The sequence below is a fragment of the Alteromonas antoniana genome (genome assembly GCF_019249295.1).
In the GTDB taxonomy this organism is placed as follows: domain Bacteria; phylum Pseudomonadota; class Gammaproteobacteria; order Enterobacterales; family Alteromonadaceae; genus Alteromonas; species Alteromonas antoniana.
On sequence record NZ_JAESDH010000024.1, the window covers coordinates 1 to 57,671 of the forward strand.

Sequence of the window (57,671 nt, forward strand, 5' to 3'; positions counted from 1 at the left end):
GGTTTAAGTTGCAAACCATCCTTGAGGGTTACGACATTGCCAGGTCTCTGGAGGCTGACTTGTGATCAAGAGACAGGTCATAAGACAGGCTTTTTTAATGTGAAAGTAGCGTCGATTTGTTCACGTTATGGCTGTAAATCTACCGGTTTAACCCTGTTCTTTAAGGTAACGTTTCGTCATCCGCTTTCTGTGCAACATATCAAGGACAAGGCTCCACAATGCGGACGGCTGCCTTATTGTTGTAAGATCGTTCCCCAAACGGCGAAGCTGACGGCGAACCATCGACATGGTCGCCAGACTGGCCAGCGCTTTATCACGCCAGTGACAGTGCGGAATAACACCAGAATAGCTGGGGTCGGCCTGCCACTTTTTTACCAGATCAGGGGTAAAAGCCAGGGCACTGGCCATGCCAACCAGAGCACAGCCTTTTTCAATCACTCGCTGTGCAACTGATGCGCGTTTGATGCCCCCCGTCGTCATCACAGGAATCGCAGTCGCTTTGGCGATACGCGAGGCAAACTCCAGAAAGTACGCCTCTCTGGCAAGCGTTTGTTCGTCTGTATTGCGTCGCTGCATGGCTGGTGACTCGTAGCTACCACCCGATACTTCAATAGTATTGACTCCCAGTGCTTCCAGGCGCTCTATTACCATGATCGCATCGCTAAGCTCAAATCCCCCACGTTGAAAGTCTGCAGAATTGATTTTCACCATTATCAGAAAACCGGAGGGGCAGCGGGCCTTAATCTGACTGACAATGTTCAGCAGTAAACGGGCACGGTTCTCTAGAGAGCCTCCCCATTCATCTTTACGCTGATTAGTCAGTGGTGACAGAAACTGTGTCAGCAAGTAGCCGTGTGCCGCATGGATCTCTACACCATCAAAACCGGCTTCAACGGCACGCATGGCGGTCGTGACAAAACGCTGACAAACATCATGAATGTCGTCGCCGCTCATCTCCACAGGGGTGGCAAACATCTTCGAGTGTTTACCCATATTCAGAGCAACCGCTGACGGCGCGATAGCTTTTCCACGCATCGCTTTTAACACCTGCCGGCCCGGATGATTAATCTGCATAACGGCTTTTGCGCCATTTGAACGGATAATTTTAGCCCACTTGATGAAAGGCTCCAGAGGCGTATCGGCTTCAAGTGCAACCCCGCCCGGCCCTGTCATCGCCTGCTTGTCTACCATCACATTACCGGTGATGATCATTCCCAGGTTGCCGTGCGCCCAGTAACGATACAAAGAGAACAGCGCGGGCCCCGGAAGGCAGTGATGCGTAGCCATGTTTTCTTCCATCGCCGCTTTAATTACCCGGTTTTGCAGCTGAAAACCACAAGGCAGTGTAACGGGATCAAAAATGGAAGGGGTTGCGGACATGCATGAATTCCTGAACAACAAAAAAGCGGGCATACTTTAAATGACATTGCATCAAATTGCATCCGATGTATGTCATAAACTTTAGGATAATGGCGTACTTACCAGACTAAGTCTGACACGGATCCCCACCAATTCTCTGCTTATAGGTCTGACACATCTGTCTGGCTTGCTGTGTATCTCCGCTGTTCTCTAAAATGGTTGCCAGCCCTCTGGTTGCGGCGTAATTAAAGGGTGCAATTCGAAGTGTGCGTCGATACCAGACTTCCGCATCGTCAGAACGGTCCAGCTGTCTGTATTTGTCACCAATCAGCGCTGCCATATCGGCGTACCATGGATGGATTCGAGCCGACTGCTCGTTATAAACCCGTCCCATCGCTTCAAACGCCCGTTCGTAATACGCCATCGCTTCAGGCAGCCTGCCACTGATCTCAAGCACGTCGCCGGTATTAATCAGCGCATCCCAGGCATTATTATCAAGGGCAATGGCATCACGATAACTCGCAAGCGCCAGAGAAAATTGTTGCTGAGCGGCATACACGAAGCCCAGTGCTTTATGCGCTCTGGCATCATCTGGGGCTTTGGCTACTGCCTGCTTTGCCAGCGCCAGCGCACGTTGCAGTTTGCGCCTGGCATCTGGCGCAGTGGTTCTGCCACTGGCAAGCGCATGACGTAAATCCTGCGTAGCCAGCGGTACCGCGGGCTCGCTAACCGGGTTTGGCCAGCGCAGTACCTGCTGTACCAGCGCATTAGCCAGGCCCGCCTGCCCTGTTCCCGCATCAGGATGCATCGCAATGACTTCCTGATACAGCGCAATAGCCATCTCGTTATCCTGCCGACGCATCTTTGCGTAGTAATCGTCGGCCTGCGAAACCAGTGCCTGTGCATCCGAACCAGACTCAGGGTTACGACTTCCACCGGTTTCGCCGCCACTAATCACCATTATCCCAAACACCATCAACACAATAAGTACGATAGCAACGCCAAGACGCCACCGTCCCCTGCGGTGTTGCGTTTGACTCACGTTTGAATTTGCTGTCGGGGACGATGTCACCACGGGGGAAGAGTCATCCATCGGTTGCCGAGGGCTGGATAACTCCAGGTTCTCACCCGGTGAAGTATCGTGGATCCATTTTACCTCTGAAGCAATTAGCCGATAGCCGCGCTTTGGTATGGTTTCGATAATCTCCGGTGCTTTCGGATCATCCTCCAGTGACTTTCTTAATCGTGAGACCACGCGCGTCAGCGCATCGTCGGTTACCACCTGCCCGGGCCAGAGTTTGTTGATCAGGCTTTCCTTATGAACCAGTTGCCCTGCACTTTCAGCCAGAACGGTGAGCAACGCAGTTCCTTTTGGTTCCAGTCTTCCGACAGGAGTGGTAGAGGGTGACGAGTTGCCTTGTTCACGGCTGGCAGCAAATAGTTCACCTGAACTAATATCCACAACCCAGTGATTAACCTGTAATGTTTTTTGTTCCATCGCGCGTACAACTGCCAAAACCCGGTAACGAGTGTAACATCAGAGTTATGTCAGCAGAATATCAGACTTATGTCAGGACAATCAGGACAGATTATCTGACCCTGAAGGCGCTTTATTAACAATAGGATGTAATAACACAGTATGAACGTAATATTTCCCATTCTGCGCCGTATAAGCTTTTTGCTTTTTATCACCATCAGCCTGCCTACTGCCGGTTCACAACAGAGGCATTCTGTCGTCACGCTGAAAAGTGATTTTGCGCAGTTGTACCAACAGCTTCAGGAAGCGCATCGCGATCTGTACGTGAATATCTCAAAACCGGAGTATGACGCTCTTTATCATCGCTTTCTTAACGATATCACCCATCCGATGAACGACAGCGAGGCTCGCATATATTTTCAGCGCTTCGTTGCCCTTGGCAATATTGCCCATGCCAGAATCGATTTACCGGTTTCAGACTTCATGGCATTCAGAGAGTCTGGAGGAAGAACCCTTCCCCTCTACCCCAGCCTTCGAGGTAATCGCGCTTTTGTTGAAAACTACTATGGAAATGAAGAGAAAATTGAGCCTGGGCAAGAAATTATTTCTATTAACGATACACCGGTAGCGCAATGGGTAGACAAATTCTCTCAGTACCTTTCTGCTGATAATCAGGCTATCAACAATACGCTGTTGGAAATGTATTTTCCGTATATGATGTGGCTGGAAGCAGGTGCGCCAGACACATTTACTCTTACTGTGAAAACAAAAACCGGCCCGCTAACCTTATCTATTGATGCGCTTGACCCCAAGCAGCAACAAGCCAGCGTTATGCAACGCGCAGCAGGAACGGATGAGCCTGCGCCTTTAAGAGAGTACCGGATGCTTGATGGAAGCATTGGATATCTGCGCCCCGGCCCTTTTTATAATGCAGAAGAGGCTGACGATAACCTGTGGGACGCTACAGCGTTCAAGCAATTAATTGACGATGCCTTTACACATTTTCAGCAACAGCAGGCGACGGCACTGCTTATCGATTTGCGTGACAATCCCGGCGGTACGAACTCATTCAGCGACTACATGATTGCCTGGTTTGCAGACCAACCGTTTCGCTTCGCTTCGGATTTCAGCGTAAAAGTCAGTCAGCAAGCCATTCGTTCAAATGAAAAGCGACTTGAACAGTCAACTGACACGGGTGATACCTCTCACATTCTGCAGCGTTTTTATGACAAGAGCGATATTGGTGATACGTTTTCTATGGCGCTGCCCCATGCCGAGCCCAGGCAAGGTAAACAATTTGAAAAACCGGTATTTGTCTTAATCAATCGCTACAGCTATTCCAATGCCGTCTCAGTTGCGGCCATCATTCAGGATTACGGATTTGGAACGCTGATTGGGGAGAAAACCGCCGATCTCGCAACAACATACGGTGCGATGGAACATTTTACGCTTCCAGAGACAGGCATTGAGGTAGGCTTTCCCAAAGCGCTTATTGTTCGCCCCAACGGTTCACGTGTTCCAGATGGGGTGTCGCCGGATATCAGGTTCGATTTTGATGCTGCCAGATCAGACGATAAGTCAGTTCTGAAAAAGGTAGCAGAGATTATTCGCCAAAATCTTGTAGACACCGAAAATAAACCGTAATTAGTTGTTGTAAATTACCTCGATGCCCCCACTATTACTACATAGCGAAAATGCAGCGATGAAATTGAACGGTTTTCAAACAAGCAGAAACGCAGATAGTGAAGTTTGTTGTGCTTGCCCGATAATCGCTGTAAGATCGTTAGTAATTTCAGCATGTAGCGAATAGCTGTATGTTGAACACCTTGTAAGAGGGACCCTCGGGGCTGATTAGGATTCGACAGGATCTAGGAAGCTGGAGGTGCATGCAGAGGTGCGGATTGCCTCTTAAAAAATCCGCTTTAAATAGTCGCAAACGACGAAAACTACGCACTAGCCGCTTAATAACCGGTATAGGCCCTTCCACCACAGCTTTGTTTGCTAGCGTGGATTCGGAAGGTCATATAAGCAAACTAGCGAGGGAAACTCTCCTGAGGTTGAACCGCGAAATAGTATCAGGACAGCTATTAGGAATCCTGTTTGCCGGAGTCCGAAATAGTTAAACAAAAGACAAACTAAGCATGTAGTACCAAAAGTAGACATTTTCTGGACGCGGGTTCAAATCCCGCCAGCTCCACCAAACGCCATCAAAACCCCGCATAATAGCGGGGTTTTTTGTTACCACCGAAACGCGACCAATTTTTTTAATTAGCATGTCTCGGTTGTGCTGTGCTGCAGAGGCAAGCCGTAAGGCCGCTTTCGTTGTACACATTTCCAATACTGGCCGGCTCTACTCTTTCCTTTATGTTATTTCCCTGTACTTCACTACGGATCCCGCACTAATTCAACTGGAACATCAAGCGCTGCTGCGGCTGAAAGCAACCCGCTGTTATAATTTGTTCAGAGGCCAAGACACACAGCCCTTGTCGTTCCCACGCACTGGCAAGAATTTAGAGTGTACTCTGCTTTGTCTTTAATTTATTTGTGGAAATGGCGCACCAACTAGAGCTGGAAGATAAATAGACACAGGTTACTTTAAATGTCATTAACGTCACGACACTTCCGGACATTCGTAAATAGAACACTTGCACTAAGATAGAGTAATATAGCTTGCATCATTCCTACTAATTGCTAACTACATCTTACCGACATGAATATCCTCATACAGCTGCTTGGCATAATCAGCCACAATTACCTGCCGCATTTCACGTGGCATCACGAACTCCGGCAACGTCTCCAGTTTGGCTAACAGGGCACTGCGCCGAAATATAAACTTCAATAAAAACAGCCTATTACTCTTAAAATTATCGTCTTCAGCGATATCGTCCACTTCCTGCTCGCATTCCTGAGTAATCACGTGCAGAATTTTGAAAATGACGTACTCTGCGCCAATAGTCTGGTACAGCTTACTCACAAACTGATTGCTGCTAAGCACCTTTAAAATTTTGCGTTTGTGCTGAAACTCATTCACGTACATCGACTGTATTAAATTCAGGAACAAAGGTAAGAAATAGCGGGATATGGATTTTGAAAACGCAGTAAAATAGAAAAAGTCCTGCACAATAGACTGCAGTGTCTGAATAGAGAACGCATCGTCAGCAAAAGCGATATCTTTGAATATATCCACGCGGTGGTTATTCGTCGAGATATTCACATTAGGGAAAAATTTTTGCCGTGATTGCCCCTCAGTTATCAGCGAATTTTTCGATTTTACGGCACACCCTATCGCCCGCATATCTTCCACTTCCGGACGTAAGTGGCTGGACTCCTCAAAGAAATTTATGCCGAAAAAGTGACTTCTCAGGTTGGCAACATCTTCGTCACTTCTCTCGCCCGTGTGCTGATAAATATGCTCATTAATGCCACTTCCACCATCAACCACTATAGCATTGCAGTACACCTGCTCCTGCAGCAGGCTTAAGCGTATCTGTCGCACGGCATCCAGAAGCGATTCCAGATCCTCTGAGTTAATGTAACAGTACTCACCCAGAAAAAAGTAGGTGCAACCATCCTGCGCCACACATACCCTGTCTTTCACACACTGCTGAAATTTATGGATCCACTTTGTATAGCGCTTTGCATCATGACGCGAAAGTAGCCTGGCTCCGACCAGGCAAATTACCGCGGAGAAGATTTCCTTTTTCACTAGGGGCGCTCCTTAGTAAATCTGACAAACCGGCAATAACGATCGATATAATGTCGAAATTGCTTCTCTTTCTCCCGGCCTATGATGGAAACCGCTGATGGTTTCCTTAACTGTAGATATTTTCTTACTGTTTCCCGGTCTTTTCGGTTAGAAGGCACTCGCTCAAGGAACACCAGCGTTTGCTTTCCGGGCAGGCAGCCCTTAACCAAGTCTTGTAATGTCTTAGGGCTTACCTGCCCAGCCCGTTTCTTGAGTGAAGCGCGTAAATATGCAGTTAATGCTTCCGTACTTTCGAAACCGGATGCGTGAGCATCAATAACGTTCACACCTTTAAGGTACACGTTAAAGTCGAACCACTTATTGACGTATCTTGCTTCATCCAGACGCCCATCCTGATAGCAGCTCATGGCAAAACTGTACGACGCAGGCAACGTATTATCTGTAATGCCTGCAATAAACGCGCCCATCGTTGCCATGTCATCTGGGTAGGTGTTTTTATCAAACTGAAACTTGCGGCGTAAGATCTCTTTCTTTGCTTTGCCCACCACATTGCCAAAAAAGGCCTGATAAAAACAAATATCCAATAGCAAGTTAAAGAGCACATGTTCCAGACGCTGCCAGGGTAAGGATAGCGATTGTAGAAACGCACCATTGTGCGGCGTTAGCCTTATATTGCTGGCGATATCGTCACATTTAATCAAAGAAAGAATCGTTAGCGACTCTTCATCAGCTTCAGATGCAAGCTGAGTATTCACAAAGTGATCGACCACAATTCGCAGATTTTTAAGTGTGCTGTTATCTATCTGTGCGTTATTCAAATGTCCATTTAGCGCGGGGCCACGACTGAAAGATTTGAACAACTGAATAGAGATAGTAGGCACGTCCAACTGATGCGATACCGACATGGAATCAGTGGCTTTATTTACCTTATCAGTCACATCTGAAAGTAAAACGGATAGCTTGTTAAAATGTGCGCTAAAGTCAGGTCTATCGGTTAAATACAGCGCTTTGCGATGAATTTTGTCTTCCGTGAAAGCAGGGTTACGCATGGCTCTAGTCCTTTATCAATCGTAAATTATTCGCGTACTCATGAAGATTTTCTGACATGTCGCAGGAAAAGAACTGTGACGTTTCAAATGCCTCAAAATCGGGGGAGTCACCTTTCACATTCCGTAAATTGCATTCTATAAACGTGCAATTTTTGAATGCAGGTAATGATTGCCTGAGTATGGCGAGGTCCACCATAAGTTCACAGTTTCTGAAGGTGCAGCCTGCGAACTCTGCTCTCGCCAGGTTAGATTCTTTTTCAAACAAGCAATTTTCTAAAATGGTGCCAGTTAAATTGATGTCACTTAAATCGTGATTGAAATGAATGTCGCGGATGGTGTTTTTCGTGCTTTGTAACGTACTTATTGCGTCGAAAAGCTCATCTTTTGAGGTGACTTTTAACGTCGAACGGTAGCGAAGTTTGTCTAGCGTTGATGTTGCCTTCTCATTCGCCTCGGCAGTGAGTGAGCGGCTTAAGACAACGTGCAATATCAAAGTGAAAAGAAGGACATCCAGCAATGCCCCATGCATTTCCACCATAAGGTTTTGCCAAAAATCTTTGCTGTAATCGAAAAAGATAGCATTCAGGCAGCTAACCACTGCGGCAAGTACAACCAGGCCCCATCCAACCACTTTAAAATATGTCTTTGAAACATCCATATCTTCATCCATGACAATTTAATGATTGCGACACTACTTCCTATAAATGCCGCCTTTTATTTTAATGTATAGAAAATATACGTCAAAAAGTTTGTATATAAAACAGCCAATATTGCTTTAACTGCAACGTCCGTCCCGCCTTTAGTCGTTACAGCGATGTAACCTGTTGTTTCGACCAAATTACCGGAGCGAGAAAGATGACTACGCTCTTTCCTCCTAGCAGCAAGCTCTTACGTGTCAGAAATTTACTTTCGCTAGCTGCAGCCTTGCCTCAGGTGCTATTGATTACATCAACACTGTATCACCGCAAATCAGGCAAGTAGTCCCTCCTCGTGTGCGCCTGATTACAAGTAATTATTAAACCTGGATTCTCTGGCTATTCACCTTTTTTCGGCAGAGTCATTTGCTCCAACCGCGGTGTTTAAAGCCGAATAGCCTTAGTCCCGCCTGCTTTGGGCACTTTCAAAGGCCGTTCTCTTTGCTACCGCTCTGACTGGCGGCTTATAGCTGCGCCCAGTTGGCTCACACCCGAACTGAATTCCAACTCGCTAGGGTTATCCACTACCGCCTCATTTTCTAGGATCAGCCGGGCACGGTAGGCAACTTTATTCAGCCTCGACCAGAACAAGGCGTACGCAGCACTGCCCCAAACCACCACCGCTACGGTTTCGCTGGCAAGTATTCCTTTAGCCCCAAACTCGCCTCCTAACAGATAAACCGCTGGCACCACACCTAAAAATATCCGGGCCAGATTAAATAAGGTCGCTGTGTTGGGCATGTGCAGGTTATTAAACCCGGCCACAGCAATAATCAGCATGCCAACAAAAATAAATCCGCTTACCATGTATTGCGCATAAAACTGAATAAGTTCCGCTGCCAGCGCTTCTGCGCTAAACAGGGTGGCCACAGGTTGCCAGAACACATCAAATAACAGCCACACTACGCAAACATACACCACGGAGATCCACAAAGACTGTTTCACTGCCTGCCTGACCCGGCTATACAAGCTAGCGCTGGCGTTCTGCCCCAGAATGGGCCCAATAGAAACTAACATCCCTAACACAACGCCAAAAGTACAGGTAGAAGCCGGCCAATAATAGCGGCACCGGCTACAGCCGTATCGCCATATTCGGCCATATTTCTGATAACGATGGCACTGCCTAAAGGGGTACTTAACGTGGTTAGCATGGCGGGTATGGCAATGCGGGTAATATGTCGTGCGTCCGCACGAAGTGTTGAAATTGACGGGCGCACAAAATAATCATGCCGGCGTATTAATATGTTAACGCCCACCACCATAAGTGCGATCCGTGCGATCACTGCAGCCCAGGCTGCGCCTTCCACACCCAACTGCATGTATACAATAAGTAACGTATTTAACAAGCCAATAAGCGCTGCGGCAACAAACGTTGATGAGATACTTCGCCGGGCATCACCAATAGCCCTCAATACCGACGCACAACACATACCCAGCATTAATGCAGGTGTCGCCGGCAGTACAATGGTGCAGTAGTCGGAGACCAACTGAAGCGTACTGCCGGTAGCGCCAAGTGCCGACAGCAAAGGCACATTAAATATCCACGCGGATAAGCTGAGAATACTGCTGAAAACCACGCTGACGTACATCGAATGAGAACCCACACGTTTTGCTTCGTCTCTGTTACCTGCCCCCTCAGCCCGGGCCACAAGAACCGCCAGTGCCACCTGCAGTCCCAACCCGGTGGATACCAAAAAGAACATCAGGGTTCCGGCAAAGCCGATTGCCGCAGCAAGTTCCTGGTTACCCAACAAGCTAAGACAGTACATATCGATAAGATCGCTGATAACAAGCGCAAGCAGGCTCAGCGTATTTACCGCAGTCATGATAAGTAGATGCTTAAAAACAGATCCGCGAGTGAACACCGCGACCGACATATTACCTTCCGGTGGTATAAAAAGAAGTATGTTGGCGCACCCTTTCCGAATACTCCATGGCAAATACGGCTCTCTTTTTTAGCATTTGGTGCCGGATATTTAAGATGAGCGTCTTACTGATAGGGCTTCGATGCGTTCAAAACTCCCCCATTTCTTTCACTGTTGTAAAAAAGCAAACTCTGTATCCACAGTTTTTATCACGTAACTACAAAATTATTTGTTATTTTTGTACTATCATGCGAATATTCAAAAAATATAACCAAATTATTTACTGTATTGCGATTTATGATTAAGAAAAAGACAAGCTCTCTCCCCTCTTCACATGCAAGTGAGATAGCACAATTGAAGCACGCTGAAATGGCACTTAGTGAGGCAATTAATGCAGTGGTTAACGCGACTGAACAGCAACAGCGCGATCCGGCCAGTTTTACGCATCATTGCCATATTCCCGACGTTCTCTCACGTTACAGGGTAGAGCACAACATTAATAAAGGTGATTTGGCGCTACTTGCAGGAATTACTCCCAACACATTGATAAAAATGGAGAAGAGCTACAGAAACATGCGGGTAGAAACGCTGCTAAACGTGCTCGAATCTCTGGGGTTAACCTTGTATGTAGGGCCTGTAGATGAATAATGCTGACCGGGCTGGAAAGGTGTTGGCAAACGGCGTGCTGGCCGGTTACCTCTATGAGGTGCGTGACGGTATAAGAGATCTTTACACGTTTGTGTATGACAGTGAGTACTTGAAATCAGGCAGCCCCATTGGCCACGCTTTTCCTTTAACAGATGAGCCCTTCCTATGGGATGCCCTTCCCCCATTTTTCGAAAACCTGGTCAGTGAGGGCTGGATAAGAACGCACCAAACCAGCCGGACAAGACTAGACAAACAAGACTCTTTTGGGTTGCTTTTGGCAAACGGCGAAGAGTTAATTGGTGCCTTGTCTGTGCTACCGGTAGAGGTGAGCTAATGGGCATTTGCAAAGGCACTCTGAAAGCGGTAAGTGACTCGCAGCTGTCGCAGGGTTACAGCAAAGCCTTCTTAAAACCGATGTTTGGGTTATCGCGTATGCCAGACTCAGGCTTGAAAATTGCGACTACAGCACACGAATTCGACCACCTTGCCCCACAGTACACCAAGGGTGCATCAATATCCGGTGTTCAGCGGAAACTGCTTATGGATGTAGTGGATAATCAACTGGTGCCCGCCACACATGGCCAGTACATTGTAAAACCTGCCCCACCGGGCTTGCCCCACTTGCCCGAGAATGAGCACGCCATGATGTGCCTGGCAAATGCGGTTGGATTTAACGTTGCCCATTGCGCACTGCTGCCTTTTGAAGACGGGGAACCCGGCTATGTGGTAAAACGCTTCGATATTCTGCCTTCCGGCCAACGGCTTTTCATCGAAGACGGTGCATCACTTTGCAACGTACATCCGAAACACAAAGGCAGCGATGCCCTATCGTATGAACATGCCTTGATCACCTTGTATGAAGCAGCCGGGAAAAAGCTACCGGTTTTACTGAATGGCTTCAGGCAAGTGTTATTTGCCTATTTAATTGGCAACAACGACCTGCACCTTAAGAACTTTTCCATGTTCCGCAAGCCTGATGTAAAAAGTGTCACTATGGTGGACTTCACACCGGTGTATGACGTGTTATCGGTATTCCCTTATCCGGATTTTCAGGGCGACTACCTCACCTTGAGTTTGCTGGAATCAGAAGTTCAGGGCACCTTCACACCTCAGTACGACGCCTATGGTTATTACACTCAGTTCGACTTCATTCAACTGGCTAAAAATATAGGAATGAATGATCGTGCCGCAACCACTTTCGTAGCCCGCCTGACCAATGACGTTGAAAAGCATCTTAAGCACTATATTTTTGCCTCCACCATGCCGGAAGCAATGAAACAAACACTTTATACACAGATAACCGAAAGAATAGGCTGTATGCGCCGGCCTGATGTGTAGCCTTATTTGTAAGGCGTTTTTTTAAGTAGAGTTGTCTGTCTGGTGAAGCGCCATCATCTGATTAGAAATAATGAAGACAACGTAGATTTACTATGGCAACGCAATTAATTGTGAATGCAGGTATCTAGTCAAACCCTGCTGCCCCCTCATTCTCTTCGTAGCTCAGTGCCCCTGCTAGTTCGCCTTTGTAATTTACTTCAATTGTTGCCATTACCAGTCTAACTCTGCTTTTTGTGATGCGTTGACCACTGTTTTTCCACTCGCACGCTGTTTTTGAGTACCTTTGGTTTTAAGAAGTTGAATGGGTGATACTCCGTAGTCAGGAAACGCCCCTAAAAGCTGATCTTTCAGGTCTAAAGCTGCCATAATAGCAGCGTAGGTTTCCAGGGTACTTTTACCGGCCTCTGCATTTTTATTGCGTTTAAAGAAAGAGCAGCGAGAATTGCTACATCCTTCTGAGTCAGATCACGGTTCAAGCGTTACTGTCGTACTCTGGCACCGATCAGTTCAGCAATTTCTGCAGCGTCCATAATAGCCCTTACAAGGCATTTTGTATCTCTGAAACACTTCAACAGACCTTTTATAGGCTGTTAAGTTACGAACAACATAAAAGCCTGCAAAAGGGCTTTTATGTTTAAATATGCACACAAAAGACCCTACAAAGGCTCTTTTAATAAAGACTGCCATATGCCTCAATACTGCTCACTCTCATACCACTAGCACCTCCTGACTGCGCTTCGGACAATAGAAGTCGAATGAAAATGCTTTATTGGTGTGAGCCCCCCATCGCGCCCACCATTTGTAAAAAAAATGAAAAAAAACAATTAACATCACCTGAATTTACTGGCTATAATTTAACCAAACATGGCGGTTGTATTTATAAATTCCGGCGGCCAATTCAGGCCAGGAGGTGCCGGGTAGTTTAATTCACTGCAAAGTGATACAGGGAAGGGATTCATTGTGACCAAACCCATTCTTATCATGACCCATGGCATGGGCTCATCTACGGCTGCGTCTTTTAACAAAGAAGTTGTCGATGCCTTTCAACACGCTTACAACCAGTATCCGTCTTTCAAAAACAAAAATATCGAAGAGCTTATCGATATTGAGGTCATTGAATACAACTCTATTCTTGAGGAACACCGGCAGGCAATGGCGGAAGAAGCGGCTTCTGTTGCAAACGTTCTGGCCGGGATCCCCGGTCAGAATGTTACTCAGGAGCTAACTACAAAACTTACCCAATATACTGAGAAGTTCGGCGCGGATACGTTTTTTTATACCCACCTGCTGGATGTGCTTTTTTACCGGTTCACGGTATTAGGAGAGCTGTGCCGTATTCGCGTAGGCAAAGCCATTATCAAGGCAGTTAAGGAAAGAGGCGCGGCGAATGTGCATATACTGGGGCACTCTCTTGGCACTGCGGTTGTTCACGACGCTCTTGCTTCTGCCTATAGCGAGGGTTTCGATATAGAAAACGAAATTACTGCACTGTCGCCGGAAATGCATAAACTTGCCAGCGTTCAACTTGTGGCGAATGTATCACGGGTGCTTGAGTTGTTTATTAATGTCGATCAGTCTGTGGTCAAACCACACACCGGTTGTACTTTTGCTTACCGGGAATACCGGCATCGGTACGATCCGTTTACCCGGGTGCGGCCTTTCAACCCGCCAGCCACCCCCCCTGGCAAGCTGAGTCCTATAAGCTGATCCACACCAATAGAATTGCTCAGTTAAACACCCATAATGTAGCACACTATATTAAAAACCCGCTTGTTCATCGTGAAATGATACCGTTTTTTGATCAGGATTTCTGGCCGGAAGATGCGGAGGCACTGAATGCAGACACCACCTTTCTTAATGCATCCGACAAAGAAATTTATAAGGAAGTGGCTGAAAAGTGTGACCAGCTTTTTGATTTCCCCTCTGGCTCGGTGAGCGAATTATTGGCTGTGGTAAAAAGCTATATGGATATCGTTAAAGCTTACGGCGGTACGCTGGCAAGCACTGAGGAGGAAGGTGATGAAAATTAAGTTCACTACAGTCCTCGTCGCAGTCGTTACTGCCTGTTTATATACTTTCTGCTTCACCCCGGCACTGGCAGACGGCATTGACAGAGAAAAGTGGAAAGCATTTTGCACTGAAGCGCTGAGCACTACTCCCACCTACTTTACTTCGTTTGGTGACAGTGCCCACGAACTACGACAAACCTATTGCGCTACATTGGATATGGATGCGTTCAGAGAAGCTGTGGTGTCTGCAATGGTAGCCGACTCAACTCCATTCACTGCGGCTAACGGCATACCGGTTAACGGATCTAATCAGTCTTTTACGTTCAATCCCATAATAAACAGCCTGGCATCGATGCCCCTGACGTTGGGGGTGCCAAACTTTCAGTCACGACGCACCGCGTCAACAATCGAGTTGGGATTAGGCTCGTTACAGGCCTACTCGCTTCCTCTGGATGCATGTACCTCAACCATTCAACAAACGTACACAGATGCAACCTGTATGTCTTATTTTTCAGAATTCAAAGACGTATACACCTTTGCCCAGCAAACGGTAGCGGCCCCTGTTGCCGAACAAGTCTGGCAAGTATGGGATGCGGCAGAAAAAGAATGGAACCGGTACTTTGATGAAGGCCGTTCTCAGTATCCCTGGGAGTATTTTGCCAACTATGCGTGGTGGGCGCGTTCAAAGCGAGCCGGAGAAGTCGGCACACCTTTGGATTACCAGATAATATTACTTCACCCCAGTCCGGTGATAGAAAATGTAAAAGACGCCAGAGACGGCGAGAACACCGAACCGGCCCTGATGATAGAAGTGGTTGGCATTAACTACTGGCAATCTGACAAGTGGTACCAACCCACCGGCGCCTCACTGGTGACGATCCATGCTGACCGGGATGAAGTGCGCGACTGGGCATACGGTGTTGCCGTGCATTTTAACAATAACCTCACCATTGGTATGGCAAGTCATGAGCACGAAAATGGCATTTTTATTTCGGTCGATTTGCTAAACGCGCTGTTTGATACCGAATCCAGAATAAAAGAAATTCGCAGCCAGTTTTTAGGACAATAATCATGAGTGAAATAATTCATAAAGATATCGACTACCGGGTATTGAGGCTGATTGTTGGCACCATTGCGATAAGCATCGCCGTGGTGTGCACGGTATTGTTCTGGGTATCAACCGACACGCGGATCATCCCTACCAGTATCAGTGTAACTTACCATTTGGGTGCGCGGGATTTCTTTGTTGGCGCCCTGTTTGCTGTTGGCGGTTTCCTGCTGGCATATAAAGGGTGGACTGATTCCGAGTTCAGGCTGGCTAAGATAGCGGGAATTTGTGCAATTCTTGTGGCCGTAAATCCGACCTCTATCGATAAGAGGTGGGTAGATAACGTGCCACTGCCATTTGATCAGACCAAATGTAAAACCTTCGATGAAGAAAACAATGCACCTGCTGATGATTACAGGTGCATTACTACCGGCACAAAAATCACTCCTGTGATCCACGGTGCTGCCGCATTCGCACTTATCGGGATCCTGTTTTTTTACTGCGTTGGCTTTTATCGCAGGGCCAGGGAAAAACTAAAAACGCATCACTCCATGGGGCGAATAAAAAGGCGGATCGTTGTGTATTTTATGTGCGCGGCCGCCATGGTGGTATCCGCCGTCGTAGGCGGTTGTATGCAGCTTATAAACACAGCGCCAGATAATACTGCGATTTTTTGGGTTGAGTTCGTGTGTTTGTGGGCATTCGGAATATCATGGCTGGTAGCATCAAAACGCATTCCTTACTTTAGCCATAAGAAAGAAGAAGAGGATCAGGCGGATGATGATTTAAGTGACAAGGATAAGTGATCGCCAATGGCGTTGCCGAGGTTTCATGCAACGCCAGCGAATGATTTAACCGGCTTTGAAACCTAACAACTATCCCGGCCCCGGCGGTCATGCCGCCATCCACAGCAATATCCTGAAAGTTCACATAACCCGCTGCGTCACTGGCTAAAAACAATGCTACCTGGGCAATATCTATTGGCTGCCCGGCACGTTGTGTCGGGTTGGCCTTCGCCAGATTACGGTTCAGCTTTTCCATTTTGCGGGCGGTTTCGGCTTCATCCAATGTACGCGCTCGTTCAGATCCATCAAAAATACAGGGGTGGCAACGGCACCCGGAGAAATCGCATTGGCGGTTGTGCCATAACAGCCCAGTTCCATTCCTGCTTAGCGTGTCAGCTGCGAAACAGCTGCTTTTGCGCCGCTGTACAAATAGCCGCCCATATGGGTACGAATGGCCGCCACACTGGAGTTATTAATAATTCGGCCAAAACCCTGCTCTTTCATAATTGGCGTGGCATGCTTCATACCGAACACCACACTGCCTACCAACAAATCCATGGCGTTACGAAATTCAGTTTGCGTCACCTCTTCCACACTACTCAGCGTGCCCGCACCGGCGTTGTTAAACAGCATATCTAAACGCCCGAACCGTTCAATACACTGATCTGCCGACGCCTTTATTTCAGCCTCTTCCATAATATTTGCTTTGAAAAAGTGCGCGTTTTTACCTCACTGTTCTTCCAGCGCTATGCTTTTTTTTGTATCTCTGCCGGTAAACACCACTTTCGCGCCATTCTGAATGAACAGTTCTACCGTTGCCTGCCCAATACCGCTGGTACCACCGGTTATCAACGCTACCTTGTTTTTTAATGGGTAAGTGAGTTCGCAAAGTTTACTGTCAGTCATGGTGTCCTCGGCAGGCAAATAGAGTATACTTATTTCTGAATACGCCATCTAAGGGCTTATCCATATTGTCTTTTACTGTGTCAGGCAAATAGTCGCCGTTTCGCAGCTGGCTTACCCAGGCACCATCAAACTCGTCCAAGTAGGTGACTTCCGGTGCTTTACCTGCGCATCCGGTTGCCAGCCAGCTCATGTATTCGATGTGGGCCGGGTTTGCGGAAGGCGGCACATACTTTTCGAGATGCTTAAGTTTTCGAGATACACGCCCCAGCCAGGCGTGCATGTCATGATAGCGCCAGTGTAGCGACGCGCCCATATGGTCGCAGTCATGCAGCAACCGGTATTCGTGCTCAATACGATATTCCCATAACGTGTGATGAAGAAATTCCGCGCCATCATGTGAGTTGAAGAAGTCTTTATCCCCGGCCTCTACATAAATTTTAAGCCCTGAGTTGCGAATGGCTTCAGCGTTATCGCGTGCAATGGTGGGTACATTGTTGGCTTCGTAGAATGCGTTATCTACCGGCCAGCCCCAGCGCTTGGCCTGTTCTTCCGGTGGAAGATTGTGCTGGTTTACGTAGTTGCGTGGTTGTAAATCCTGATACTCGTAAACCGGATTAATGGCAGCTCCGGCAGACACCACTGCGCCAAACTTTTCAGGGTGTTTAAACGCGGTACGAAGTGCGCCCATGCCGCCCATCGACAACCCCATAATGTAGTTATTTTCCGGACCAGTCGCGGTATTAAAGTTACTGACAATGTATTTCTGGAACTCAAAAATAAAATCTTCCCATAGCTCGCTGCCATCAATGTAATTTAAGTACCAGGAGCCTCTGCCATTAAAACAGCCGACCACCATGGGAGGTAACGTGCCCTCTTCCCATAACTTCTCGTAAAATGGCTGCAGGCGTTCCAGCATTCGATGATCTAAACCGCCGCCTTGCAGGTGTAATAACAACGGTAAGCTGTCATTTTTACTGAATCCGGGAGGGGTAAGAATGCTAATTTCTACCGCACCAGGAACCAATGCCGAGGCTAATCGGGATGTATAAATTTCAGACGAAGATGTAAATGTACCCACAGTTACCTGTTTACCCTCATGGTTTGCTGACAACGCTGTGCTTCATCACCATTCTGGCTGAACACACAGAAGCACACTGTTTCTAAGGTAGCAGAATTTACAAAAACTGAATTCGCAGCTGACACAGAACCCTTTCACTGCTCCACTCTACACCGGCAGCTCCGGCGACACCTGCTATCATTCAAATTAATTGAATATCGCCAGCCTGTATGTCTTGTAAATGCTTGTAATCAACCTACTCTTTAACGCGTTGTCAGGCTATGACACCTAAGGCCGGATTATTTAACAGTAGTGACCAGCCAGCTTGTGGGAGTTTTGCTGTAGATTTTCACACAACATACCCATGATTGTTGATAACTAATATCTTATTCATCATCAAAGTAACAATAACTTCCTTTACGCCGGGGAAGGTTGCAACTATGGACGAGGCGGCCTAAGCGGTAGACCTGTGGCGAGAGTAATACAATCATGTTCGGCCACACAGCTCACTGAATGATAACGTAAACTATCTACCGCCTGTTGAGTATGCACGACGGGCAGCATATTATGAAAAACCTCATTGAAAGAGTCGTGCTAGTTCAGTGGAATAATCATAGCTTGCACGTAAAGCCGCACTCGTATAAAAGCAGTGCGTTAGACGTAGTAAAGAAAGGGAATATTCATCAATGATTCTACAAACAATAAAGCGACAATATTTTCTCTATCTCGTTTTTTATGTTGGCATGTCTGTCGTTTTTGCATGGGTGTACGTAGAGAACGGCGAGGCTTTCGACAATAAAATAACCAGCTTCTACGATGCTTACTACTTCTCAGTGGTTATCATTACCACACTTGGCTTTGGCGATATATCACCAGTAACAACCGCAATGAAAATGACGGTACTGGCTGAAGTATTACTTGGGATCACAACATTTGGCTTAGTGTTAAACACTATTGCGGAATCAAGAGCGAACCTCCAGGAACAGAAATTAAGCGAAGCGGCAAAAGCTCACTTTCTCAACGAATATAAGCATTTTAAACGTCAAATTGTCAGAGTAATTCTGGCTTCTTCTGAACACTCCCTCTCACCGGAAGAGAACTCAGAAATACCTTCTGAAGAATCGCTTCAGGACTTTAAAGCTTTTCGAGAATTCTTTTCTTCACGCCACCCTCTTGGCGACAAAATTTATAAAAAGTTTGTTTCAGACATCGATGACAAAGGTGCCATAAACTCGGCAACACTAAATGAAGTGTTCATGGAACTGGAGATTCTCTCAGACTCCACAAACTACTTGCTTCATACTATCAACACCAGCAATTGGAAAAGCCACAATACGCTAATGCTTGTATCACAAGCGCCAAAGCGATATCGGGAGTCTTATAATTTTCAATCTGAACAGGGCAAGTACGTTGGCAGGCTGCTGTTTGAGATTATGGCAAGTTACTCTTCTGCAAAGGGCCCTTTACAGGAAGACTTTATAAAAACCGCTGTACGGGCATTATAGTGTGCTTACACCAGCACACCGTAAGCAACACAATGAATTCCCCGTTTTAACTTTAATTTCACGTCATAATTTCGTAAATTATCGCAAGTGCTGCCTTACCAGTAAGTAGCCACTCAAAATAATAAAATTCGGAAGTAGTATGAGCGCGGACACCACCCCCCAGGTTTTCAGGGAAATCGCCAAATACCTGAGCGAAGATAACCTTCGCGATGCCTATACCCTGTTGTATTTACATTTGCAGGATGCAAACCACACGGGCAGTACTTACTACAGCATTGCAGAACGGCAGTTTGATAAAGATCGCAACCTTGGTCCTCAGAGACGGGTTGTTTCAGATCCAGACACCGCATCCTTTCTGGACAAAAAAAGAGAAACATTTGAGCATTTTATTCAAGGCAAGCCTGAACACGTAATATATAAAGAGGTAAAAAGCACGAACCCGTTGTTGTTATTAATGATGCTGGATCACATGCTAAAAGATGAGGTAGAGCTTTCCTCTGTGCTGCAAAAGGACATCTACACCATCAATGGGCAAGCGTATTACTTACTCACAAGACTCCATGAAACCAATAGGCACATTAAGGCCGCTCACCAGTCTGGCGATTTGCAATTAATCGTCAGATGGAATCATGTCGTCAAAGCCAGTTTCAACAATCATGATATAGAAGTTCACTCTCTTGACTCGGGCACCCGTAATGCACTTAAAGCGCTTGTGGATGCAGACTCCAGTATTAGAATTTACTCTGCGGAGTCGCACCGGGTAAGTTACGACTGGAGCACAGACAAACATTCCAGAAGATTCGTGTTTAACGGTTACACGTCCAACTCCACACCGGCAGAAATCATGCAAGCGATGGAATTGGCCAATAAGCAGAACGCGCACATTGTGATTTTTCCTGAGCTGTCGGTGAACGTGAAGGTCAGAGCCAGAATAATGACCTGGCTAATGGAAGAGTCTCACTCTTTACTGTTAGTTATTGCCGGCAGTTGGCATGTGCCCGCACATAACAACAGCGATGAATTGGTGAACGAATCTGTTGTTTTTAACATGCGCGGCAATAAAATATTCGCTCACAGAAAAACCACCGTGTTTTCTTTCAAATCACCAGGTCCAGACTCACAATATTATCATGAGGATATTGTAACCGGTAAAAAGCTGAATATGTTGATGACGCCACTGGGACTTACCACCCTTCTCATTTGCAAAGACTTCTGCGACTTAATGTCGAGCCTGCAGGAACCGCTGAAAAACTGTTCTCCAGATATAATATTTCTGCCAACCATGGGCGACGACGTTACAATGAACGCGCATGATAAAACCTATAATGATTTAAACGTGAGTTTCATGCCTGCATTAATCTGCTCAAACCAGACGCCAGAAATGGTGCAAGGCAATAATAACTATGCAGGCCGCGCCTACTGCGGCATTCACACGATCGGGTTGTCAAACCAACAATTTATAACCCCTGACACCGTGCAAATTGTGGCGTCAGAGGAGACGACAAAATCCCAAAATGATAAAAACAGCGAAACTGCTGCGGGGAGAAAGAAAAAAACCGCCCCCTATTTATCCGTACCCGAAGATAAACTGTTTGCTCTGACTTTGCGTAAATAACTGTATCAGCAACGCTTAATGAGTACGCTAAACAAGATTAATACTAGTAGTCATTCACAACAATTTTGTTGTTTTTTCAGTCAACAGTGTTAATCTTGAAATGTACTAATTTACTAATTCTACGATATAACGACCACCAACAACGACATGAACAAACAAGAGAATGCTCTGGCAGATTATCTGGATAATGTGCGTTACTACTGTGAAACCAGTGCCGCACAAGCTCTTCCGAAGGTACTGAAAAAAGTTTTCGACCTGGTAGAAAACCGTCCAGAGAAGGTAGACGACTCGCTCGCACAGGCGATGGATCTTAACATCAGACAACTGCTTAAAAATATGCTGACCGAACGTGTGGTTGTGTCTGACCTGCCTCTGTTGCAACGTGTACTGTCTGTGTCTGAAGCAGTGTTGATGCTGGCAGAAGATAACAAACATCTTCACAAGTATCAGCCCAGGTGGAAGTTTGCCTACGATGTGATAAACGACAGAATGCATGAGATGTCTGTTGATAAACACAAGGTTGCAGGTAGACCAAAAGTAAAAGCATTGCTAAAGCTGTTGGCCTCCCGCCCCCGAGTGCAACGGGATATCATTGAAAAAGAGTTAGGTGTGTCAAAGCAAGGCGCTACCAATATCGTCAGAGATTTAAAAGCATTCTCTTTAATTGAGGAATTCACTGCTTCCGACGACAAACGGAAAAAAGAATATTCGTTGTCTGTTGAAGGCGTTAACGTTTGCCAGGACATTGGAATACGGTGTCATCATGACGCTGTAGAAGTGGAGCCTCATGAAAATCTTGCTTTGGATGTACATCAGGCCGTATTGAGAAGGTATGTACCCGGGCTAGTGCACTTAACCACCCCCTTAGCAATGGGGTATCCGGGTATTGGTTACGTTAATACCTTTTCCAGTGAAGACGTTTTGGGCAAGTCCGTTCATCCTGTAGTGAACGAGAATATGCCATTCCTTAAGGAGGGCTAAATAGCGCCGGACTCAGGCATATGCATATAGCTGACCCTACCTCTGTGTCGGAAATGTAAGCCCAGCAGTCAGTTTACGATATTTTGTGGCCGAGTTGCTTGCGTTGAAGTGAAAAACGAGCAGCCCGTCACACTTTGCGAGAACAAGGTTTCTTTGGCTATTCAGCCACTTTCTCGTTGTCAGGTGCTGGTAAATACGGCTTTTCTGAGCCAAGTAATAGTTCTTTTCTGATCCTTTCGGCCGACGCCAATGGAAAGTTCTGCGCAAAAGAGAATAACGAAATTCCTACGCAGCCAACCATCATGCCCATTCCCAACAAAAACTGAATTATTCCCGTCTCTGCTGTTGCGATCATAATTAAAAACACCAATGCAGCGAAGAACAGAAACAGCCAGCCAATCATATTATTATAAAACTTCCCTAGCTTCTGGCTTGTTGTCGGCTCTGAAACCTTTGCTTTGTTCTGACTGTCAAAGTCAATATGCGGATTGGCTCTGCGAATGGTTGTCCAACTGATATCGCTGGACAAAGAATTATGAAGGGCTATTAGCGCATCCCTTTGTTTATTCTCTGCATAAATGCCAGTCGCTGATTTAAAGTATCGGCTGGTGCGAATGTCGACAAATACCTCTTTACACTCTGTATCTATATTTGACGCGTCTGACAAATAGCTTTCAATGGCTTCCAGTTTCTTCTTCTCTTTTTCATCCTGAAGTTTGAGAAGCTGCAATAGATTTCTATTTACAACAAACCAGAGCATAATCAACATCAGAGGACCCAACCGTAAGGCGTTTGCACCACCTCGGCCAAAGCCCGGCCAAGCTCGGGTAAACTCTTCACTGCATCAACAGTAGATTTCATCCATCCAGCAGCATCCTTCACGCTTTACTTCTCCTTAATCACTACTTCGGTACCGGAATAAATTCACAGTGCTTTCCAGTATTCTGACTTTCCTCACAGGCATTTACCTGTTCTTTGCATAGCCTGAATAGCCTGCATAGCCTGCATAGCCTGCATAGCCTGCATAGCCTGCATAGCCTGCATAGCCTGCCAATGATAAAGACTGATAAATCTGTTTCCAACAGGCAATATCAATCAACGTCTAAAGTGACACAACACCGCAAGTTGGCCTGCCTAGCGCGTACCGAAACATCCTGTCAGTATTAAACTCGTTGTAATGCTTTAATGCGCTTTCATCTGTAGCCGCCAGTACCTCCATGAGTTCTTCTTCGCTATTCTGATAAGGCTCCCACCGAATAGTTGGCTGGTACGGCACATAGCTTTGCGTTTGGCGGGAAAGCGCAATGAGCTTTTCTAACGGAAAGTTACTGCCCAACTGGCCGTTTAATGCCGCGCGCATTAATCGCTGCAAAACCACAAACTGTTCCAGTGGGGCCATAAACTCGTCTGCGGAAGGACTATTCAAATAATCAGATAAATACGGGTGCAGCAACTTCGATACAATCACTTGTTTCATTGCTGTCAGTTGGTCGAGGTTAAAATCCAGTGGTGTTGCCGTAGACTCATCGGGCACGCCCTCCCCTTCAAAGGTCAGTTTTCTTAACGCAAACGTGGTGTGAAGCCACAAGTCGATATGCTCAAACCTGTCTTCCGATTGTTCAAGCCAGGTTAAGTCTTCACTTAAGCTTGCTGGCTTTTCCCGAAATTGCGAAGTGTGATCTTCAGGGAACCAATAGTTCAGTAGCAACCCGCTACTGAGGCTATCACACAAACATGCCGCACTATCTTTTCGTGCTACCTGCGAGCATTTAATCGAGGCATCCAGTAGCTTTCGGCTGTTAACAGGCGCTGTGAACTCACTTTCCACTAACTCAGTCAGGCTGCTTAATAACGTAGGAGGAAATACTATTTCGCCAAAACCGTGCTGCTGTATTAATTGACTAAGCTCCTCTGCAGGACAGTAACCAGACCGGTTGGCATACCCTACCCCCTCCGCCAAGCCCGTGAACGCCAGAAACTGCCCTAACGCCATTCTGTTCTGGGCAATTTCATTCAGCACTGGCTCTGTACTTTCTTCGTCGGTCGCAGTAAATGTATCAACGAACCGGTCTGCTTCGACTACCCGGCAACCCAGTGGCGTGTCTTCCAAAACAGGATGCAGATACGTTATACGGCTAATAAGCTCGTCATCACCCGGCGTAATTGTTGTTGCTACCACGCGCTGATCTGCCGCATAACGAATTGCCTGATTAACAATGCCTGCAGGGAAATTACCTATGGACTGCCATTTTCCATTCAATTTGAGAGATATCGACACCTGAGTGGGTGTGCCTTCAACCTGAGGATGAAATTCCCAACGAATATCGGTGATGTTCAGGTTGTCGCCGGTTAGATCTTGTCCAAAAAGCACACCTCGCACCCGAAAACTCCTTGATGCCATTTTAAAGTTAGTAGAACGCGACGCGACATGCGTTCCAGTTCGGGCTGAACCTGTTGAATAACGTCCGGAAGAAGCCCTGGTTGCCGCTTCTGCACTGGCTGCAATGGCATCGGGAAAAAGCTCCGCATAGCCTCCCAGACTTTGCTTAACCACTGTCTTTACGGCTGGGTCGCTGTATCTGTCAGACACATTATTTGCAAGATTCTGCGACACTAAACGACTATTAGCATCTGCCGGTGCAGCCTTCCACCCATGGTTTTCTGCCGAGGAAAGGTTGGCAAACAACTGCTGTGTTTGCTGCGAAGTGTGAAAACGAAATTTACTATTCAGCTTTTCTACTACACTGGCATGAGATTGCTCAAACAGGGCATCGATAACAACGGCTTTTGCATAGCTGTTTGCCCAGGTTTTTACTGACTCACCGCCTACATCTTTAAGAATTTTTCCGCCCTGCTTCGTGATTTCGTTTGCACTATCGATATCTATTGGGGAAAACGCCTGACTGACAACACGGGAAATTAAGTTTGACTGAGCGTCAAACGCGTTTATCGAGGTCGCGTAGCGCGCCTCTACCGTTCTCACAAAGCTCTTGAAATAAGAAGGATTGCGCTTCTTAACTTTTTCTAAGTCGCTTTTTATTTCACGCTCTAGCTGCCCAACAAGCTCAGCAACTTCTTTTTCAGTGCCGCCGGCCGTAGCCACTTGCTTAGCCACATCAGCGCGCACGGCATGTGCCTGGTTTGCCTGCCTACTGTCAGTGAAAGTTTGCTCCAGAATTGCGGCGCGAACAAACTCCGCCCGGGACGCACGTGGCCCCGCACCACTGATGCTTTTCGAATGCACCATCTGATTAATGGCTTCGCGCGCCAGTATTCGTGACACCTGAGCTAGTTGGCTGGCACTGTCTGCAGAGTCTGAGACATCGTCAACCGCTTCAGCGACATCAGGAACATCTGGAGTAACTTCATCAATTCGTGAAATAGCCTTGTCGAATTGCCTACTGACATCACTGCTTGCCGCATTCATTCGTAAGTTATTCACCGACAATTTCAGGCTGTTAGCCAATGGGGCTGATGCCCATCCCATCAAAGAGACAATAAGAAGACCTGTTGCCACATAGGAAAGCGGCCGATTAAGCAAACCAAGATCTTTTGCAAACTGATTGCTGGTGAGGATCCGCATTATCCTTTTCAAAGGCGTTTTCGGTTGCGACTGCTCGCTTTTTAATGGTTTGCTTAAGACATCGTTCAGGTCTATTTCTGCTTTTGCCTGTTCCAGCGCAAGCATCATCAATAGCTGGTCTAACTCGTCATGAAGCGCACCTGATTGCTCCTGGGTAAGCTTTACTTCACTGTCTTCAACGTTCTCTATCGATAAATAGCCCAGTATTTCTCGTACGCGCTCTACAACAGGTTTTAACTCAGAGTGGCTCTCAAACTTATCCATTCCCGCTGGGTTTTGCGTAAAGCGTTCACGGACTTCTATGGCCTTCTCAATCCAGGCATTGGTAAGCTTTTTCTTTGCCTGTTTATTGATAAAGTACAGGCACAGGGCCGCACCTAACAATCCATACATAATCAGCGCGGATTCGTAATCTTTTTTAATACTATCAAGCGGTTTTAGCAGAGAATCGAAACTGCTGATAACGCCGCCGGCGACAATCAGATCACCACTGGCCAGCAGGTTGTTCAGCCAGATAAAAATCATGACGCAGAAAACGGTTATAACAGCGACAACGGTTAAATCCCTGACCTTTTCAATAAGAATCAGTGACCCAGAACGGGCTATTTTCTGCCTTATGTTGCCCGCCTCCCAGCGGTTTTTCATTAACGGTAAAAGCCAGAAATGGGTTAGCGCCCACACGGGCAGCAATAGCAATAGAAATTCAAAAGGGTTCATTTGGGTAGTCCTTTCCAGCCAAAAGACCTGGAGTTTCAATTAAATTATTTTATTGCTGATTCGGGACATCATTACAGGAAAGCAGCATGCAAAACCTGTGGGCAGACACGCTGCGCCACTCATTACATAAATAGCGTTTGGGAGGTTTGGGCGAATGCCTGAGACTTTATTGGTGGTTTATTGCCTCTGGTGGCAATCTGACGTCAATAAATTCTGTATAACATCCCTGTTACTACAGCTTTTTATTATTTTTACTAGTTCACCCAGTAGTATAGTACCTGTTCATACAATTGGCTAAAAATTGACTTTGATAATTTTTCACCAGCAAGTTGACTTAATGTTTAATTGCTTTAAATAAGACATCCCCCCAAACTGGCATAGCCGCTTTAGATAACTAGTATATGCTCTCAGAGATTCGCCTCTTTCTATATATAAAGTTGATGCGATGGGCGATAAAATGGGTTATGAAGATAAGTTTGAGCCAATTTTATATAGTAAAGTTGCCCCATTAGGCAGCACTAAAGAGAAATCTAGACCTTTAGATACGTGGGTATCATTAATCGAATCATCGCGAACCTTAAGTTACTTCGTAACTGTAGACACCAATAGTTTGTATTACATTGTGTTCTCATCGCCAGACAATTCACCTGATTCCGAAAGTGACTGTACCTCAGCAATATCATGTAATTGGTTTGTATCAAAGTATGTGTACATTGAGGTAAAGATTAAATGTATAGTCCTGACCTAAATACAAAAGATTAGGTTCAAATCCCGCCAGCTCCACCAAATGATTAAAGGCTCGCCATAAGGCGGGCCTTTTTTATTTGTAGTATCCAACCTGAGGCACTTCGCGATAACACTCCCGCTTTTCCAAAGCGGACTTAATATAACTTGCAGGTTGTCATATTGCCGAAGAATGATGCATTGCCATTCTGTCAGTGGTGTTAAACACAGTAAAAAATGTCAGTAATTTTTACACACCATCAACCAAGATTATAAAAACTCCATAAAAACAAACAATTATAAAACGGATCACTAATTGCTTATGACAACTTAGTTGTAGATGTAGATCCAAACAGGACTTTTATGAAAACCCTTCTTTCCACTTTTGCTCTTAGTATTGCGCTAAGCGCCCCAGCCTCTGCGGCACTCATCGCTGAATACAATTTTGATGACAAAACAGCTGAAAACGCCGTTAGTGCTGTATATGATTTGAACTCACAAGGAAGTGCTGCAGACTTCTCTGACAGCGCCTTCTATTCAGATGGAATTTCCTCTAACTACCTGAGCGTCTCCGGACCAGGTGGCATGACAGACTGGACTGTTTCTTTGTGGGTAAATACTTCGGTTTCTGAGCAAGGTGAATTCAAAGGCATTTTCAGCAATATGAATGACCCTCAGAGCGACTGGTCGTGGCAAATTGACAGTCACAACGGCGATTACCGTTTGCTGTCAAAGCAAAATGACAATTCCCCCGTTAGCCTGGGCACATCAGTTAACGGAATGTGGCAGCACATTTTTGTGCAGAAGTTCGGTGGAAACGATGCCCGTTTGTATTTCAACGGAACCTTTGTAGAGAATACTGGCTTTAACCCCGGAGGTCTTCAAAATTTCCGCGTGGGAATCAACAGAAGCTCTAATAGCAGCTACGAAGGGTATATCGACAATATTCAGATTTGGGATGACAGCACAGTAAGTGCTTCTCAAATTTATTCGAATGGCGTAGGAGTGAACGCGGTTCCTGCCCCAACTTCGGTGGCATTGTTAGGTTTGGCCCTTATCGGCATGGGCGCATACCGCAGAAAAGCCAAGTAGTAGCTCTGTTAAAAAGCCCTGCACGTCGCAGGGCTTTTTATTGTCTCAGGGTCTTAACTAACACACGCGCTGTTATAAAGCGCTGTTCTTGCAGCATCACTACAAACTCGCCACCTGATTCCGTCCATTCCCTTTAGCTTTATACAGGGCCTTATCTGCTTGTGTTACCAGCTCGCTCAACGTAAGAGAGGGACGGCAAAGCTGGGTAGACACACCGACACTGACTGTAAGCGTATCGCTGGTAGGCGACGAGGCAAACGCGATGTTCAGCTGCGCAATTGCCTGCATAATGTCGCTGGCAACATGTTTCGCCTGCTCGCTATCGGTATCGGGTAGAATAATTGCGAACTCTTCCCCACCGTATCGTGCAGCAAGATCATCGCTGCGCTTACAGCAACTTTCCAGTGCTCGCGCTACCCGGCGCAACGCCTCATCGCCCACGGCATGGCCGAACGTGTCGTTAAAATCTTTGAAATGATCAACATCTACCATCAGCAGACTAACTGGCTTGAGTTCACGACATCCGCGCTGAATCGCTTTATCCAGACTTTCATCGAACAAGCGTCGATTGGCTATTCCGGTAAGGCCATCAGAGTTAGCCAGGTGCGCCAATTGCTGATTTGCCTCTTCCAACGCACTTTTCATCTGATGCAGCGACAACCGGTTTGCGACATTTTCCAGTGAATTGCTTAGCATCTCACCTATTAGTTTTAGGTAACGAATATCGTAATCGCGCCATTGGTAGGGGCTACCTATAATATCGCAGCCTACAAAGCCAAACAGTTCGTCACTGATATGCACGGCTACACACAGCACTGCCTGAATGCGCTCGCGCGTGAACTCAGCCTTTTCCAGTGAGGCTTCTTCCGGTAAATCCCTGACATCATCGATTTTAAACACATGCTGTTGTTTAATCGCGTTTTCGAAATACGGCAGGTCTGACATGCTCACATTCTGCAGTTCGTCTTTGTAGGGCTCTACCCCGGCCGCCACCCATTCGTGAGTATTGTCCATCGCGCTTTTATTATCAGAAAACTGGAACAAATAACAGCGATCGACACCACAAAACTCACCAAATGCACCGAGACTGCGCTCAATAAGGGTGTCCAGATTTTCTGTATTTACATTAATGAGTTGCGAAGATATGCCGGAAAGCACTCGGCTAAATGCGAGGTGATTGGCCAGCGGCGAGTTATCTGTCTGAAGAATACTGACGTCGTTATCCTGAACACTTCGGATGTGCAGCACCACCCAGGCCACGCCCTTTATTTCAAGGCGCTGACCGGTAATTGCACAATTGAGGTTCCTGGCATTGCTGTTTACGCGCACAGTCAGCTCGGTGGGCTTTCTTCCTGTGCAACTAATGAACGGGTGAACATCGCCTTTTAGTGCTTGTCGCGATTGTGCATCGAAAAACTGTACACTGCTTATAAAGCCTTCTTCGTCTTGCGTAGCACCAAAGAGGGTCAGGCAAGCGGGATTTGCATAAATATCACCGGTATCCACCCGTTGACACAGCAAACTCACTGGTAACTGATTAAGCATTTCCCTGCACTCTATGTCACTCAATGGCAATTCCTTCGACACTCAACAAAGTCACAATTACCTTAACATTAACTGCAGAAAAGCTTAATAGCCATGTCCGGCGTTCATTTTTCTGAATTGTCATTGGCTGACTGTGTCTTTCTGCTTTTACACACTTCGAATAGCTTGCTGTGCTACCTCGCATTTGTCTTCTAATTACACCGTACACGCAAAAAACTAAACCCTAAACACGCATAGACGTATCTACCCCACCGAAACCGACGAAATAAAGCAGGGAGCAGCATGGCAATAAGTCGAATATCAGCGTTGCTGGATACGCTACAAAAGGATATTGACGGAGACTCAGTCTCGGTCGGCGAAGTCGTAAAAACCTTCAGGCAACGCGGGTTTGGACCACTTTTGCTTATCCCCTCCCTTATTGCTTTATTCCCGACCGGCGCGATCCCAGGAGTGCCTAGCATCTGTGGTATCACGCTGTTTTTGGTTTGCATACAGATTGCGGTGGGCAGTGAGCATCCCTGGTTACCCAAGAAGCTAAAAAACCGTGCAATCTCTCACGATAAGCTGGATGCAGCCATTGAACGTTCACGTCCTTACGTAAAGAAGGTGGAGAATTTACTCTCGCCACGCATCGAGTGGCTCTCAGACTATCCATTTACCCGTGTTATTGCGATATACAGTGGCGTGTTTGCTCTAGCCATGATCCCTTTAGAGGCCATGCCATTTGCAGCTGCGCTTCCTGCCTTTGCTATTGCCCTGACGGCAGTGGGTCTCACCAGTCGCGATGGACTTTTTATTCTGGCAGGCATTCTGTCACAGGCGGGAACCGGGTATTTGTTAATGCGCGTAATTTGACTCGCTCAGGTACCTTTCCCTGATGCTAACCGGTAAAGCGTCTCCCACTCTTTGTCTTCAACCGGCATTATCGACAGTCGCCCTCCTTTTTTAACCAGACCTATTTCAGTGATATCCGGCTGCGCCTTAATCGTTTGTAAACTTAAGATTTGATTAAATTTTTCTACGAACTTCACATCAACCCGAAACCACCGTGGCGACGCCGTGGTGGCTTTTGGATCGTAGTAATCAGAGTCAGGATCAAACTGTGTCGAATCCGGATAGCCCGCTTTGACTACCTCTGCCACTCCCGCTATACCGACATTTTTGCAACTTGAATGATAAATAAACACGTTGTCGCCTACGGCAACATCGTCGCGTAAAAAATTACGGGCCTGATAGTTTCTCACCCCATCCCAGGGCTCAGTCTGGTCAGGTCGGTTTTGTAGGTGATCGATCCCGAATACATCGGGCTCTGTTTTGAAAAGCCAGTGCCTCATATTTCTGTTTGCCTCGAACTCGTAAAGTAAAAATGATAAAAACGCCGCACTCAGTCGGCGTGACTGTGGGCAGTATCCAGACAATGCACCTGAGTTGCGCCTGTATTTTCCTGCACAATTGTAGCGTAGTGAGCCTGCGCCACCTTGAGATTTATCGATTTCAACATTACATATATCTGAAACAAGCTTAAAGAGACATTTTCATGAGCAGTGCAACACATGTCGTTTGTCCTTCCTGTAACGCCATTAACAGCGTTCCCTCAGCCCGCCTTAAAGATGGGCCTAATTGTGGTAAATGTCAGAGCAAGCTATTACCTGGCTCGCCCATTACGCTTGATGATGGTTCTTTTCATCGTTTCATCAGCAAAAGCGACCTGCCTGTTATCGTGGATTTCTGGGCTCCCTGGTGTGGCCCCTGCAAAGCGATGGCACCGGCATTTGAACAAGCTGCGGCGACACTGACCCCAGACTGTATTCTTGTGAAAGTGAATACCGAAGAGGCCAGAAACACTGCGACGCAGTATGGCATTCGAAGTATTCCCACCCTGATCAAATTCAAAAAAGGTCAGGAGATATCAAGGCAGGCAGGCGCAATGCCTCTTCAGTCAATTCTTCGGTGGGCTGAAAGCTGACCACCAGCGAAAAGCCGCACTACATTAAAATATGTAGTCGTGGCTGCAGCGGGGTATCTCCGTCACAGCAGTCGATGCTATAATGTGGGGTTAACACTGTTACCGTACTGAGAATTATGCAAGCCACCATTAAGGCCGATCGCGGCCTCTTTTCCTATCCTAAATACTGGCCGCACTGCTTAGGCACTGCGCCATTTTTACCCATGTCTAAGGAAGAGATGGATGCGCTTGGCTGGGACAGCTGTGATGTCATTCTGGTTACCGGCGATGCGTACGTCGACCACCCCAGTTTCGGGATGGCCGTTATCGGGCGAGTATTGGAAGCGCATGGCTTTCGGGTGGGCATTATTTCCCAGCCTGACTGGACCAGTAAAGACGACTTCATGAAGCTGGGCAAACCCAATCTGTACTTTGGGGTGACCGCAGGCAACATGGACTCGATGATCAACCGCTACACCGCGGACAAGAAATTGCGACATGACGATGCCTACACGCCAGGTAATGTCGGCGGTAAACGTCCTGACCGCGCAGTCACAGTATATTCTCAGCGCTGCCGTGAAGCCTTTAAAGGCGTGCCTGTTATTGTTGGTGGTATTGAAGCCAGCCTGCGTCGTATTGCTCATTACGATTACTGGAGTGAAAAAGTCCGTCGCTCGGTACTTTTCGATTCCAAAGCCGATATGTTGTTTTTTGGTAATGCGGAGCGCCCGTTAGTCGAGGTAACCCACCGTCTGGCAGCCGGTGACAATATTGCCGATATCACCGACGTGCGCGGAACGGCCATCATTGTCAAAGAGGCACTTCCTGAATGGCAGGGTGTGGATTCCACTTCATTAGACCGTCCAGGTAAAATAGACGCCATCGCCAGCCCTTATCAGATGGAGCCTGAATGCGACAGCCAGGAAAAAGGTAATCCGGAAGCGACAGAGTCGGCGCCGATTGTCGTGCAACCAGCCACACGTCGTAAGCCGTGGGAAAATGTGTACGTGAAACTTCCGGCTTATGAGACGGTAAAAGACAATAAAGTACTGTACGCTCATACGTCACGTATCCTTCACCAGGAAACCAATCCGGGCTGTGCCCGTGCTCTGATGCAGCGCCACGGAGACCGCCATATCTGGATTAATCCCCCGGCCATGCCGCTGGAAACCGAAGAAATGGATGCCGTTTTTGACCTGCCTTATCAGCGCATTCCCCATCCGGTTTACGGTGATGCGAAAATTCCGGCGTATGACATGATCCGCTTCAGCGTGAATATCATGCGAGGCTGTTATGGTGGCTGTACCTTCTGCTCAATTACCGAGCATGAAGGTCGCATTATTCAAAGCCGCTCTGAAGATTCGATTATTCGTGAAATTGAACAGATCCGGGATACCGTACCGGGATTCACCGGCGTGATTTCAGACTTAGGTGGCCCTACCGCGAACATGTACCGGTTACGCTGTAAAAGCCCTAAAGCAGAAGCAACCTGCCGTCGCCCATCATGCGTGTACCCCAGTATTTGTGCGCACATGGATACCGATCATAAACCGACTATCGATTTGTACCGCCGCGCACGGAACCTGCCCGGCATTAAAAAGATCCTCATTGCCTCAGGCGTTCGTTACGACCTGGCAGTGGAAGATCCGGAATACGTAAAAGAGCTGGCACTGCATCACGTCGGCGGCTATTTGAAAATTGCGCCTGAGCATACCGAAGAGGGCCCGCTTTCTAAGATGATGAAGCCTGGTATGGGCAGCTATTATCAGTTTAAAGAACTGTTCGACAAGTACTCTCAGGAAGCCGGCAAGAAGCAATATCTTATCCCTTACTTTATTGCCTCGCATCCCGGAACGACCGATGAAGACATGCTGAGCCTGGCTATCTGGCTAAAAGAAAATAAATTTAAGCTAGATCAGGTACAGAATTTCTATCCGTCGCCAATGGCGACTGCCACAACGATGTACCACACCGAAGTGGACTCATCGAAGAAAGTGAAGAAAGACAGCGAGCACGTGCCGTCAGCAAAAGGCGAAATACATCGCCGACTGCACAAAGCCATGCTGCGCTACCACGATCCGAAAAACTTTGCGCAAATTCGTGGGGCTCTGGTCAAAATGGGTCGGGAAGATTTAATTGGTCGCGGCCCGCAGCACCTGGTGCCACCGGAAACTACCGATGAAAAACGTCAGAAGGCACAAAAAGCAAGACGTGGAGAAAGAGCGCTAAGCAAGCACACAGGCTTGCCGCCTAATTTTCAAAGTCGAGGTAAAAACCGCAGCAAAAACGCCGGTAACTCAGCAACGGGTAAAAATACATCCGGTAGTGCCACTTCACCGTCGGGACGTAAAGGGCAAAAGCCAGCACGTGCGCCGAAAGGAAATGTCACAGCAAAGCGTTAATGACGCTTTGCTGACTCCGGCTCTAGTGGCACTGTATTGTTTTTGCTGTGCCATTTAAACACCACAAATACCAGAGGTTCATCGCCGGTGTTTTTCACACCGTGCTCATCCCAGGGTGAGGCATAAAGCATGTCGCCAGTGGATGCTTTGAATGTCTCGCCTTTTACGCTCCACTCCCCTTCTCCCTGTGTAATTACCAGATACTCTTCATCCGCATGAACATGGGGAGGATGGATTTCGTACCCAGGCTGGATAACTGCCATGCCGGTTAAGGTTTTTTCCACGCCGTAAGACTCACCGGTAAAGTAACTGTAAAACACCCAACCCTCACCTTTGTCCGCGACGGTATCTGCACGCGTTACCACGCTGGTATCAATTTGCTGAGCTGTTGCTACCGTAGCCACTAGCCCGGAGCAAAGCAAAAAGAGTATCGATTTCACTTTCATGGCGTTATATTCCTCATTCACTCGTACACGTGTAAAAGCGCTGTATAACTTACAGCACGCAGATAACCTGCCAGATAACCAGCCGGCTATTCCATTACGGAATTCATTAACCGGTTTGTGTTTGAAAGTCATGACTGACGACAATCTGGCTAAGCGTATATGCCCGGTATAGTGCCCACATTGCAAAGATGAATAAAGGGATATTCAGCTGCAGTGCCGCCAGCGACAGCGCATTCGCCCCATGCACCAAAACGTATACCAGCAGCAAAGTCAGTACTGCAAAGCCCGCTATTGTTAACCACAATATCTTGCCACTGCGTTTGAATGCCACTGATACCACTACGTTTAACACCATCAGCGCCCAGAAAACCGCAATTAACGAGAATTCGGAGACCAGACTGACAGTGGCTGTAAGAGCAAGACTGCTTACACTTCCCCAAACCATGGCGTACCACAATCGCGTGAGCGTGGGCGGATTCGCCTTTTTTGCCAGCCAGATTTCCATACCGCTGATACACAACACGGTTAGCATGATCCCCAGCACGAAATACAGTAGCTTACTGGGTACGCCGGCAAAATCACCAAAGTGCAGACGATACAGCGAATAGACCAGTTGTTTGCCCCAATGGCCATCCTGATACCCCGCGGTGCCCAGGAATTCGCCCTGTGAGTCAAACCGGTAGTTTTCTGAGTAAATCATTTTTCCGGGCGCTTTCGCGTAGATTTCAATAAACTGCTGCGGGCTGCCCCGCTCATGAACGGTGAGAAAAATCAGTTCATGCTCAGGGGCAAGGCTGTCCATTTGCGCGATGGTTTTACCGATTTCAGGTGTCACCACCTCCTGCGCTAACTCAGGATCAGGCGTAAATATTTTTGCAACAGCCGCATCGCGGTCCCCATCAAAATAAAGCTGCGAAACCAGCACCACAATAAGGCCTGCCATACCGAAGTACGCGCCGGTAACGCCGATAATTAAATGAAACGGTGACGCCCAGAGCCCAAAACGGTTATGCAAATCGATTTTATATTGCTGCCGGTTGCCTTTTCGGCGCAGCACAAAGGCATCCTTCTTAATGCGCTTATGCGCCACAATCCCCGTTACCACCAATGTACAAATGATCGCCCCAAGCGCACTGACCAGGATCATGCCCCATGAATGTGGCAGGTTAAGGTACAGGTGCAGGTCAATAAGCATTTTGGTGAAAGGCGAACGTTCGGTCTCAAGCAACTGCCCGTCTTTATCTGCAAAATAGGCAATATCATCGTTTTCTACTACCAGTCGCGGAATACCAGAGGTTGGAAAAACGACAAACTCGTGGTCCGTGCTTTGCGGATGCCGGGCGCGAAATGCGGCCATGGCGTTGTCGACCGTTTTCGCATCAATATCGGTCATTTCCGGAATACCGGGTTGTTCCCAGCGTTCGAATTCCTGATGAAAGACGGCAAGAGTGCCGGACACACACACCATAAAGAGCAGAAAACTGAGAAACACACCTGCCCAGCTGTGTGCGTTCAACGCTGACTGTTTGGTTGTCTTGTTCATCGTTTATTTCAGTCCCGGAAGAAAAGTCAGTATAAGAAGACTCGCAGCGCTCAGTACAGCATAAATGATCACTGCCCGGCCTTTCGACGGCGTTGCAAGATAGTGATATGCCAGCAGTCCCCAGAGAAGTGGCAGTATCACTATGATCACGGCAAGTTGCCCTGCATCAGTGAAAGGCAGTCTGATGCCCACTGCGACAGACACCAGAAGACTGGTTGCCAGTAATCCTATCAGCACCACCAGAGCATGCCCAAGGTGTCGGACTGACAGCGCGAGACTAAACGCAACGCGTCTTGGCGCCGGGATATTCTTTGGCGCTGGCATTACCACCTGATGGCACGCAATAAAGGGCCAGACCAACAACGCCGGTGCGCATAACGCGTACACCGTACCGAATTCCCAACCCTGGCTGGTTGCCCAGGCAATACAAGACAAAATGAATAACATTAATCCCGAATAAAACCAGGCTGGCGCGTGAGTGCGCCAGCTCCTGTAAACGGTTGCAATTGCAGCGACAGATAAACCTGCCGCGATGCTTAGCGACAACATAGTTGCAGTCCCTTTTAGAAGGCGTAGGTCAGGCTGGCATTCACAGTACGACGGACCCCGGGAAAGCAGTCGCCGCGAGTCAGACAAGACGTAAGGTACTCTTTATCAGTGACGTTACGTACGTTGAGTTGCAGGTCCACCGCATCGTTCAGGCGATATGCCAGCATGAGATCTCCCAACGTATAGCTGTCTGTCTCATAGCGGATAGTCGCGTTCTCCGAAACGCTTTCACCTACATAACGGACCCCCGCGCCCATTCGAAATCCATCCAACGATTGCGGCTCCCAGTGTAGCCAAAGCGACGCATTACTGTCAGGTTGCCCTGCCAGCTCGAAGCCATTGGGATCTTCAGCATCCATGACGGATGCGGCGAACTGTGCAGACAGCTCCCCCATTTCAACACGACCTTCCAGTTCAACCCCCTCAATCGTTGACACGCCCTGCTGTTGCGAAGCTTCACTGGGCAGGCCATTGGGGTTTGGCAGATTCGATATTTCAATGTCATAGTAAGACAGAGTCAGATACCCAGGAACGTTGTTAAATGCGTATTTAATCCCGGCTTCGTACTGGCGGCCCTCTTCCGGTTTAAGCTGATTGTCGTTGGCATCAAGCCCAACCACGGTTTCGAAAGATTCGGCGTAGCTGACATAAGGTGACAGACCATTGTCAAATTGATATAGCAACCCGGCAGAATAGGATGTCTGACTGTCTTTTTGCGTTGCCGTGCCATTATCGTTATCGACACGATCATGGCGAAGCCCTAGCGTCATTCGCCAGTTGCCGTAAGAGATATGATCAGACAGGTAAAGCCCTGTATCTTTTACCGTCTGTTCAGGCTGGTCATTGTATATGGCATCGAACACGGCCTGATCAGGCGCACCAGTATATTCCGGGTTCGCCAGGTCAAGTATGTAGCGAAGATCGCCCTGTAGTGCGCCACCACCTAAGAAATACGCCGAGTTGGCGTCGGTATCCACATTCTGATACTGCACACCGGCAAGGACTTCGTGCTCAACGACGCCCGTTGCAAACAACTTGCTAAAGCGGACATCCAGCGCCGTTTGCTCAAAGGTATTGTCTGCCTGATAGAATGTGCGGGCAACATAGGTGTCGGTAGGTGCCACATCATCACCGAAATACGCATTTACATAGCGTGACGCACCAGTAAACGTTGGCCATGCCTGATGATAGTCTGCTTCACCGTCTCTCCACAGTGCTGTGAACGATACCGACGTAGTGTCATCAAAAATGTGCTCACCCAGCAACGTAACCTGATTTGATTTTGTGTCGAAACGGTTAAACCCGGGCTCACCAGCGTAGACATCCTGATCAGGCAAGTAACTGCCATCCTCTAAAGGTAGTAAGGTCCCTTCTACAGGAATAAACTGGGCAGCAGTATCACTTTCTGTATCCTGAAACAGGCCGATGACGGTTAGCGTAGTATCGTCGGTAGGCATATAAGACACTGACGGCATGTAAACCTGCGTATCGTCGGTGACATAGTCTACCTGTGAGTCGGCATCCCGGTAGATCCCCACAAACCGTCCCAGCCACTTTTCATCTGACGACAACGCGCCATTGACATCCAGATTTGCCTGCAGGCGATCATACGAACCATATTGAAGAACGGCTTCACTTCCCTTTCCGGCGACAGGAGTCTTCGACACATAGTTCATCAGCCCGCCCGGCGAGCCCTGCCCGTATAACACCGAGGCCGGACCTTTGAGAAGCTCAACCTGCTCCATGGTATACACTTCCGCGCGGGTTGAGTTATAACTGCCAAATAACTCCTGAATGGAGTCACGATATCTTGGAATACTCAATCCGCGCGACGAAACTGAATCTACGCGAGTTGCGTATCCGTAGGTTTCCCCCGTAACACCTGCCATATATGTTGCGGATTGGGACAGGTTCAGCGCCCCTTTTTGCTTAAGGTCGGTAACCGTTTCAATGGATATCGTTCGTGCAAGTTCAACAATGGGTGTGTTGGTCTTCGTTGCGCCAAATGGGCTTCGCTTTCCGACCACTTCCACTTTTTCAATAGAGGCTTCTTCCTCATTTACAGATTCCTGAGAAAAAGCCAGTGCGGGAAGTGCCATTGTGATAGCCAGTGAGAGTGCAGTTTTATTCATAACGTCCGATTTACTTCATTGATTCATTCATTGGCATAAAATATCAAAGATTCCTACCAATAGAAATGATAACGATTACTATTAAGATGATTATTTGAAGAAAAAGACGGTTTTTCTCTGTTCCTTGTAAACGGACTGAAGCTACGCTACATTTCTTAAACATTGTTTCACGAACAGCTTAACGCCAGCGCATTAATACCCGAAACATAAACGCTAGCGCCGATGTCGTTTCAACAAGAAAGTCTTATGATTAGAAGGCGAGCGATATGTCAGCGTGTTAGCAAACTGCGTTGCGGCATGGATATCGGAGATAAAAAAGGCTGATATCTAGAATATCAGCCTTTATATAAGATGATGCAGTGGCGGCGATTACGCTGCTTGTGTTTCCTCATCCTGCTCGACCACTTCGTGGCTTAACAAGTATTCAAACGCAGCCAGAGAAGCTTTAGCGCCCTCGCCCATTGAAATCACGATTTGCTTATAAGGCACAGTGGTAACGTCGCCGGCGGCAAAAATACCAGGCTCGGACGTATTACACTTACCATCAACCACGATTTCACCATACTTAGAAAGCTCTACCACGCCCTTCATGAACTGGCTGTTTGGCACCAGACCAATCTGCACAAATACACCGGCAAGTTCTTTAGTATGAACATCGTTGGTGGCACGATCCTGATACTCTATCGCGTTCACTTTACCATTTTCAGCCAGTATCTGACGCGTCGCGGCGTTTTTGATTATCGTAATGTTATCGCGCTTGTTAGCCTGATCAATCAGTACCTGGTCTGCCTTCAGTTCAGGCATAAACTCGAATACGGTGACTGACTTCACAATCCCTGCCAAATCCAGTGCCGCCTCGATTCCAGAGTTACCACCACCAATGACTGCTACATCTTTCCCTTTAAAGAAAGGTCCGTCACAGTGCGGGCAATATGCCACACCATTACCAACGTTTTCTTTCTCGCCGGGTACGCCGAGTTCTCTCCAGCGTGCGCCTGTCGCGACAACAATTGACCGAGTACGAATTTGCTCACCTGACGACAACGTGATCGTTTTCACATTGCCCTGCTCGATGTTTTCCACCCGAACATGCTCTTTGAGCGTGATGTCATAGTCTTTGACATGCTCCATCAGGTTACCTACCAACTCCGGGCCCGTTGTTTTTGGCACCGAAATCAGGTTTTCAATTCCCATGGTGTCTTTTACCTGACCACCAAAACGGTGAGCTACTACGGCAACTTTCAAGCCTTTACGGGCGCTATAAATTGCCGACGCTACGCCTGCTGGACCACCGCCAATCACGGTCACGTCCTGCATAGGAAGCGACTGACCTTTATTCGCTTCTTTCAGCGATGGATCGTGCTCCAATAACTTATCGATAAGTGTAGAAGCATCTACTTTACCGTTTGCGAACAGCTCGCCGTTCAGATAGACGCTCGGTACGCCCTGAATGTCGCGCTCTTCGACAAGATTCTGATACAGTCCACCGTCGATCATTTCCGCTTTAATATGCGGATTCAACAGTGCAAACTGGTTTACTGCCTGTACTACATCAGGACAGTTATGACAGCTGAGGCTGATGAACACTTCAAAGTGGAGGTCTTCTTTCACCCCTTTGATGATGCCTTTCAGACTATCGTCAATTTTCAACTCGGTACCTGAGGCATGCAGAATTGCCAGCACCATAGAGTTAAACTCGTGACCACCCGGAATACCGGAAAAGCGGATCCCAGTGTCTTCGCCGTCAGCTTCAAGTAAGAAACTGATTGCACTACGCAATTCGCCTTGCGTATCTCTTTCTTCCAACTGAACGTTATCGCTTACCCCAGCAATGTCGGACAGAAACTTCACCAGTTCGTCACGTTTGCTGTGTTCACCGGTTTGAACGACGAACGTTACGGTTTTCTGCATGGAAGCAAAATAGCCTTTTAATGCATTTAAAATATCTTGGTTTAACATGGTTACTCTGCCTTATCACTGAAAGTTGAGGTAGGGAGTGGCGAACCACTCCCCCGCGATTAGCTACTAAGCGACTGCTTAGATTTTGCCTACCAGGTCCAGTGAAGGCGCTAGTGTCTCTTCACCTTCTTTCCATTTTGCAGGACATACTTCACCTGGGTGAGACGCAACGTATTGGGCAGCTTTCACTTTGCGTACCAGGTCGTCTGCATCACGGCCAATACCTTCAGCAGTGATCTCCATGGCTTGTACGATACCGTCCGGGTCAACAACAAATGTCGCGCGGTCAGCAAGACCCATGTTTTCACGCATACAATCGAAGTTGCGTGTGATTTCGCCAGTAGGGTCACCAATCATCGCAAACTTGATTTTGCCGATAGTTTCAGACGCTTCATGCCATGCAGCGTGCGTGAAGTGTGTGTCTGTTGATACAGAGAACACCTCTACACCGCGAGACTGTAGCTCTTCGTATTTGTCAGCAACGTCGCCTAGCTCAGTTGGGCATACGAAAGTGAAATCCGCTGGGTAGAAGACAAATACAGCCCACTTCCCTTTGATGTCTTCGCTGCTTACCTCGACGAACTCGCCGTCTTTAAACGCGTTAGCTTTGAAAGGCTTAATAGCAGTGTTGATCAATGCCATGTTTATATTCTCCATTTAGTAAGTTTTAATGACTTTCATTACTCGGGGTCAGAAAGCCATCTTGAGTACGAAACTTTTTTCCACACGGTTTTTACTGTGTCGAAATCATTCCGTGTTGAAACTGGTGATAAGGATAACGGGCGGTCGCTGAAAATGATAATTGGTAAAGTTGAAAGCTGTAATCAATTTTACTAATCAATAGTGTAGATATTTGCGGAAAAATTGAACATGCAATAATTCCAGATTTTACTGTCTTTTGCAACAACCTCACCTGAGATTGCGAATTGGATAAAGTCACAACCTGATATCCGACGTGAACTTGCCATCGCAATAGATCTGTAAATCTGGCTGACGATGAAGTGCTAATTATCCTTTATTGTCGGTCTTCAGCTTCCGCCTATCCTGTCACGCTGTCAGCTTTCGTTCTGATAAAACCATAACAAGGTGCGCAACGGTTTTCATCTCGGTGAAATCCGCCTTACACTTATGGAAGATGCGAATGCGTCTATCGTCATTGAGCAAGTGCTGAAGTATGTGCTCGTCAGGCTGGAACTACGGGTAATGGCTGTCGTCCTCTTCAGGTAGCCCTAGTGCTGTAACTACGTGCCTCAGGGCTTGCACTTCGAGGCTAACAGCCAGGAGAGTACTCATCGTCGGTCTTTGTGACATCCCCCCGTCATAACGGCAAAAGACCGCCTTGAGTGATCTCCTGCATGCCTGAGCGACCAAAGACGTATTCGCAGCTTCTTTACACAAATCAAAAACAGGAGTTATGGCGATGAACCGGGGCGACTATTTGCGCGAACAGATCGAAAGCATTGACGGACCATTAGGCGGCACGCCCAAACATAGTAAAATGACTACCAGTCCGTTTGTGTTTTACCGGGGTACCGCGCAGGTATTTTACGCAGATATCGCCAACGGTGTGTTGTGCCTGCCAAAAGCCATGGAAACCCTACCTCTGGTGTGTGTGATGGGTGACTGCCACGCGTCTAATTTTGGCTTTCTTACTGAGGAGGGTTCTCACGGAGACCAGGTTATCTTTGCTCCGAATGACTTCGACGACGCCTGCATAGGGCCTGCAGCCTGGGATATCGTACGCTTTATGGTGTCGCTGGCGTTAACCGCCGATCACTGTGAAGGCGTGCAGAATAACAGATACGCATCTGAAGGCGTTAAATCCGGGAAGCCCTCAATCAGCCAGTCTGACGCTACTGCTGCCATGGCGCAATTCTTACATTCCTATTCTGCGCTTTGCTCACGGGTAACAGAAAGCCCTGCTGTGATTTATGAAGCCATCGATCAGATCCCTGCAGGAAAGTTAAAGAAGCTCTATGAAAAAGCCTGTCGACGATCTGCATGGGGCGATGATTTCACCACCAAAAGTGCGCTTGCAAAAGCTGTGGAAATGAAAGGGAACAGACTTAGCTTTAAGAATTTATCTGACAAGTTTGTTCCACTATCCCCGTCACACTATCAGGAACTGGAGTCAGCATTCGCACCCTATATGGATGAAGACGTGGTGGATATTGTTCAGCGCGCGAATGCGGGCACAGGCTCCGTTAATATGGGCCGGTATTATTTTTTAGTCGGACCGGCTCACCCCCATGATGAAACCAGTTTTGCCCGCTGCCATATCGTAGAAGTAAAGCAACAACGCAAGGCGGCACCCCTCCACTACTTTACCGATCTTTGTCCGGTCAACTCACTGAATGCGGCACACCTTACGGCGCGGTGTCAGCGAAAAATGCAGCGTCGTCCAGACTTATTGCTTGATGAGGTGGAGTGGAAAAATGCGCACTGGCTGATACGCTCGCGCCATCACGCTAAGGTGGGTATTGATCCGGAAGATATCGGTATTGGCAATAAAGCTGTCAGCGGGAGTTTTTCAGAATTTGCGGCCTATTGTGGAAAGGCACTGGCGCTGGCACATTGTCGCGCTGACAGACGTTCAACGGTCTTTGAACAGCAGTGTGTTGCTACACTCTGTGAGCAGGAAACCACACTGCTGGAAACGGCAACTAAGTACTACCAGCAAGTTGTACTCGATTATCAGCTTTTCAAAGACTTGCTACAGCAACAATGATGTTGTAACGCTTAAACAAGTTTTGCTGCGCCGGTGCTTTCATCATTGGTTGCATCAAGCTGCAGCCCAAGCGCCTGAATATACTGCATACTCTTTTCTTTTTGTGTTGGTGAGAGTGGGTCAGACATCAACAGGCTCGCAGCCCGATGTGCTGTTGCCATCTGTTCGCTGGACAAATCGTTCTTCTTATCGATTTGTACCAACACTTTTAACAAGCTTAGCGCCAGTTGCTTATCCTGAGGCGACAGCGTCAACGCTTGTTTCAGGTTATTGTACGCAGGCAACAGACGATTTTCTTTGTAGTTGGTCGTTGCCATCTGTTTTAGCTCTTTCGTCGTGAACTGAATTTCCTGACGCTCTATCGACTCCTGCTTCAGATATTCATCCACCACCTGGCTGGAAAAAGAGTCACCTTCAATCTGCAACCGAAGCCGTTCCAGAATACTTAAGCAGTGTTCCCGCATGCCGAGTTCGTGAAAGGCTTTCATTTTATCCAGATTGTCTTCCATTGACTGGTCATCAACCACGGCTTTTTTATTGCCGATGATTTTTTCCGCGTCTTTCTTTTTATCCTGTAAACACAGTACCCTGGCCTGAATAACCTCAAACTGCTCACTCAGCTGCTTTTCAACACCTTTGCGGTGTTTCAGTTCTTCCAGCTCAGACTCTGCGCGTTTCACAAGGCGGTCGGTTTCACTGTTGTTCAAACTCGTCGCCAGGTCAATCGTTGCCCGAATAACATTTAATGCCAGCTCAGGAGAGTCGTGAATGGAGTTCTTTGCAAATTTAGCCATATTCTGCACGGCGTCCAGCTGGCCGTGCTTATCGTGGTTTAATCTGGCCAGATCCCACAGCTTTTTGTTGCGCTCAATATTACGGGGAGCCAGCTTGCTCGCCTCTTTCATTTGCTCGTAAGCTAAATCAAATTTTTCTTTTTCGATATAATACTGTGCCAGCAAATCGTAAGTTAAGAAGCGGGTATCATTGCGCTCAAGCAAGTCCTCTACCAGCGTTTCAGCCTCTTCCAGCTTATCCTGACGGAGCAGTGCCCGGGCAAGCCCTATGTGAACCCACGCGTGGTCCATTTTGTCCAGCAAGCCACGATAATAGGTTTCAGCCGTCTCATAATCGCGTAATTGCATCAGGCATTCCGCTATCATACGTTTCATGCGGGGGTGATACTCGGAAACAGAAGGGTCTTTCAGTTGCCGTTCCGCATGGTAGATAGCGGCAGCAAAGTCGCGCTCTGCCATACAGTGCAGTACCTTGTGCAGCTTACTGCGGATACTAAACAGATAATTCAGACGGTTTTCGATTCGGTTTCTATCCAGAGGCTTTACCCAGAAATCATCAGGCTGCAGCTCTACAATACAGTTAACCAACTCTGAACTGGTTTCCGCGCTTAAAAAGATGACCGTGGTTTTATCATTGATATGGTTCAGATGTTTGAGCTCTTCGAACAAGTGGAAACCGTCTTTGTCATTGCTGACATTAAACGCAATGAGAACAAAATCGTACTGCTTTTTCTCACAAAGACGTAAGGCATGAAACGCATTCAGCGCACTGCTGACCTGCTTTATGCCCATCGCGTTGAGTGTCGAAGAAATAACATCGTGCACCAACCCCTGATTATCGATAACCAGTACGCTGAGCTCTTCCTTGGGCGTCGGTGCGGGAAACTTTTCCATCATGAATGACCACTTAGCTTACAAAATATCCGTTTTACGAGCGCCAGCAACTCTGTGAATTTTTTGTGCTTTCAGAGAAGCCGACCATGTTTTTTGCTGTAAACCCACCTCATTCTATCAACGTGATTTGTCGCGTGGTAATACGACCAGGCGCAGCTTTTCCAGTTATCGGGTGGTGCGTTATGAAACAGCAGGTACGCGTTTGCTTAGTTTATACTGGCATCTTGCGTAAGGGAAAACGTAATTCCGATAACAAAACAGGTTGGTAACCAGAATACTAGCATTGTAAGCAACCTGATTGCCAGTGCCCTCTATGCACGCTGCGCCTGAGGCCGTTGTTACAGGTTGCTTACAATGCCAGTTGGGGACAATGGCTGTAAAACCTGCATTTTTGAGCAGTTTCGGCCATTCTCTTTAGCCTGGTAAAGCGCCTCATCGGCGACATCAATCAGTGACCGCGGGTCAATTGACGCCTCACCAAGCTTACTATCGTCTAATATCCCCACACCTATACTCACGGTAAGGTAATCATGCTGCGTTGCGTAGTGATGCGGTATTTTTTCTTCGTTGAAAAGCGTAATGATCTCGTTAGCAAGGGAGATGGCGCCCTCAACGTCAGTGTCCGGCAGCACAACGCCAAACTCTTCTCCGCCAAGTCGGCTCACTGTGTCTGTCGCCCTGCCTACACATTTTCGCAACAGACGCGCAACCCGCACCAGGCAGTCATCACCTTTACCATGACCGTAGTGGTCGTTAAAAGGCTTAAAGTCGTCGATATCAATAATCAGCAACGCAATACTACAGCGTTTGCGGTTTGCTCTGGCTACCTCATGCTGTATGCACTCATCAAACTTTCGTCGGTTTGCCAGCCCCGTCAAAGGGTCTGTAGCGGCCAGAGATTCAAGCTGCAGGGTCTGCCGATAAAGCCGGGTATGCGTTTTCACCCTTGCCAGTAAAATCGGAAACGCAATAGGCTTGGTAATGTAATCGACACAGCCAAGTTCAAAGCCCCGGGCTTGTTCAGACACCGTATCCAGCGCGCTTACGAAAATTACCGGTATAGGCTGTGTACGGGCATCTGCTTTCAGCTTTCGACAGAAATCAAACCCATTCATGTCCGGCATAACAACATCAAGCAAAATCAGATCAGGGCTTGAATGTAACGCCTGAACAAACCCTTCTTCCGCCTGAGTGGCGATAACTACCTCGTAATCTGAGGACAAGGCGTCTGCCATCAGGCGAATTGTCGAGACATCATCATCAATGATCAATACTCTCGCAGGAGTTTGCGGCATATATAGTATTCCTATCCTACACTGTTCTGAGCGTAGCAAATGACTTAGTTTTCATCTACTAACGGTGCAAAGAAGTCCCACCAATCTGACGACATCGCCACTTACGGTATGCCGCGAATTGGTTCAGGTACGCGTTACTTTCTGTCATCAAGTGTAGACAAGTTTATGAATATTGTTGATTCATTATTACGTTCCGATTACATGCCCCACGGGCATTGTTACTGGTGGAAACCAGAAATTCTGTGGCTGAATGTCGCGTCAGACTTTCTCATCGCATTCGCATATTTTTCTATTCCCTTTGCACTCTATTATTTCGTCAAAAAGCGGACGGACCTGAAATTTAAAGGGATTTTCATGCTGTTTTCAGCTTTTATCTTACTTTGCGGTATTACTCACCTGATAAGTATCGTGGTGATATGGAAAGGCTATTATGGTGTGCACGGACTGGCAAAACTGCTTACCGCAATCGTTTCCTGTATTACTGCTTATAAGGTATACCAGTCGATTCCGGCAGCCTTAACCGTACCCAGTGCAGCGCAGGTGCGTGAAGTGTATCAGCGCGCCAATGAGGAGAAGCTGGAGCGGGCCAGGTTACAAAACCAGCGAGAGCAGGAGCAGATCCTTCGCGAGTCCACCGACAGTGCGCATGTCGGTATTCTTGTGGTTAATGCCAGCGGACACATCACCGTCGCGAACCGGGCCGTTTGTCAGATTTTTGAATATCAGCATGAGGAGCTCGAAGGCAGTCATATCAACATTCTGATCGACGAAGGTTTTGCTCAGGCTCATGAACAACTTGTGCAAGGCTTTATTGCGTCTACAGATGACAATAAAGACATGGCGTCGGACCGTATCGTATACGGCGTCGCTAAATCCGGCCGCCGCATTCCTATTGAAGTCAGGCTTAATCATCAGTTTTATCAGCATCAGCCCGTAGTCTTTGTCTCGCTTCAGGACATCTCTGCAAGAATTCGTTCTGAACAGGCACGGGAGCAAAGCGAGATCATGACCCGGAGTATCATTCATTCTCTTCCTATGGGGCTGCATATTTTTGAGCTCAAAGACGATGAACTGCGATTTGTCAGTGCGAACCCGCGTGCCCAGCAAATCTTAAAATCGCCGCAACAGTCCGGCATTTTGCAACGCCACACCATTGAAACTGTCTTTCCTGCGCTGAAATCAGGCGCTGTCGTACAGCGTTTTATAAGAGTGGCGACGCACGGTGAAACCATTATTAACGAAGATATTTATTTTGATAATGGTGCTGTCTCAGGCGATTTTCAGGTCAGCGCTTTTCAGAGTTCACCTGGTAAGGTAATCGTATTGTTCGACGACGTTACCGAAAAGCGGCGCGCAGAACGGGCGCTTCGAAAGCAGGACACTTTTATTCATCGCGCCATCAATGCCTCGATTGCAGGCGTATATGTGTTTGATACATCGCTGCGAACAAATCGATACATCAACGAACGATATACCAGCATTACCGGCTACACATTGCAGGCGCTTAAATCGCAGTCAAAGGGCTCACTCATCACCTTAATTCACCCGGAAGATCGTTTCCCTGTGCTGGCGCATGTAAAACGACTACTAACAGACAGCACCGAAGATGCTATTCACACCATTGAGTACAGAATGCGACATGCCGATGGACACTGGATCTGGCTGATGGCGCAAAACATTGTGTTTGAACGCGACCTCAATGGCAACATCACGCAGTTCATGGGCAGTTTTCTTGATATTTCGCCACTGAAAAAAATGCAGAATAATCTGCTGGAAATGAAAAACAAAGCAGAGAATGCAAACCAGGCGAAAGGTGAGTTCCTTGCCAACATGAGTCATGAGATCCGCACGCCTATGAACGCGATAACGGTGCTGACAGACATGATTCTGGAAATGGAATTAGGCAGAAAACAGCGCGAATATCTGGAAAAGATCGCGATGTCGTCCAAGTCACTCTTGCAAATTCTTAACGATATTCTGGACTACTCCAAGCTGGAAGCCGGGAAGCTTGATGTTGTTTACGACACTTTCGATTTATACAAAACCGTGTCAGCGGGAATGAAGCTGTTTTCCATAAATGCGCTGCAAAAAGGCATTGAACTGCATATCGATATATCATCGAATACGCCACGGTTTGTAATTGGCGACGCGGTCAGGATCAGTCAGATCCTGAACAATTTGTTAGGGAATGCGATTAAGTTTACTGAGACGGGTTCAGTCATGGTCAGTGTTGAAGCGGAAGTCAGTCGGCAAGCCGGCAGCCATCTGATCCACATCGCCGTCAGCGATACCGGCATCGGCATACCCAGTGATAAACTGGATAGTCTGTTTGAGTCTTTCACGCAGGCCGACAGCGCTATCGACAGACGCTTTGGTGGTACCGGTCTGGGGCTGGCTATCTGCAAAAGCCTTACCCAACTGTTGGGAGGGGATCTCAGCGTCACCAGTCAGCCTGATAAAGGCAGTGTGTTTACGCTGTCTCTGACACTTAAAGACGCACCTGTACATCAAAATCCTGTATCAGTGCTCCCCGACACTCTGGACGTGGTGCTGGTAGGCAACACCAACCACAGTGCTGCGATTATGCAAAAGTATTTGTCAGACCACCTTTCAGATGGCTTCACCTTACTCAGTCACGACCGGTTCTCAGTGGCAAGCTTACCTGACTGCGACATTCTGATTATTGACATCACGACGCTGCCGGGCTCTCGGGTTCGTGAGTTAATGATGCAACTGGTAAGTGCAGAACTGGCGACGAAAGTGCGAAAAGGCACCTTGTTTATTTGCAATGAAAGCCTTCGTCAGAGCGCAGAGGCGTCAGTGATTATCAGCACCCCCAGTTTCAGACTGTCCACGCCATTTTCTCCGGCTGACGTTGATGAGTTATTAACAGCGATCGTATCTGAGACTCCTCAGGCGCATGCGAAAAACCGGTATATCCCACAATTTGAGAGCTGTCGGGTATTGTTGGTAGAAGACAACCCAACAAATCAATATGTTGCCGAAGAGCTGCTTCGGGGCACCGGGCTGTCACTGACGATCGCAGGAGATGGCGAAGCCGCCTTAGCCAAGTTTGTTGAGGATCATTATGACCTGGTACTGATGGATTTACAGATGCCAAAACTGGACGGCTATGCCACGGCCACCCGACTCCGTGATTTACCTGGCGGTAGTGACATTCCAGTTTATGCTATGTCAGCGGCGGTGATGGACGAGGATATTCGCAAAGTTGCCGAAACGGGAATGAAAGGACATATATCCAAACCCATCGACCGTCAGAATTTGTATCAAATCCTGGAGACGGAGCTTGCCCATAAGCTCGTCAACCGGCAGCCAGTTCAGCCTGGCTCGCCGGAACAATCAGCCCTCGCTAACAGCATTCAGCGTGCCTTACCGGTGTTAAGCGTAACAGACGTGATTACCCGGCTTGGCGGTAACGCTGAAAGCTATCTGCGTTTACTGCATAGCGTGCTGGATGAATACGCTGAGGTAACAAGCAAGCCAACAGCATTCCCTGCGCCTGATGTGCCCGTATCCAGAGCGGTACACACGCTGAAAGGCCTAGCCGCATCGATTGGCGCGAGCAGCTTGTCAGACACGTGCAAAGCGTTTGAAAACAGTCAGGCTCCTCAGGACAACCAGTATCATCTGAAACGGATCCGCCAACAACTCTCTGAACTGATCGATTCCATAAGTAAGGCATTGCCCACCCTTTCCACACCGATAGCTCAAACCACCATCGCGGCGCAAGATATTGATGTAGACACGCTGAGTGACTTACTTAAAACACGTGCGTATATTTCGCAGGAATCGCTTATGGCTTACGAAACCGCACTAACAGAAAAATTTGGACGTGAGCGGGCACATCGCATTTGTGAAACTATTCACGCTCTTCGCTATGATGATGCGCTGGCGCTGTTAAAAACGTCGGATGAAGATGCGCAGCAGTAGGGTTGCTGATGCGTAAGGTAGGTAGTAAGAACAAAGCCGTGAATACTACCGTAGTAGCGGCACCGCAAGTCCCTTTAGTTGTAAGAGGGCTTTGCCCTTGCACCATAAACTTGCGCATGACAGGATTAAAACGTAGCACCAGGTCACTGCTCACTGCACGAGGTACTTAAACGGGATAAAGAGCAAACCGACAGTAAGCTTGCTCATATAGCCGTTTCAGTGCCTGTTAGAGCGCCGGTTAACGGGGAGGATCAACCCGTCCATTTAGCGAGTCGTTTACCCTGTACCAGCCAGCGACAGAAAAACGGTGACGCGCTGCAGGCAAAACCTCGTGCGGGAACTTTTCACTCAGAAACACGACCAGTGTGCCAGTTTCCGGCAACACCCTGACGCCGCGGTTATCATCATTATTCTGATAAAGCACCAGCTCTCCGCCGTCATCCTGCTGCCAGTCATCATTCAGGTATGTCACTACACTCAGAACCCGATTACTGCGGCCTTTGAAGGCGTCGTAATGACGTTTGTAAAAGTGACCGGGCGCATAATGTGCAAAGTGACTCTCAAACGAAAACAGTCCCATAAATAAGTGACAATTCAAATAGTGCCTCAGCCCCTCGGTCCAGTTTAACCAGGCCTTCCCCCCGCCGGTGCTGCCATCAATCCAGCACACCTCATCGTTGCGAATGGTACTGAGAGTCTGATGTTCAGCGAGCCGCCCTATGCCAGCTTCAGAATAGTCGCGCTTTTTCAATTGCGCCTGACTTAATGACAACAAAGTTGTCAGTGTAGCCGGCAACGCGCCGCGGATAACGCTGTATCCGGTATCGTAGATATCAGCAGCAATACGGGCAAATAATGGGTCGTCAATTATGCCGTCACCGCTGCTTTCGGCGGCTGATGAAAGTGCATTCATCGAAAGAAAAGATTCCTGATAAGTAGTAACCGCGCGATTTATACTGCCAATTCACTTTTTGAGCAAGAAGTATTCAATGAAATCTCGCACTGGCGCCAAGGCCAAAGCCTCCCCTTTACGTTGCACTGTAAAAACGCATACAACGTCCCTGAGGCCTGTTGACGTTTTGTATTCATTTTTTACAACGAATTGTTTGCCATGCAGACAAAACGGCGTCCAGGCAATGTAGCCAGTTTGCATAAGCGGGCGATAACACAGCATTAATCACAAACAAATGCGGCCCTGCGATCACTTCCTACGCGCATGTTGCGCTGCGTTGCCCGCCATATATTTAGTCATAGTCCCCGCTTCCCTCGCGCCTTACTCAAAATCCCCCTGGATTGTACAAAAATTCGTCCCCTAAACATCAACCGGCCCTAGCAACCAACACACTTATGAATTATTCTATGTAAACAAAGCACTAGGGAAGATCCGAATAAGGTTATAGTCGCTTAGCGAGTCATTAGGCGGATAGTATCAAGGCAAGCCTCGCAGAGAATAGCAATGGCCCTTACCAATAAGCCTAATGCTGCAAATGCCTGCTTCAGAGCGCGTCCTTCGGGACTTACAATCAGGCATCTACTCGTCGATGGCCTGTGCTGCCTTGATCCGTCAGGCTTGCATAGGACCGCCTTGATTAGTCACTAAGCTGTATACCTGAGCGATTACAGACTTATTCGCATCTTCCCTGGGCCCGCAACCCGGCTACTCAACATTTTTTCGGTAAATCGACCCAAATCCCACAATTCGAGCGTAATGATACAGTCAGGAGCCGACTGGCCGGGTTTACGTAGCAGGTAATAAGGTAGGAATGAATGAGTCAAGACCAAACCGTCGTAGAAGATACTGAACACCATCTGGAGTTAAGAAATCTCCGACTAGACGATTATGAAGATGTCAAAGAACTGATGGACGCCGTATACGCGAACGTTGGTGGCGCATGGCCTTACAAAAATTTCAAAGCCCAGGTAAGTACATTTCCTGACGGTCAGATTTGCATAGAAGATAAAGGCAAGGTGGTCGCATTCGCCATTGCGGTCATTGTCGATTATGAGCAGTTTGGCGACAAACACAGTTATGACGAAATTACCGGTGATGCCTATCTTACTACTCACGATCCAAACGGCGATGTGCTTTATGGCGTAGAGGTTATTGTCAGTCCGGATTATCGCGGCCTCAGACTTGGCAGAAGATTATACGAAGCGCGTAAGGAACTGTGCCGTAATCTGAACCTTAAGTCGATTATGGCAGGTGGGCGAATCCCCAACTACACCAACTATGCCAGTGAACTGTCGCCGTACGAATATATAGAACAGGTCAAGTCCAAAGACATTTACGACCCTATACTGACCTTCCAGCTTTCTAATGGCTTTGAAGTTAAGCAGGTACTTCAGGCCTACCTCCCGGAAGACGAGGCATCGAAGGGCTACGCTACGCTTTTGCAATGGCACAATATTTATTACGAGCCGGGTAGTCCGAAACTTATTGGCGGTACCAAAACCAATGTCCGGATCGGCTGTATTCAGTGGCAGATGCGCTACTTTAATAACGTCGAGGAGTTGTTGCAGCAGGTTGAATACTTCGTGGATGCACTCTCTGACTACAACTGCGACGTCGCCTTGTTTCCGGAGTTTTTTAACGCACCGCTAATGGGGCTGAGTCCCACAGAAAGCTCAATTGATGCTATCTGGCACCTGGCAACCTACACAGACGAAATTCTGTCTGCGATGTCGCACCTTGCTGTCTCATACAACATCAATATTATTGCCGGCTCCATGCCGGTTGTGGAAGAGGACGAGCTGTATAATGTCAGCTATGTCTGCAAACGCGACGGAACCATAGAAAGTCAGTATAAACTGCACCCTACTCCGCATGAGAAAAAAGACTGGATCATGAAGGGCGGTAACAATCTGAAAGTGTTCGATACCGACTTTGGCAGAATTGGCGTGCTGATTTGTTATGACGTCGAGTTCCCGGAACTTGCCCGGGTACTAAGCGATCAGGAAATGCAGATTTTACTGGTACCGTTCTGGACCGACACGAAAAACGGTTATCTGCGTGTACGCCGCTGTGCGCAGGCCCGCGCGATTGAAAATGAATGTTATGTAGCAATCGCCGGCAGCGTAGGCAACCTGCCGAAAGTTGACAATGTCGACATCCAGTACGGCCAGACGGCGGTGTTTTCCCCATCTGACTTTTCTTTCCCGCACGATGCAATCGTGTCAGAAACTACGCCAAATACAGAGATGACATTAATCGTGGACCTGGATCTGGATAAGCTGACCAAGTTGCAAAACGAGGGCTCAGTCAGAAATTACCTGGATCGCCGTCGCGATTTATACCGGGTTGAATGGATTGGCGATTAAGAGAGTCACAAAATGAAAGCAGTAATTCAGGGATGTAGCCTGCTCCTCATTGCCCTGCTGGCTGTTACGCCAGCAGCGGCTGAAGAGCCCTATTTCACGGTTTCAGAAAACCGCAAGGCTTATGTGCAAAATGCCCAGAAAGAAGCGGTTGTCAGAGGCAAACTGTTATTGCTGGTGGTAGGTGCCAACTGGTGCCACGATTCCCGAGCATTGGGAGGTTATTTACAGGACGATGCGCTACAACCTGCACTGGCCAACTTTGTGCTGGCAAAAGTGGATGCCGCGTGGCTGGATAACCTGACTCCGGTATTAGCACCCTATGGCCACCCTGCCTATTTCGGCACGCCGTCACTGATGATAATCGAGCCTGAATCCAGTCGCTTACTGAACCGGGACAGTATTCAGCGCTGGCAATCTGCGCACAATGAGAGCCCTGCCGCTCTTGCCAGTTATCTGGCAACATTTTCGCAGAAAAGAATGGATGGCAATCAGCACATCATACAAGATGCGCCACGACTGGCGGCCTTTGAAGCTGAGCAGGCTCAGCGTCTCTATAAAGCCTACGCTGTGCTGGGTAAATTGCTGGCACAGGAGGAATCTGGCGACAGCGATGCGTCGACAACGCTGAATGCGTACTGGCGCGAGGTGTCGGTGTATCGTCATCAACTACAAAACGATTTAAGTAAATTGCATCTCAGTCAGCCCGAGACTGAATCGGATTATCCTGAATATCCCCCGCTATCCTTTCTATAAAGCGATTTCAGATTGGTATTGCAGGGTAATTAACGATAACATCGCTGACAATGATGTATTTTTCGTCTCGTAAACGAATTTTGGAAAAACAGAGAGACTATGGCAAACGATTCAAAAAATGATGACTTTCCGACCATCCGATTAGATGAAGAAGATCGTCGGGCATACCAGAAGAAGAAGCAACCGGCACCTGGCAACGGCGCGAAAACACCGCCGCCAAGCGGTTCCACTTCGTCACAGGCTTCTGCTACGAAAGGTAGCGGTAACGGACTCTGGTTATCACTGATTGCATTGATCGCGCTTGCTGGTTTGGGCGGATGCTATTATCTGTACACGTTATTACAACAACAGCAAGCGGTGGCTGAGCAGGCTGAGACCCGGATTGCGCAATTGGAAAGAAAGCTTTCTGCTACCGGAGAAGAAATTGGTGAGTCTACTGTCGCCTTACAGGTAAAGGTAACCGAGCTGAGTAACAAAACGAATGAGCTCTGGGAACAGATGGATAAACTTTGGGCTTCTGCCTGGCGTCGAAATCAGAAAGAAATCGAAGATCTTGGCGATCGCGTAACCAACGTTCAGTCAGGCCTGGAGAAAAATATCCAGAACGTATCAGCTAACGTGAAAACGGCGTCTGGCGATATCGCCAGCGTGCGTAATCAGATGGCTAACCTTGCCGACGAGATACTCGCGTTGAACGTTCAGCTTGAACAGGCTGCTGGCGAAAAACAGCAAACCGAGCAAACCGTGAAATCACTGGCAAGTAAACTGACCGAACTTGAGCAGCGCAACAGTGCACTATCAGGCCGCCTGACGACCATGGAAAATGAGTTGCGGAATATCGCGACAAAAGTAATCAGTAGCTCTAACTCAGGTTCTGGTTCTGCAACGCCTTCGGCACCTACGCCGTAACCGTTGAGCGGATATTCAGAATTTGTAAAAGGCTCATTTCGGTGGGCCTTTTTATTGTCTGGCTGACGGCGTTGTTACCCTTCAGCTTTGTCGCCTATGACGCAAAAACTAAGTGGCAGTCGCGCTTTCCATCGACCATTGCAGGGCAACCTACTTATTGATAAGTTTCGTTCGCGCGATAGCGGAGCCTGTCTCATCAGTAGCAAACATCCATACGGCGTCAATGTCTGCCGTTTCTGTGCGCAGCAGCTACCCGATATTTTCAGCCGGCTTTTAGGCATCCCTTCACGCAGGGGTGGCTTACTGACAACATCCGTGCAAACGAATGGGGAATGTCTAACGTGGCATTACTACCTGTACAAAAGACATAAAAAAAGCGCCCTTGGGCGCTTTTTCCATAACAAACCTGTCTTAGCGACGCAGGCCCAGACGCTTGATCAGATCAAGATAACGTTCTGCGTTCTTACCTTTCAGGTAATCAAGCAGTTTACGACGCTGGCTAACCATGCGAAGCAGACCACGACGTGAGTGGTGATCTTTCTTATGGTCAGAGAAGTGGCCCTGAAGCTTGTTAATGTTGTGAGTAAGCAGAGCAACCTGAACTTCTGGTGAACCTGTATCACCTTCTTTCACGCCGTACTCAGCAACAATGTTTGCGGTTTCTTCTTTAGTTAGTGACATAATCATCTCCTGATTGAGTGAAACCTGGCCGATCACTAATTCAGCCAGGTCATAGGAAGCGCGTATTATAATGACCTGCCGCGTTGACGCAAGTACATTCTTGTACCAGATAAGCTGTCTGTTCGCTTTGGCGCAACAACCGCCGGAAAACTCACGTTACAGGTTATAAACTACGCGCCGCTTTGGATTGATAAATACCGTGTCTGTTCCGTGAAAGGCAGGCTGATCCTTGGGTGATACCACCCCTTCTCCTACACCAAGAAACAGGGTTTCCCCTTGTCCCGATCGATGGTAAACACGGTAAAAGCGGCCTTCTTCAGGTGAAGCTTCACCGTCACCTGACACACTCTGACCGTGATCAAAACGCTGTTTCGCTGCATCGTCAATAATCACAGCATCTAAACGTGACACCGCCGTGTCCATAGGAATAAGCAGCGCATCAAGTGGCGAGAAGTCCTCTTGCGTGCATTGCTCAGCCAGCTCAGTGAGAGTTTCAATCGGCACCATCTTGTCGGTGGGGTAATCGGCCACTTCTGTGCGGTGCAATCGGGTTACGTAAGCACCACAACCCAGCTTTTGCCCAATATCATCTACCAGCGACCGTATATAGGTGCCTTTGGAGCACTTCACTCGCATCACCACTTCCGGTAGTGCAATGCGGTGTATGTCGAGCTCATAAATTTCGATATCACGGGCTTCGCGTTCAATCGTTATTCCCTGCCGGGCATAAAAATACAGCGGCTTGCCTTCGTGTTTAAGCGCCGAAAACATTGAGGGAATTTGTTTAGACTTACCTAAAAAGCTCAGACACGCTTCCCGGACTTCAGCCTCGCTCACCGTAACCGGCTTTTCCTCAACGACGTCACCGTCTGCATCTGAGGTGGTAGTTCGAATACCAAGATGCGCGGTTACCTCATAGGTCTTTTCTGCGTCCAGCAAGAATTGAGAAAACTTAGTTGCCTCACCGAGGCATAGCGGCAACATACCACTGGCTAGTGGATCCAATGCACCGGTGTGACCCGCTTTTTGTGCCTTATATAGCCAGCGTACCTTTTGCAGTAATTGGTTTGAAGAACCACCTAAAGGTTTATCAAGAAGTACTATGCCGTTAATCGCACGGCCTTTACGACGTCGTGCCATTAATCCTGCTCGTCTTCGCCATTGCCCTGGCGCTTCTCTTCGTCTTTTGCCACAGTCTGAGACACCAGATTAGAGATCCGCATTCCTTCAGTTATCGATGTATCCTGGAAGAAATGCAGGTGCGGCACTGAACGCATACGAAGGCGCTTCGCCAATAAGCTACGAATGAAGCCGTTGTACTCTTCCAACTGCTTTATCTGTGCTTTTTCATCTACATCATCCGTGTTGTAAATGGTGATAAAAATTTTAGCGTGAGCCAAATCTCTGGACACATCTACATCGGAGACGGTTATCAGAGGCAGGTTGCCTACGCGGTGTTTATATTCATTTTGCAGGATACTGGCAACTTCCTTATGGACTTGCTGCGCTACCCTGTCGGTACGTGAAAACTCACGAGCCATAACATTCTCCTTATCCCGGTAAGACAGAGACAAAAACGGGGGCGTATTTGCGGCCCCCGTTTTCACTTAGTATGTCGACCGGCGATTACAGTTCGCGTTTAACCTCAACGATTTCGAAGACCTCAATC

47 protein-coding genes, 1 other RNA gene and 1 pseudogene (1 of these 49 running past the window's edge) are annotated in these 57,671 nt (G+C 47.7%); 21 read left to right on the top strand and 28 right to left on the bottom strand.

The window, feature by feature from the left end:
- Positions 1–147: 147 nt before the first annotated feature.
- Together JKP77_RS17540 and JKP77_RS17545 are read right to left on the bottom strand one after the other, a co-directional pair.
- Entirely contained in the window at positions 148–1,380 is a 1,233-nt protein-coding gene (locus JKP77_RS17540) for an NADH:flavin oxidoreductase/NADH oxidase family protein (protein WP_218312470.1), read from the bottom strand.
- Positions 1,381–1,486: 106 nt separating this feature from the next.
- Complete coding sequence (locus tag JKP77_RS17545; RefSeq protein WP_218312471.1) at positions 1,487–2,857, bottom strand: winged helix-turn-helix domain-containing protein; 1,371 nt, start codon at positions 2,855–2,857, stop codon at positions 1,487–1,489.
- Positions 2,858–2,998: 141 nt separating this feature from the next.
- Between JKP77_RS17545 and JKP77_RS17550 the strand changes: the two genes are divergently transcribed.
- Both JKP77_RS17550 and ssrA read left to right on the top strand, forming a co-directional pair.
- Positions 2,999–4,480, top strand: coding sequence for a S41 family peptidase (locus JKP77_RS17550; RefSeq protein ID WP_218312472.1), 1,482 nt, complete (start codon positions 2,999–3,001; stop codon positions 4,478–4,480).
- Between the two features lie 199 nt (positions 4,481–4,679).
- Positions 4,680–5,036: a transfer-messenger RNA gene (ssrA, locus tag JKP77_RS17555) on the top strand.
- A 495-nt stretch (positions 5,037–5,531) separates the two neighbouring features.
- On the opposite strand, the gene JKP77_RS17560 is transcribed toward ssrA, so the two are convergent.
- From JKP77_RS17560 to JKP77_RS17580, 5 genes are all read right to left on the bottom strand, one after another.
- Positions 5,532–6,542 (bottom strand): hypothetical protein, encoded by a 1,011-nt coding sequence (locus JKP77_RS17560; protein WP_218312473.1) that lies wholly within the window; start codon positions 6,540–6,542, stop codon positions 5,532–5,534.
- Entirely contained in the window at positions 6,542–7,591 is a 1,050-nt protein-coding gene (locus JKP77_RS17565; protein ID WP_218312474.1) for a hypothetical protein, read from the bottom strand. The genes JKP77_RS17560 and JKP77_RS17565 overlap by 1 nt, the downstream gene beginning before the upstream one ends.
- Before the next feature lie 4 nt (positions 7,592–7,595).
- Positions 7,596–8,249: a pentapeptide repeat-containing protein gene (locus JKP77_RS17570; RefSeq protein WP_218312475.1), complete on the bottom strand. Its 654-nt coding sequence runs from the start codon at positions 8,247–8,249 to the stop codon at positions 7,596–7,598.
- A 481-nt stretch (positions 8,250–8,730) separates the two neighbouring features.
- A complete protein-coding gene (locus JKP77_RS17575) occupies positions 8,731–9,303 on the bottom strand; it encodes an MATE family efflux transporter (RefSeq protein WP_218312476.1) in 573 nt (190 codons plus the stop codon).
- 2 nt (positions 9,304–9,305) lie between these two features.
- Complete coding sequence (locus JKP77_RS17580) at positions 9,306–10,112, bottom strand: MATE family efflux transporter (RefSeq protein ID WP_218312477.1); 807 nt, start codon at positions 10,110–10,112, stop codon at positions 9,306–9,308.
- Positions 10,113–10,520: 408 nt separating this feature from the next.
- On the opposite strand from JKP77_RS17580, the gene JKP77_RS17585 reads away from it, so the two are divergent.
- Genes JKP77_RS17585 through JKP77_RS17595 form a run of 3 tightly spaced genes read left to right on the top strand, consistent with a single transcriptional unit; the run spans position 10,521 to position 12,137 of the window.
- Positions 10,521–10,799 (top strand): helix-turn-helix transcriptional regulator, encoded by a 279-nt coding sequence (locus tag JKP77_RS17585; RefSeq protein WP_218312478.1) that lies wholly within the window; start codon positions 10,521–10,523, stop codon positions 10,797–10,799.
- A complete protein-coding gene (locus JKP77_RS17590) occupies positions 10,792–11,133 on the top strand; it encodes a HipA N-terminal domain-containing protein (protein ID WP_218312479.1) in 342 nt (113 codons plus the stop codon). The genes JKP77_RS17585 and JKP77_RS17590 overlap by 8 nt, the downstream gene beginning before the upstream one ends.
- Complete coding sequence (locus JKP77_RS17595; RefSeq protein WP_218312480.1) at positions 11,133–12,137, top strand: HipA domain-containing protein; 1,005 nt, start codon at positions 11,133–11,135, stop codon at positions 12,135–12,137. The genes JKP77_RS17590 and JKP77_RS17595 overlap by 1 nt, the downstream gene beginning before the upstream one ends.
- Positions 12,138–12,347: 210 nt before the next feature.
- Here the strand turns inward: JKP77_RS17595 and JKP77_RS22400 are convergent, their stop codons facing one another.
- The gene (locus tag JKP77_RS22400) at positions 12,348–12,503 is read right to left on the bottom strand and encodes a hypothetical protein (RefSeq protein ID WP_246601263.1); all 156 of its coding nucleotides are present in this window, start codon (positions 12,501–12,503) and stop codon (positions 12,348–12,350) included.
- 594 nt (positions 12,504–13,097) lie between these two features.
- Between JKP77_RS22400 and JKP77_RS17605 the strand changes: the two genes are divergently transcribed.
- The 4 genes from JKP77_RS17605 (at position 13,098) to JKP77_RS17620 (ending at position 16,000) form a co-directional block, all read left to right on the top strand.
- A complete protein-coding gene (locus tag JKP77_RS17605; RefSeq protein ID WP_218312481.1) occupies positions 13,098–13,844 on the top strand; it encodes a hypothetical protein in 747 nt (248 codons plus the stop codon).
- Positions 13,845–13,921: 77 nt separating this feature from the next.
- Entirely contained in the window at positions 13,922–14,167 is a 246-nt protein-coding gene (locus JKP77_RS17610; protein ID WP_218312482.1) for a hypothetical protein, read from the top strand.
- Positions 14,157–15,215 (top strand): hypothetical protein, encoded by a 1,059-nt coding sequence (locus tag JKP77_RS17615; protein ID WP_218312483.1) that lies wholly within the window; start codon positions 14,157–14,159, stop codon positions 15,213–15,215. Before JKP77_RS17610 ends, JKP77_RS17615 begins: the two co-directional genes overlap by 11 nt.
- Before the next feature lie 2 nt (positions 15,216–15,217).
- Complete coding sequence (locus JKP77_RS17620) at positions 15,218–16,000, top strand: hypothetical protein (RefSeq protein ID WP_218312484.1); 783 nt, start codon at positions 15,218–15,220, stop codon at positions 15,998–16,000.
- On the opposite strand, the gene JKP77_RS22605 is transcribed toward JKP77_RS17620, so the two are convergent.
- The 3 genes and pseudogenes from JKP77_RS22605 to JKP77_RS17640 all read right to left on the bottom strand — a co-directional run bounded on the left by JKP77_RS22605 (position 15,939) and on the right by JKP77_RS17640 (position 17,963).
- Entirely contained in the window at positions 15,939–16,262 is a 324-nt protein-coding gene (locus tag JKP77_RS22605; RefSeq protein ID WP_218312485.1) for an SDR family oxidoreductase, read from the bottom strand. The genes JKP77_RS17620 and JKP77_RS22605 overlap by 62 nt on opposite strands.
- A gap of 101 nt (positions 16,263–16,363) precedes the next feature.
- Positions 16,364–16,933 (bottom strand): annotated as a pseudogene (locus tag JKP77_RS22610) (SDR family oxidoreductase).
- Positions 16,878–17,963 carry an alpha/beta fold hydrolase gene (locus JKP77_RS17640; protein WP_218312488.1) on the bottom strand — a complete coding sequence of 362 codons (1,086 nt, stop codon included), beginning with the start codon at positions 17,961–17,963 and terminating at the stop codon, positions 16,878–16,880. The pseudogene JKP77_RS22610 and the gene JKP77_RS17640 overlap by 56 nt, the downstream one beginning before the upstream one ends.
- Before the next feature lie 665 nt (positions 17,964–18,628).
- Here JKP77_RS17640 and JKP77_RS17645 point away from each other — a divergent pair.
- The 3 genes from JKP77_RS17645 (at position 18,629) to JKP77_RS17655 (ending at position 22,043) form a co-directional block, all read left to right on the top strand.
- A complete protein-coding gene (locus JKP77_RS17645; RefSeq protein WP_218312489.1) occupies positions 18,629–19,447 on the top strand; it encodes a potassium channel family protein in 819 nt (272 codons plus the stop codon).
- Between the two features lie 139 nt (positions 19,448–19,586).
- Positions 19,587–21,062: a carbon-nitrogen hydrolase family protein gene (locus JKP77_RS17650; RefSeq protein ID WP_218312490.1), complete on the top strand. Its 1,476-nt coding sequence runs from the start codon at positions 19,587–19,589 to the stop codon at positions 21,060–21,062.
- 147 nt (positions 21,063–21,209) lie between these two features.
- Positions 21,210–22,043, top strand: coding sequence for a MarR family winged helix-turn-helix transcriptional regulator (locus JKP77_RS17655; RefSeq protein ID WP_218312491.1), 834 nt, complete (start codon positions 21,210–21,212; stop codon positions 22,041–22,043).
- A 157-nt stretch (positions 22,044–22,200) separates the two neighbouring features.
- Here JKP77_RS17655 and JKP77_RS17660 read toward each other — a convergent pair whose 3' ends face one another.
- Together JKP77_RS17660 and JKP77_RS17665 are read right to left on the bottom strand one after the other, a co-directional pair.
- Positions 22,201–22,812 carry a hypothetical protein gene (locus tag JKP77_RS17660; protein WP_218312492.1) on the bottom strand — a complete coding sequence of 204 codons (612 nt, stop codon included), beginning with the start codon at positions 22,810–22,812 and terminating at the stop codon, positions 22,201–22,203.
- A 333-nt stretch (positions 22,813–23,145) separates the two neighbouring features.
- Positions 23,146–26,343, bottom strand: a complete 3,198-nt coding sequence (locus tag JKP77_RS17665; RefSeq protein ID WP_218312493.1) for a hypothetical protein — start codon at positions 26,341–26,343, stop codon at positions 23,146–23,148.
- A gap of 1,086 nt (positions 26,344–27,429) precedes the next feature.
- On the opposite strand from JKP77_RS17665, the gene JKP77_RS17670 reads away from it, so the two are divergent.
- Positions 27,430–28,158, top strand: coding sequence for a LamG-like jellyroll fold domain-containing protein (locus JKP77_RS17670; RefSeq protein ID WP_218312521.1), 729 nt, complete (start codon positions 27,430–27,432; stop codon positions 28,156–28,158).
- Between the two features lie 99 nt (positions 28,159–28,257).
- Here JKP77_RS17670 and JKP77_RS17675 read toward each other — a convergent pair whose 3' ends face one another.
- Positions 28,258–29,727, bottom strand: coding sequence for a sensor domain-containing diguanylate cyclase (locus tag JKP77_RS17675; protein WP_218312494.1), 1,470 nt, complete (start codon positions 29,725–29,727; stop codon positions 28,258–28,260).
- A 258-nt stretch (positions 29,728–29,985) separates the two neighbouring features.
- On the opposite strand from JKP77_RS17675, the gene JKP77_RS17680 reads away from it, so the two are divergent.
- A complete protein-coding gene (locus JKP77_RS17680) occupies positions 29,986–30,558 on the top strand; it encodes an exopolysaccharide biosynthesis protein (protein ID WP_218312495.1) in 573 nt (190 codons plus the stop codon).
- Between the two features lie 5 nt (positions 30,559–30,563).
- On the opposite strand, the gene JKP77_RS17685 is transcribed toward JKP77_RS17680, so the two are convergent.
- Positions 30,564–31,037, bottom strand: coding sequence for an EVE domain-containing protein (locus JKP77_RS17685; protein ID WP_218312496.1), 474 nt, complete (start codon positions 31,035–31,037; stop codon positions 30,564–30,566).
- Positions 31,038–31,240: 203 nt separating this feature from the next.
- Between JKP77_RS17685 and trxC the strand changes: the two genes are divergently transcribed.
- Both trxC and JKP77_RS17695 read left to right on the top strand, forming a co-directional pair.
- Positions 31,241–31,669 (top strand): thioredoxin TrxC, encoded by a 429-nt coding sequence (gene trxC / locus JKP77_RS17690; RefSeq protein WP_218312497.1) that lies wholly within the window; start codon positions 31,241–31,243, stop codon positions 31,667–31,669.
- A gap of 116 nt (positions 31,670–31,785) precedes the next feature.
- The gene (locus JKP77_RS17695) at positions 31,786–34,050 is read left to right on the top strand and encodes a YgiQ family radical SAM protein (RefSeq protein WP_218312498.1); all 2,265 of its coding nucleotides are present in this window, start codon (positions 31,786–31,788) and stop codon (positions 34,048–34,050) included.
- On the opposite strand, the gene JKP77_RS17700 is transcribed toward JKP77_RS17695, so the two are convergent.
- The 6 genes from JKP77_RS17700 to ahpC all read right to left on the bottom strand — a co-directional run bounded on the left by JKP77_RS17700 (position 34,047) and on the right by ahpC (position 41,315).
- Positions 34,047–34,496 (bottom strand): cupin domain-containing protein, encoded by a 450-nt coding sequence (locus tag JKP77_RS17700; RefSeq protein ID WP_218312499.1) that lies wholly within the window; start codon positions 34,494–34,496, stop codon positions 34,047–34,049. The two genes, JKP77_RS17695 and JKP77_RS17700, sit on opposite strands and share 4 nt — an antisense overlap.
- A gap of 106 nt (positions 34,497–34,602) precedes the next feature.
- Positions 34,603–36,039 (bottom strand): PepSY-associated TM helix domain-containing protein, encoded by a 1,437-nt coding sequence (locus tag JKP77_RS17705; protein ID WP_218312500.1) that lies wholly within the window; start codon positions 36,037–36,039, stop codon positions 34,603–34,605.
- Positions 36,040–36,042: 3 nt separating this feature from the next.
- Positions 36,043–36,588, bottom strand: coding sequence for a hypothetical protein (locus JKP77_RS17710; RefSeq protein ID WP_218312501.1), 546 nt, complete (start codon positions 36,586–36,588; stop codon positions 36,043–36,045).
- Between the two features lie 14 nt (positions 36,589–36,602).
- Positions 36,603–38,720: a TonB-dependent siderophore receptor gene (locus JKP77_RS17715; RefSeq protein WP_218312502.1), complete on the bottom strand. Its 2,118-nt coding sequence runs from the start codon at positions 38,718–38,720 to the stop codon at positions 36,603–36,605.
- A 369-nt stretch (positions 38,721–39,089) separates the two neighbouring features.
- Complete coding sequence (gene ahpF / locus JKP77_RS17720) at positions 39,090–40,679, bottom strand: alkyl hydroperoxide reductase subunit F (RefSeq protein ID WP_218312503.1); 1,590 nt, start codon at positions 40,677–40,679, stop codon at positions 39,090–39,092.
- Between the two features lie 78 nt (positions 40,680–40,757).
- Positions 40,758–41,315, bottom strand: coding sequence for an alkyl hydroperoxide reductase subunit C (ahpC, locus tag JKP77_RS17725; RefSeq protein WP_476726940.1), 558 nt, complete (start codon positions 41,313–41,315; stop codon positions 40,758–40,760).
- A gap of 778 nt (positions 41,316–42,093) precedes the next feature.
- On the opposite strand from ahpC, the gene JKP77_RS17730 reads away from it, so the two are divergent.
- Positions 42,094–43,407 (top strand): DUF2252 family protein, encoded by a 1,314-nt coding sequence (locus JKP77_RS17730; RefSeq protein ID WP_218312505.1) that lies wholly within the window; start codon positions 42,094–42,096, stop codon positions 43,405–43,407.
- Positions 43,408–43,418: 11 nt separating this feature from the next.
- Here JKP77_RS17730 and JKP77_RS17735 read toward each other — a convergent pair whose 3' ends face one another.
- Entirely contained in the window at positions 43,419–45,098 is a 1,680-nt protein-coding gene (locus tag JKP77_RS17735) for a response regulator (protein WP_218312506.1), read from the bottom strand.
- 335 nt (positions 45,099–45,433) lie between these two features.
- Complete coding sequence (locus JKP77_RS17740; RefSeq protein WP_218312507.1) at positions 45,434–46,390, bottom strand: diguanylate cyclase; 957 nt, start codon at positions 46,388–46,390, stop codon at positions 45,434–45,436.
- A gap of 165 nt (positions 46,391–46,555) precedes the next feature.
- Between JKP77_RS17740 and JKP77_RS17745 the strand changes: the two genes are divergently transcribed.
- A complete protein-coding gene (locus tag JKP77_RS17745; protein ID WP_218312508.1) occupies positions 46,556–50,341 on the top strand; it encodes a PAS domain S-box protein in 3,786 nt (1,261 codons plus the stop codon).
- A 238-nt stretch (positions 50,342–50,579) separates the two neighbouring features.
- Here the strand turns inward: JKP77_RS17745 and JKP77_RS17750 are convergent, their stop codons facing one another.
- Positions 50,580–51,254: a 2OG-Fe(II) oxygenase gene (locus JKP77_RS17750; RefSeq protein WP_218312509.1), complete on the bottom strand. Its 675-nt coding sequence runs from the start codon at positions 51,252–51,254 to the stop codon at positions 50,580–50,582.
- A gap of 854 nt (positions 51,255–52,108) precedes the next feature.
- Between JKP77_RS17750 and JKP77_RS17755 the strand changes: the two genes are divergently transcribed.
- The 3 genes from JKP77_RS17755 to JKP77_RS17765 all read left to right on the top strand — a co-directional run bounded on the left by JKP77_RS17755 (position 52,109) and on the right by JKP77_RS17765 (position 55,321).
- A complete protein-coding gene (locus tag JKP77_RS17755; RefSeq protein WP_218312510.1) occupies positions 52,109–53,659 on the top strand; it encodes a bifunctional GNAT family N-acetyltransferase/carbon-nitrogen hydrolase family protein in 1,551 nt (516 codons plus the stop codon).
- A 12-nt stretch (positions 53,660–53,671) separates the two neighbouring features.
- Positions 53,672–54,412, top strand: a complete 741-nt coding sequence (locus tag JKP77_RS17760; RefSeq protein WP_218312511.1) for a thioredoxin domain-containing protein — start codon at positions 53,672–53,674, stop codon at positions 54,410–54,412.
- Between the two features lie 99 nt (positions 54,413–54,511).
- Positions 54,512–55,321, top strand: coding sequence for a coiled-coil domain-containing protein (locus JKP77_RS17765; protein ID WP_218312512.1), 810 nt, complete (start codon positions 54,512–54,514; stop codon positions 55,319–55,321).
- Positions 55,322–55,732: 411 nt separating this feature from the next.
- Here the strand turns inward: JKP77_RS17765 and rpsO are convergent, their stop codons facing one another.
- The 4 genes from rpsO to infB form a co-directional block, all read right to left on the bottom strand.
- On the bottom strand, positions 55,733–56,002 hold the full coding sequence (rpsO, locus tag JKP77_RS17770) for a 30S ribosomal protein S15 (protein WP_218312513.1): 270 nt from the start codon (positions 56,000–56,002) through the stop codon (positions 55,733–55,735).
- A 156-nt stretch (positions 56,003–56,158) separates the two neighbouring features.
- A complete protein-coding gene (truB, locus tag JKP77_RS17775) occupies positions 56,159–57,142 on the bottom strand; it encodes a tRNA pseudouridine(55) synthase TruB (RefSeq protein WP_218312514.1) in 984 nt (327 codons plus the stop codon).
- A complete protein-coding gene (rbfA, locus tag JKP77_RS17780; protein WP_218312515.1) occupies positions 57,142–57,543 on the bottom strand; it encodes a 30S ribosome-binding factor RbfA in 402 nt (133 codons plus the stop codon). The genes truB and rbfA overlap by 1 nt, the downstream gene beginning before the upstream one ends.
- A gap of 85 nt (positions 57,544–57,628) precedes the next feature.
- On the bottom strand, positions 57,629–57,671 hold the 3' portion of the coding sequence (gene infB, locus JKP77_RS17785; protein ID WP_218312516.1) for a translation initiation factor IF-2. 2,567 nt of this gene lie beyond the right edge of the window; the window shows 43 of its 2,610 coding nt (coding positions 2,568–2,610); the start codon falls outside the window, past its right edge — the gene reads right to left on this strand; it ends in the stop codon at positions 57,629–57,631.

Bases quoted from the DNA above. Each gene is read 5' to 3' on its own strand.
- JKP77_RS17730 (WP_218312505.1), top strand. From the start codon at position 42,094: ATGGCGATGAACCGGGGCGACTATTTGCGCGAACAGATCGAAAGCATT.
- JKP77_RS17755 (WP_218312510.1), top strand. From the start codon at position 52,109: ATGAGTCAAGACCAAACCGTCGTAGAAGATACTGAACACCATCTGGAG.
- JKP77_RS17705 (WP_218312500.1), bottom strand. From the start codon at position 36,039: ATGAACAAGACAACCAAACAGTCAGCGTTGAACGCACACAGCTGGGCA.
- JKP77_RS22400 (WP_246601263.1), bottom strand. From the start codon at position 12,503: ATGGCAGCTTTAGACCTGAAAGATCAGCTTTTAGGGGCGTTTCCTGAC.
- ahpF (WP_218312503.1), bottom strand. From the start codon at position 40,679: ATGTTAAACCAAGATATTTTAAATGCATTAAAAGGCTATTTTGCTTCC.
- JKP77_RS17550 (WP_218312472.1), top strand. From the start codon at position 2,999: ATGAACGTAATATTTCCCATTCTGCGCCGTATAAGCTTTTTGCTTTTT.
- JKP77_RS17610 (WP_218312482.1), top strand. From the start codon at position 13,922: ATGATACCGTTTTTTGATCAGGATTTCTGGCCGGAAGATGCGGAGGCA.
- JKP77_RS17695 (WP_218312498.1), top strand. From the start codon at position 31,786: ATGCAAGCCACCATTAAGGCCGATCGCGGCCTCTTTTCCTATCCTAAA.
- JKP77_RS17570 (WP_218312475.1), bottom strand. From the start codon at position 8,249: ATGGATGTTTCAAAGACATATTTTAAAGTGGTTGGATGGGGCCTGGTT.
- JKP77_RS17650 (WP_218312490.1), top strand. From the start codon at position 19,587: ATGAGCGCGGACACCACCCCCCAGGTTTTCAGGGAAATCGCCAAATAC.
- JKP77_RS17660 (WP_218312492.1), bottom strand. From the start codon at position 22,812: ATGTTGATTATGCTCTGGTTTGTTGTAAATAGAAATCTATTGCAGCTT.
- JKP77_RS17565 (WP_218312474.1), bottom strand. From the start codon at position 7,591: ATGCGTAACCCTGCTTTCACGGAAGACAAAATTCATCGCAAAGCGCTG.
- JKP77_RS17590 (WP_218312479.1), top strand. From the start codon at position 10,792: ATGAATAATGCTGACCGGGCTGGAAAGGTGTTGGCAAACGGCGTGCTG.
- JKP77_RS17540 (WP_218312470.1), bottom strand. From the start codon at position 1,380: ATGTCCGCAACCCCTTCCATTTTTGATCCCGTTACACTGCCTTGTGGT.
- rbfA (WP_218312515.1), bottom strand. From the start codon at position 57,543: ATGGCTCGTGAGTTTTCACGTACCGACAGGGTAGCGCAGCAAGTCCAT.
- JKP77_RS17740 (WP_218312507.1), bottom strand. From the start codon at position 46,390: ATGCCGCAAACTCCTGCGAGAGTATTGATCATTGATGATGATGTCTCG.
- JKP77_RS17765 (WP_218312512.1), top strand. From the start codon at position 54,512: ATGGCAAACGATTCAAAAAATGATGACTTTCCGACCATCCGATTAGAT.
- JKP77_RS17745 (WP_218312508.1), top strand. From the start codon at position 46,556: ATGAATATTGTTGATTCATTATTACGTTCCGATTACATGCCCCACGGG.
- trxC (WP_218312497.1), top strand. From the start codon at position 31,241: ATGAGCAGTGCAACACATGTCGTTTGTCCTTCCTGTAACGCCATTAAC.
- rpsO (WP_218312513.1), bottom strand. From the start codon at position 56,002: ATGTCACTAACTAAAGAAGAAACCGCAAACATTGTTGCTGAGTACGGC.
- JKP77_RS17580 (WP_218312477.1), bottom strand. From the start codon at position 10,112: ATGACTGCGGTAAATACGCTGAGCCTGCTTGCGCTTGTTATCAGCGAT.
- JKP77_RS17700 (WP_218312499.1), bottom strand. From the start codon at position 34,496: ATGAAAGTGAAATCGATACTCTTTTTGCTTTGCTCCGGGCTAGTGGCT.
- JKP77_RS17620 (WP_218312484.1), top strand. From the start codon at position 15,218: ATGAGTGAAATAATTCATAAAGATATCGACTACCGGGTATTGAGGCTG.
- truB (WP_218312514.1), bottom strand. From the start codon at position 57,142: ATGGCACGACGTCGTAAAGGCCGTGCGATTAACGGCATAGTACTTCTT.
- JKP77_RS17665 (WP_218312493.1), bottom strand. From the start codon at position 26,343: ATGAACCCTTTTGAATTTCTATTGCTATTGCTGCCCGTGTGGGCGCTA.
- JKP77_RS17685 (WP_218312496.1), bottom strand. From the start codon at position 31,037: ATGAGGCACTGGCTTTTCAAAACAGAGCCCGATGTATTCGGGATCGAT.
- JKP77_RS17655 (WP_218312491.1), top strand. From the start codon at position 21,210: ATGAACAAACAAGAGAATGCTCTGGCAGATTATCTGGATAATGTGCGT.
- JKP77_RS17585 (WP_218312478.1), top strand. From the start codon at position 10,521: ATGGCACTTAGTGAGGCAATTAATGCAGTGGTTAACGCGACTGAACAG.
- JKP77_RS17680 (WP_218312495.1), top strand. From the start codon at position 29,986: ATGGCAATAAGTCGAATATCAGCGTTGCTGGATACGCTACAAAAGGAT.
- JKP77_RS17735 (WP_218312506.1), bottom strand. From the start codon at position 45,098: ATGATGGAAAAGTTTCCCGCACCGACGCCCAAGGAAGAGCTCAGCGTA.
- JKP77_RS17760 (WP_218312511.1), top strand. From the start codon at position 53,672: ATGAAAGCAGTAATTCAGGGATGTAGCCTGCTCCTCATTGCCCTGCTG.
- JKP77_RS17750 (WP_218312509.1), bottom strand. From the start codon at position 51,254: ATGAATGCACTTTCATCAGCCGCCGAAAGCAGCGGTGACGGCATAATT.
- JKP77_RS17615 (WP_218312483.1), top strand. From the start codon at position 14,157: ATGAAAATTAAGTTCACTACAGTCCTCGTCGCAGTCGTTACTGCCTGT.
- JKP77_RS17575 (WP_218312476.1), bottom strand. From the start codon at position 9,303: ATGTTAGTTTCTATTGGGCCCATTCTGGGGCAGAACGCCAGCGCTAGC.
- JKP77_RS17715 (WP_218312502.1), bottom strand. From the start codon at position 38,720: ATGAATAAAACTGCACTCTCACTGGCTATCACAATGGCACTTCCCGCA.
- JKP77_RS17670 (WP_218312521.1), top strand. From the start codon at position 27,430: ATGAAAACCCTTCTTTCCACTTTTGCTCTTAGTATTGCGCTAAGCGCC.
- JKP77_RS17645 (WP_218312489.1), top strand. From the start codon at position 18,629: ATGATTCTACAAACAATAAAGCGACAATATTTTCTCTATCTCGTTTTT.
- JKP77_RS17595 (WP_218312480.1), top strand. From the start codon at position 11,133: ATGGGCATTTGCAAAGGCACTCTGAAAGCGGTAAGTGACTCGCAGCTG.
- JKP77_RS17545 (WP_218312471.1), bottom strand. From the start codon at position 2,857: ATGGAACAAAAAACATTACAGGTTAATCACTGGGTTGTGGATATTAGT.
- JKP77_RS17710 (WP_218312501.1), bottom strand. From the start codon at position 36,588: ATGTTGTCGCTAAGCATCGCGGCAGGTTTATCTGTCGCTGCAATTGCA.